The following is a 56,193-nucleotide window of genomic DNA, read 5'->3' as shown; positions in this document are numbered from 1 at the left end:
TCGCCACGGAAAATATCGAGCAGCGAGGTGCGCGTTTGCGTGGCGGCCTGCGCCGCTTTCTGCTGCCGATGCACTTCGGGTTCGTCGACGAAGCGGCGGATCCAGATCACGAACGGCGCCGGCGCAATGCCGATCGCAAACAGCACGCGCCACGCGTAATCGGCCGGCACCAGCGAGAACACGGCCATGAAGAGCAACGTCGAGATACCCCAGCCGATCGCCCAGCCCGCCTGCACGAGTCCCACCGCCTTGCCGCGATCGCGCGCACGGATGACTTCGCCGATCAGCACCGCACCGGCCGTCCACTCGCCGCCGAAGCCGAGTCCCATCAGCCCGCGCGCCCACAGCAGTTGCGAGAAATTCTGCGCCAGCGCGCAAGCCAGCGTGAAGACCGCGAACCAGAGAATCGTGATCTGCAGTGTCTTGACCCGGCCGATGCGATCCGACAGCACGCCGGCAGCCCAGCCGCCGAGCGCCGAACTCAGCAGCGTGAGCGTGCCGATCAGACCGGCGTCGCCGCGCGTGATGCCCCACGTCGCGATCAGCGTCGGAATCACGAAGCTCAGGAACTGCGTGTCCATGGCATCGAGCACGTAGCCGATCTTGCAACTCCAGAAGGCGCGCTTCTCACTGGCGGAGATCTGCCGATACCACGCGAACGGGCCTTTTCCTGATCCGGCCGCGTCGGAATGCCCGGCATCGGCGGTCAACTGCGCTTCGGTTTCCATGCTTGCACTCCGGTCGTCGTTGGCCGCGTCTCGTCGCGCGGCTGGTGATGGGGGCAAACGCCGCGGCTACAGCACCGCCAGCGTTGTGTTGGGAATGTCGGTGACGAGCATGTGCCCCGGCTTGTGCGCAATCGCGAACGGCAGACGCGCGCTTTCGATGGCGGCTTGCGGTGTGACGCCGCAAGCCCAGAACACGGGCAACTCGTCGCTGCGCACTTCGACGGCGTCGCCGAAATCGGGACGCGCCAGATCGCGAATGCCGATCAGCGACGGATCGCCGATATGAACCGGCGCACCGTGCACGGCGGGAAAGCGGCTGGTGATCTGGATCGCGCGGATGGCGTCGGCGGCTTTCATCGGCCGCATCGAGACGACGCGGTTGCCGCCGAATACGCCGGCCGCCACATTGCGCTCGTGTGTGCGATACATCGGCACATTGACCTGCTGTTCGATATGCCGCAGCGCGATGCCTTCACGCCGCAGCATTTCTTCGAAGGAAAACGAGCAACCGATCGCGAACACCACCAGATCGTCGCGCCACAATTCGTCGAGACTGCGCACTTCCTCGGCGCGCTCGCCATGCCGGTACACATAAAACGCCGGCACGTCGTTGCGGATGTCGAGATCGGCGCCGAGCGCGGGCACGCGCCAATCGCCTGGTTCGCCGATGCCCAGCAGCGGACAGGCTTTCGGATTGAGCGTGCAGAAGCGCAGGAAATCGTCGGCGTGTTGTTTGGGCAGGATGGCGAGGTTGGCTTGCGCATAGTCGCCGCAATAGCCCGCAGTGGGGCCGGACAGGCGGCGGCTGCGTATCTGCTGACGAAACTCGGACGGCGTGTAGGGCATGGACTGCTCGACTCCAGGTAGATCGCGCTGGCTGAAAAGCTCTGTGATGCAACCCAGATTAGTAACGTCAAAAATATCCATCCAGCGAGTTTTTATTGCGTTTCGTTAAATTAAACTTAACAGCGCCGCAGCCGGTTTGCGGCGATGATCGCGTCCATCCCGCCGCTGTTGAGAGAACCTGCAATGAATACCCGCTTTGTCGAAACGTTTCTGACGCTTGCCCGTCTGGGCAGTTTTCGCGCGACCGCCACCGCCATGCACGCGACGCCCGCGGCGATTTCGCTGCGCATCAAAACGCTCGAAGCGGAGTTGGGCGTCGAGTTGATCGAGCGCGATGCCGCGGAATTTCAGCTCACCGCGAATGGCGAGCGTCTGCTCGCGCATGCGCGCTCGGTGGTGCAGGCCACGCGCTCGTTGCAACTGGCCGCGCAGGACGAGACGCAAGTGGCGACGCGCTTGCGCCTCGGCGTGATCGAGACGGTGGTGCATAGCTGGCTGCCGGACTACATCCGCATGTTGAACCTCGAGTACAACCGCATCGTCGTGGATCTCACCGTCGATTCGAGCGCGATACTCGGGCCGCGTTTGCGCGCGGGCGAACTGGATCTGGTGATTCAGGTGGAAGAAACCGGGGAGCATGAGGCGTCGATCGTGTCGACCTTATTGGCGAGCTATCCCGTGCGCTGGATCGCGCGCAGCGATCTGATTCCCGCCAGCCGCGCGAAACATGTGCAAACGATGTTGAGCAAACCCGTGCTGACCTTCGGCCGTGGCACCGCGCCGCAAGTCGCCGTCGACGCGATCGTGCAGGCGCTCGCAAAGCGCGCCGGTGTGCCGTTCGCGCAGACTCAGGTGACCTGCATGCCGTCGGTCGCGGTGATCGTGAAACTGCTGCGCGACGGCTATGGGATTGCGGCGGTGCCCGCGCTATTCGTCGAGCCTTATCTGAGCAACGGCGAACTGGGGCAATTGCAGGTGCGTCCGCTGCCGCCGCCGATCGATGTCGCGATGTATTACCGTGACGACGCCGATGTCGGCGTGCTGGCGGCATCGCGCGTCGCGCGTAACGCGTGCGATCAGTATGCGAAGGCGATGGGGCGGCAGTTGATCGAGAAACGCTGAGGCATGCTGACGAACACCGCGCGGCGTGTTTAGCCGGCGTCCAGACGCCGTCGCGCGGTGGCCACGAGTCGATCGAACGAGAAGGTGCTGGCTGCGAGCGCGGCGGTTTCAGGAAAGTATTCGTGCGCGATGTCGGTCAAGACCTGGCCCGGTGGCGCTTCGATCAGCACATGTGCGCCCATTTCCTGCATGACCGTAAGCGCGTCGAACCAGCGCACGGTGTAGCGGATATTGGTCGCGAGGTCGTTGCGGATCGCGTCCGCCGTATACAACGGACGGCCACCGCGATTGCCGACATAGATGCTTTGCGGCGCGTGAAAGGGCACGTCCTTCGCGTAGGCGACCAGTTCGTCCGTGGCTTGCGCGAGCAATTCGCAATGCGACGGCACACTCACCGCGAGGCGAGTGGCCTTGCGCGCGCCCGCTGCGAGCGCGCGTTTGATGAAGGCGTCCAGTGCATCATTCGGGCCCGCTATGACAATCTGGCGCGGCGCGTTCACATTGCCGATATAGACATGCTGCTGTTCTTCTTCGGCATGCCGCGCAGCGAGGGTTTCCACTTGATACTCGGTCAAACCCGATATCGCGGCGAGACCGTAGCCGGATGGGTACGCAGTCTCCATCAATTCGGCCCGGCGGCGAACCATTTTCAGCGCGTCTTCGAAGTGAATCGCGCCGCAGCTCACTGCCGCCGGATATGCGCCGACCGATAAGCCCGCGCTGATCTCCGGCACGAACCGTTCGGCAGCCAGCGCGCGCGTGAGCGCCACGCCCGCGACCGTCAAGCCGATCTGCACCGCGACGGTCGAGCGCAAGGCGTCGGGCGTGTCCAGTGTGAGCATATCGACGCCGAGCACCTGCGACGCTTCCGCGAGCGTGTCGCGCACCGCATGATGCTCCGGCAGACGATGCAGGAAGCCATCCGTCTGCGCGCCCTGGCCGGGGAAAAGCAGCGCGAGCATCAGGCGTCGCCGCCGTGAGACGTGGCGGCCCAGGGATTCTCGATCAGTTGCGGGCCACGCTCGTGGCGTGCCAGCACGCGCGGTTTGCCCGCTGCCCACTCGGCTAGCGCCACGCCGCCGGCGGGCGTATCGAGCTGCGCGTCCACGCGCACGCCGATGCGTTCCGCCAGCGCTTGCAGATGCCGCAGCAATTCAACGGCTCGAACTTGCGCGAGCGGTTTGTCGTGGGTGCGGATGAGCAGGTCGAGATCGCTCGTTGCCGTCACCGTCGGTACGTGTGTCGCAAGTTCGAAACCGGCACTACCAGTCGGTCCCCAGACGAATGCACTCAACTGACCCGTCGCGTTCTCCTGCAACGCGGCGAGCGCGGCGAAAGCGGGCAGTGCGTTGCGCCCGGCGAGTGGCGTGCATGAAAAAGCGAGCGCTTCCGGCGACACGGCGCTCACCACATCCGCCGACGCTGCCCACGTGCCATAGCGCTCCGACCGCCCGGCACCGCGCATACCGATCGCGACGTACCCGTTGGCCACCAGCGCGCGTCGTACGACCGCATACGGCGCGCGCTGGAAAGCCCCGCGCACCCACGCCGGTTCACCATCGAATGCTTGCAAGCGTTGCAGACGCAGCAAATCATGCGGCCGCCATCGCGCCTCGCACGACAATGCGTGTTCGATTGCAAACGGCGGCGCGGCACACACTTGCATCACACGGCATCCCATTGTTCGGCGAGACGGCGGCGCACTTCAATCGACGCCGCGCGATTCTTCTGCGCCGCCGCCGATTCCAGCCGATGCGCGAGATTGCGGCGGCCATCGTCGCGCACGCTGCGAATCTGCTCGGTCAACACCTGCCGCACACGCTCGATCTGCGCGGCGTCCGGCGCGTCGGCATCGACCCCGTCGATCAACTGGTCGAGCAGGCCGAGTTTGGCGAAAGAAGTCATCGAGTAAGACATCGGCACGATCGTTTCGCCGAGTGCGTCGAGCGCTTCGACCGTGCGGCGCGTGACGCGCGCGGCGGCTTCCTTGCCCATCGCGTGAACCATGGTGCCGGGCGCGTCGAGCGCGACGATGCGGTTGCCCTGATAGCCGTGCGCGAGGAAGGCGCCCGACATCGCCGGTCCGACGATCAGCGCGATCACCGGATGGCCCGCGTCGCGCGCGGCGGCGTAGGCGTCGACGGCCGCGGCGCAGGCGAGGTGAATGCCGAGCATCTCCTCGCGATAGCCGTACGCCTGGCTTTTCACGTCGACGATCGCGACGATCGGGCGGCGCGTGCCGCTCGCTTCATCCCGCGCAACGGCATCGCGCACGGCGCGCGCGAGCCGCCAGCCCTGTTCGAGGCCGACCACGTTATCGGTCGCGCGCGGAAAGCGGTTGGCGGGATCGGGCACGACCGAGAAGAAATGCGCGGTCTCGCCGCCGAGCGGCGCGTCGCCGCTCAACACGGGCGCCTGGCTGATCGATTCGCCTGCCAGCGCCTGGAACCAGCGCGCGCCGCGGCTAGATTGTGCATCGCTCATGCTTGCTCCTTGCGCGATTCGGTTTGCCCGTGACGGTTGAACACGTCACGCATGGATTCCGGTGTGACGCTGGCGGGATCGATCTGCGCGAGCCGGTTCAGGAAAACGTCGACCTGTTCGCTGCGATGCGCGGCGGGCACGCCTTGCTCGAAGGCGGAACGCACGGCGGTGCGCACCGCGTCGGCGTCGTCGTCGACCAGTTGATCGGCGAGCGCGGTCGCCGTCCGCTGTTCGCCGCCGATCAGTTGCCACACGCGGCGGCGATCGCTTGCATCGAGCTCGTCGATGCCGGCTTCCTGTTCGATCACTTCGGGGCCGTTCATGCCGAGCCGCCCTTGCTTCGTAACGACCAGGTACGAGCACAACGCAGCCGCCAGCGACATGCCGCCGAAGCAGCCGACCATACCCGCGATCACGCCGACCACTGGCACATGCCGCCGCAATGCGACGATCGCGGCCTGAATCTCCGCGATCACCGCGAGGCCGAGATTGGCTTCCTGAAGCCGCACGCCGCCGGTTTCGAAGAGCACGACCGGCCGCACGATCTTGCCGCGTTCGCAATCGCGCAAGGCCAGTTCGAGCGCCGCGGCGATCTTGCTGCCCGACACTTCGCCGATGCTGCCGCCCTGGAACGCAGACTCGATCGCGGCGACCACGGCGGGCTCGCCGTCGATGGTGCCGCGCGCGATCACGCAGCCGTCATCCGCCTGGCAGACGACGCCTTGCAACGGCAGCCACGGCGATTCGATCTTGTCGAACGGGCCGAGCAGTTCGCGGAAAGTGCCCGCATCCAGCAGCGAGCGAGCGCGCTCGCGCGCCGGCAGTTCGATGAAACTCTCGCGCAGCATCGGCGCGAGATGAGCGGTCGCAGCCGTATTCATGCGTCGTCTCCCTGTTCGGCGGCTTCGACGGCCTCCGCGAGCCGCAACGCCACCACGCCGGGCGTCGCGCCGAAGTCGTTGATTTCGATTTGCGCGGCGCCGTCGTAGCGGGTGAAAAAGCGGTCGAACACGCTCTTCCAGATGTGGCTGTAGCCGTCGACGCTGGTGCGCACGACGACGTGCGCCGTCAGTGCGCTAGCCGGATCGGCGGGCGAGAGCAGCACTTCCAGATCGCCCGAGCCCACCACGCCGACATGCGCGCGGGTCGTGACGGCGCGTTTCGCCGGATAGTCGAAGGTCAGATTTTCCATGAGTCGGAGCTCCTGTCGGCGTCGTGATGCGCCAGCATGTCGAGAAAGAGGGTGGCGGCGAGCAGATCGGCTGCGCCGCCGGGCGATGCGTTGAGCGATAGCAAGTTGTGTTCGAGCGCGGCGAGCGCTTCAAGGCCCGCGGGCGTCGAACTGCCGCCCGCGTCCAGCACGCGTTGCGCGCCGTGTTGCCCGGCGTGCAAACCGGGCAAGCCCGCGCGATGCAGCAGGCAGGTGTCGTCCAGCTTTGCCATGATCGAGAGCAGGGCGTCGACGCGCGCGGCGTTTTCGTCGATGCCTCGGTCGCGTGCCGCGAGCAACGCGGGCAGGCCCACATCGACGACATGCGGGAAGCCGTCTTGCGCTTCGCGGCGCGCTCCGCCGACCTGGTAGCGTTGACGCGCGCGTTCACCGTGACTGTCGGACGGCGCGGCGAAGCGATCCGGGAAGCAGGCGATCTGCGCGGCAAGCGTGCTGATCTGCGACGCGTTCGGACGCATGCCGCCGATGGGCAGCGACGCGCCCGCGACCAGCAGGCCGACGATCCAGATCGCGCCGCGATGCGCGTTGCTGCCGCTTGTTGCTTGCAACATGTCCTGTTCGCCGGCGCGGCCGATCTGCGCGAGTTCGGCGCGCAGCAACGCGGACGGTTCGCCGCGGCGGCGCGCCGCGCGGGCAAGCATCGCGAAGGTCGGCTCGAGCGCGTGCGCCGAGCGCAGCATGGTGTCGAGATCGAGGTCGCGATGCGCGCCGCTGCCGCGCCGGTCGACCAGCGCGGGCTTGGGCGTGAGTTGCGCTTCGGCGATCAGTGCGGTGATGGCATAACGTGCCAACTGTGTGTCGGAAAGCGTAGGCGCGAGATGGGCGGCGCGGGCCGTGGCGTGTGAGCCGTCGGCAACGTCGACGCGCGAATCGGCCGGCGTCGCGCGCACGGCGCGGCCACACGGCGCTTGCGCGCGCGCCAGCAAAGCAGCGGGCGCCATGCTCACCAGCTCCTGAAGCGCGCCGGCGGCTCGTACAGGCCGCCCGACCACGTCACCAGATCGTCGATGCTGCGTGCCGCCAGCAGCGAGCGCTTGGCCTCGCCGCGCCGGATGCCGAGATCCTCGGGATACGCGACGATGCCGCGCCGGCGCAACTCCGCTGTTTTCTCCGGCTTGGCGCGCAGCCCGATCGGCGTCACGCCGGCCACGGCGGCGATCGCCGCGCGCCGCTCGTCGATGCCTTCGGCCTTGTGCAGATGCGCGATGCCTTCTTCGGTGACCACGTGGCTGACGTCGTCGCCGTAGATCATCACGGGTGCGACCGGCATGCCGCTTTTCGCGCCGACCGCGACGGCGTCGAGTTCATCGACGAAGGTCGGCTCGCCGCCTTTCTTGTAGGTCTCGGCCATCTGCACGACCAGCTTGTGGCCACGCGACACTGGACCCTCATCGCGCAGCAGCTTGAGCCACGCTTCGCTCGAATGACGCCGGCCGCGCGGATCGTGGCCCATGTTCGGCGCACCGCCGAAACCGGCGAGACGCCCGCGGGTGACAGTCGACGAATTCGCGTCCGCATCGATCTGCAAGGTCGAGCCGATGAACAGATCGACGCCGTATTGCCCGGCCAACTGGCACAGCACGCGGTTCGAGCGCAGGCTGCCGTCGTTGCCGGTGAAGAACACGTCGGGACGGGCCTCGATATACGCCTCCATGCCGACTTCGCTGCCGAAACAATGAATGCTGTCGACCCAGCCCGATTCGATCGCCGGAATCATGGTGGGATGTGGGTTGAGCGTCCAGTTGCGGCAGATCTTGCCCTTCAGACCGAGCGATTCGCCGTACGTGGGCAGCAGCAATTCGATCGCGGCCGTATCGAAACCAATGCCGTGATTCAGCGAGCTCACGCCGTACGGCTCGTAGATGCCGCGAATCACCATCATGGCGGTGAGCACCTGCAGGTCGCCGATATGGCGCGGATCGCGCGTGAACAGCGGCTCGACGGCGAACGGCCGGTCCGCCTGCACGACCACGTCGACCCATGAACCCGGAATATCGACGCGCGGCAGTTCGTCGACGATCTCGTTGACCTGCACGATCACGATGCCATGACGGAAAGCGGCGGCCTCGGCGATGGTGGGCGTGTCTTCGGTATTCGCGCCGGTGTAGAGATTGCCGTGACGGTCGGCCTTTTCGGCGCACAGCAGGGCGACGTGCGGCGTCAGATCGACGAACATGCGCGCGTACAACTCGACGTACGTGTAGATCGCGCCGATTTCCAGCTGGCCGTCTTCGAGCAGTTGCGCGACCCGCAGGCTCTGCGGCCCGGCAAACGAAAAGTCGACCTTGTGCGCGATGCCGCGCTCGAACAGCGTCAGATGCTCAGGGCGGCCAATGCTTGAAATCAGCAGATGTACGTCATGGATCTTTTGCGGATCGACCTTGGCGAACGAACGCGACAGGAAATCGGCCTGCTTCTGGTTGTCGCCTTCGAGAGCGACGCGGTCGCCCGGCTGAATCAGCGTTTCGAGCGCGTCGACGATGCGCTCCGGCGGCAACACGCCGTCTTCGAGCCAGGGTGCAATGGCGGCAAGGCGGCGGTTCTTTTCGTCGCGACGCGTGGTCCACGAACGGGCGGTAGGTGTTGAAACTGCGGACGCAGCGGCTTCGGCGGGTTGGTTCATCGGCTTCTCTCAGCTCCCGGTGGTGGCACGCGGGCGTCTGCCGCGCGGCTTGGGTTGATTCGCGAGCGCGGCCTCGGCCTGCGCGCGTTCGGTCAGGAAACGATAAAGCAGGTCGCCCGTGCCCAGCAGATGCGCGACGACCAGCTTTTGCGCGGCGGGAATGTCGCGGCGTTGCACGGCGTGGAGCAGGGCGGCGTGTTCATTGTCGGACTCGCCCTTGTACGACGGCAAGCCGAACTTCAGGCGCAGATATCTTTCACCACGCCGGTGCAGCGTGCCGATCATGTCCTCGAGTTGCGGACGGCCGGCGGGCGCATACAGGCTCATATGAAACGCGGCATTGCGCGCGACGTACAGCGACGGGTTCGCCTCGAGCTCGGCGGCGCGGCACAGAGCGACGGATTCCTGCAAGGTGGCGGCCGTGTGATTAGGAATCGCCAGCCCGATGGCGAGACTCTCCAGCGCCGAGCGGATCTCGTAGATTTCGCGCGCTTCTTCCGCCGACAAAGGCGCAACGGTCGCGCCCTTATGCACGGCGGCCTTGGCCCAGCCCTCGCTCTCCAACTGGCGCAAGGCCTCGCGCACGGGAATTGCGCTGACTGAAAAATGCCGCGCGATCGCGTCCTGCCGCAGCGGCGCGCCGGGGGCCAGCGTTCCGTCGACAATCGCCGCACGCAGCGCCTCCGCAATCACGCGGGACGTGCTCTCACGCGGCGCCGCCGCGGGTAGAAGCGGCATGCGCGCCGGGGCGTCCAGGGGAAAACCATTTGTTGCGTCGCTCATAATATCAAATATTATATATGAAAAGACGCGAATTACAGGCGGGCAAACCCGGGAATTTTTTTGCCCCGCTGTCCGTTGCGTCCTCTGACTGGTCGTGCGAGGACGCCTCGGTTCATCACAAACGCGCCATCTCGTCGTTCGCGTTAAGTACGTCAACCCTAAGTACGCCAACCGTTGGGCCGGAGGAGCATGATGAATTCACTAACCGACCGCACGTCGGTCTCGCGGCGCCGCACGCCGCTCAATCGTTCGCAGATCGCAGGTTTTTGGGGGGCGTGGGCAGGCTGGACGCTCGACGGGATGGACTCGTTCATCTACGCGCTCGTGTTGACGCCGGCCTTGACCGAACTGCTGCCGCGCTCGGGTTATGCGGCGACGCCGGCGAACGTCGGCCTGGCCGGGTCGATCCTGTTCGCGCTGTTCCTGGTCGGGTGGGGGCTGTCGTTCATCTGGGGGCCGCTCGCCGACCGCTTCGGCCGCACCAAGGTGCTGGCCGGCACCATCTTCACGTTCGCCATTTTCACGGGACTCGCGGCGACTTCGCACAACGTGTGGGAGCTCGGTATCTATCGCTTCATTGCAGGCGTCGGCATCGGCGGCGAGTGGGCGCTGGCCGGGACCTATGTGGCGGAGGCGTGGCCGGAGGATCGTCGCAAGATGGGCGCCGGTTATCTGCAAACGGGCTACTACGCCGGGTTCTTCCTTGCGGCGGCGCTGAACTACACGGTCGGCGTGCATTACGGCTGGCGCGCGATGTTCCTGACCGGTGCGGTGCCGGTGGTGGTCGCGATTCTGATCCTGCTGCGGGTGAAAGAGTCGGAGAAGTGGGAGAAGGCCGAGGCGCGCACCGTGCGCACCAAGCCCTTGCGCGAGATCATGGGACCGGCCTATCGACGCCGCACCTGGGTCGCGTGCATTCTGCTGACCATCGCCATCATCGGGCTGTGGGCGGGCGCGGTGTACGAGCCGTCCGCCGTGATTCAACTGGCGACCAAGGCCGGCATGGCCAAGAACGATGCGATCAGAACGGCGTCGCTGGCCACGGGGCTCTTGTCCATCGCGACGATCCTCGGCTGTCTCGCGTTACCGCCGCTCGCTGAGCGGATCGGCCGCAAGAAGACGCTGGCGATCTACTTCGTCGGCATGGCGGTGGCGATCGTCGGCAGCTTCGGCTGGGCGTTTTACTTGCCCAATGGGCTCGCGCCGTTCATCGCGTGGCTCTTCGTGCTGGGTTTCTTCGGCGGCAATTTCGCGCTGTTCAGCTTGTGGCTGCCGGAGCAGTTCGAAACCCGCGTGCGGGCGACGGCGTTCGCGTTCTGCACGTCGTTCGGGCGGTTCGTCGGCGCGGGCGTCAACTTTCTGCTCGGCGCGGCGGTGCTGCATATGCATACGCTCGGCGTGCCGGTGGCGTTGACGGCGCTCGCGTTTATCGTCGGCCTGTTCGTGATTCCGTTCGCGCCGGAGACGAAGGGCGAGGTTTTACCGCAGTGAGTTTGGCCGTTTGGCTGAGTGGCGGGTGGAGTTGCCCCTGCGCATTATTGCGTGGGGTCAACGTCCGCGAGTAGGGGCGATTGCCGAACACTTCTGGTTTTGACGAGACCCGCGTCGTTTTCGTGAAAGCAGCGAGCGAAAGTCGCAGCACTGGACTGGAGACGACGTTGTATCTGTTGAGCTCCACAAAAAACGCGCTGAGACTGGCGAGATCAATCGCACAGTTACAGGCGCGTGGCGTATTGTCTCGTGAGCCAGTGGATGATGGTCCAACGGAAAATACGAAACCGGGCCGTAAGGTCTTTCCGACCGGGCACGGCGTTTCTGGCCTTGACAGCGGCGACGCGTCAATAAGGCGTGACACGAACTTCATGAGTGGCCGACTTTTAGCGCCGCTTCCATCTCAATCCACCTGGCGCCGCACGCGCCCGCCAGGACGCAGCACCGAAAGCAGCGGCCACCCGAGATTCACCCCCAGACTGGCGACCACGATCAGCACCATGCCCGCCAGTTGCGGCATCGACAGCGCCCGTCCATACACGACGGCATCGACCACGATCGCCGTCAGCGGATACACGAACAGCAACACGGCGATGATCGGCGTGCTCAGCTTGGGCAACGCGCCGTAAATCAGCACATACGACAGCCCCGTATGCAGCACGCCCATGCCGACCAGCCAGAACCACTGCATCGGGCCGATATGCACGGCAGTGAGCGGCGCGATGAACGGCAGGCAGACCACACCGACCGCGCACTGCGCGAGCGTCAGCAGATGCGGCCGCAAATTGCCGAGCCCTTTGGCGATCAACGTGACGCTCGCGTACAGCACCGAACCCACCAGTGCTTCGCCGATGCCGATCAGATAGCTCGTATGGCCCTGTAGATTCTCCGTGGCCGCGACGCCCGACGCGAGCACGAGTCCCACGAAAGCGGTCGCGATCCAGCCGAGCCGGTCCAGGCCGAGCCGCTCGTTGAACAATGCCGCGCCGATCAGCACCACCCAAAACGGCTGCACGTGAAACACCACGGTCGCAACGGCGATGCTGGTGCGATGAATCGCATCGAAGAAACCGACCCACTGCGTGACCATCAGCACGCCCGTAATCAGCGCCAGCGTGACGGTGCGTCGAGTGAAATGCGCGCGCGTGAAGAAGCCTTTCCACGCGCAATACGCGGCGAGCGACAGAAAGCCGAACAGGCAGCGAAAGAATACGAGCGTGAGCGCGCCGAGCCGCGCCTCCTCGACGAAGACCCCGAGCGTGCCCATCAAAAGCCCGCCGCTGGCCAGCGTGATGGCGCCTTGTTGACGTTGGGTGAGGGACATGCGCAACGGCTCCGCGAATTGATGTGATGAGGTGATGCCCCGAGTATGGCGCGGCTTGCACGGCACCGACAAACGAATTAAATTGAGCAATTCCATAAGTTGGATTGATAAATCATGCACCCCGAATTCGACGTCGATCTGCTGCGCACCTTCGTCGCGGTGGTGGAAACGGGCAGCTTCACGAAGGCGTCGACGACCGTGCATCGCTCGCAGGCGGCCGTCAGCATGCAGATCAAGCGGCTCGAAACCATGCTCGGCACCACGCTGTTCGCCCGCAACACGCGCAATCTGTCGCTTACGCGGCCGGGCAATACGCTGCTCGAATACGCGCGGCGCGTGCTCGCGTTGCATGAGGAGGCGTGGTCGGCGATCGTGCGGCCGGAGGTGACGGGGCGCGTCGTGCTCGGCGCGCCGGACGATTACGTGTCCTCGCTGCTGTCGCCCGTGTTGCGGCGCTTCTCGAATCTGTATCCGCACGTGGAGATCGAAATCGTCTGCGCGCAGAGCACGTCGCTCGCGCCAATGCTGGCCGACAACAAGATCGATCTCGCTTTCGTCACGCGCGACCGCAAGATGCGCGGCGAATTCGTGCGCAGCGAGCCGATGGTATGGGTGGGGGCGTCGGTGGATACGCCGGTGCTGGCGGTGTCGCCGCTACCGGTGGGGCTCTATGAGCCGGGCTGCGTGGCGCGCCAGCATACGCTGGCCGCGCTCGACGGCGCGCGGATTCGCTACCGCGCGGCATTCAGCAGCGCGAGCCTGATGGGACTGGTGGCGACCGTGGATGCGGGGTTGTCGGTGATTGCGCTCACGCGTTGCAGCGTGCCGCCACGGCTTACGATTCTCGGTGAAGCGCAAGGCTTGCCGAAGATCGCGCCGCTGGAAATCGTGGTGGCGCGCAGCGCCAAATCAGATCGACCGACCTGCGATTATCTGGCCGCGCAGATGATGCAGGATCTGTCGCTGCGGCCTCAGGCTCAACCGCGAGCGTAAGCCGTCACCTCGCCATCCACTGCGAGCCGCACCTGCTCCCCCGGCCGCGGGCAAAGATAACCCGGCACGCGCGCGCGCACCATCGTCCGCATGTCGGAATGCAATTGCAGCGCGACGCCCGCGTCCTGCCCCTGAAAGATCACTTCCGTGACGACTGCGTCATAGGCTGCCGCGCCGTCGGGCATCGTTTCTTCGGCGCGCAATAAGCGGATCTGCTCGGGCCGCACCATCACATCGACAGCACCTTGGCCCATCGGTCCGGACAACGCCAGTTCGCCCAGTTCACAACTCACGCGATCCTGCCTGACCATGCCCGGCAACAACACCGCCTCGCCGACGAACGATGCCAGTTCACGCGTCACGGGCCGCCGATAAAGCGTCTCCGGCGTCGCGGTCTGGATCAGCCGGCCGTTCCACAATACCGCCACTTCATGCCCGAGCGACAACGCCTCGGATTGATCGTGCGTGACCAGCACGGCTGTCGCGCCGGTCGCGGCCAGCGCGCTGGCAACCGCTTGCCGGGTTTCGAGCCGCAACGCGGCGTCGAGCGATGAGAAGGGTTCGTCGAGCATCACCAGCGTAGGCGACGGCGCGAGCGCGCGCGCCAGTGCGACGCGTTGCTGCTGGCCGCCCGACAACTGCTGCGGCGCGCGTTCGCCGAAGTTCGCCGGCAAGCCGACCAGTTCCAGCAACTCGGCCACACGATGCCGCGCGCGCCGCTGTGCGCGCGGCAAGCCGAACACGATGTTGTCCGCCACCGATAGATGCGGAAACAGCGCGCCTTCCTGCGGCACATAGCCGATGCGGCGCTGTTCGGATGGCACATGCAGGTCGTCGCCGGCCACGCGGCGGCCGTCGATGTCCACACTGCCGCCATCCGCGCGTTCGAAGCCGCACAGCAGGCGCAGCAGGGTGGTCTTGCCGCTGCCCGACGGGCCGAGCAGCGCCAGCAGCGTGCCGCGTTCGACGGACAGATCGATGCCGTGCAGCACCGGCGTGCCGTCGAATGATTTTTGCAGCCCGCGGATACGAAGTTCGCTCATGAAAATCCGATGGTAAAAGCGCGGCGCGTCAGCCGCGTTCGCCGAGTAGCGCCGATTTGCCGAGCAGCGCGAACAGCAGGCCCGAGGCGAACAGCGAAATGCCGGTGAGTAACGCTGCGTAGGGCGCCGCCGCGGCGAACGCCATCGTCGAGGTGTCGGCCCAGACCTGGGTGGCGAGTGTTTGCGTGTCGAGCGGGGAGAGCAGCAGCGTCGCGTTCAGTTCGGTGACGACCGAGATGAACACCATCGCCGCGGCCGCGCCGAGTCCAGGTCCCGCCAGCGGCAACACCACACGGAACAGCGTCTGCGACCAGCTCAGGCCGAGCGCGCGCGCGGTCTCCTCCAGACGCGGCTGGGCCTGCATGAAGGCGGCGCGCACACTGACCAGCGCCAGCGGCATGAACAGCATGGAGTAGGCGATCACCAGCAGCGTCGCGCTCTGATAAAGCGGCTGCAGCGCGTGCACCGCGAGCGACACGATCGCCAGTGCGATCACCAGACCCGGCACGCCTTGCGCGAGAAACACGGTGCGTTCGAACAACGTCGCGAAACGGGTCGGATAGCGCACCAGCAGGAACGCGAGCGGCACGACCAGCAAGGTGGTCAGCAGTGCGGCGGCAAGCCCGAAACCGAGCGACGAGAGCGTGGCGTTGAACAGCAGTTCGGGCGACACATCCACCGGTGTGACGGCCGCCGCGCCCGGTTGCGTGAGCCAGTAGCCGATCATGCCGAGCGGCACGCCGAGCGTGGTGATCGACAGCAGCGCAAAGCCGGCGACGACGATCCAGCGCCATACGCCGAGTTCATAGCGCAACACCGCGCGACGTGTGCCGCGATCGACGCGTTCATAACGCGCCGCGCCGCGCACGCGAAACTCGAATGCCAGCACGATCAGGCAGATCACGATCAGCAGGCACGCGAGCAGCGAAGCGCCGCCGCCATCGAAACTGGTGCGGAATTCCGCGTAAATCTGCGTGGTGAACGTGTGAAAACGCAGCAGCGTAAACGCGCCGAACTCGGACAGCACGCCGAGCGCGACCAACAGCATGCCGCCGAGCAGCGCCGGACGCAGTTGCGGCAGCACCACGCGAATGAAAGTGGTCCAACGGTTGCAACCAAGTGCGCGCGCGCTTTCTTCGAGCGCCGGATCCATGCCGCGCAACGCGGCGGCGACCGGCAGATAGACGAGGGGAAAATACGCACAGCTCAGCACGAGCAGCGCGCCCGCGAAGTCCTGCAAATCCAGGCTCAGCGACACCCACGCATAGCTCGAGATGAAGGCGGGCATGGCGAGCGGCGCGGCGCTCAACACAGCCCATGCGCGGCGTCCCGGCAAGTGCGTGCGTTCGACGAACCACGCGGCGGCCGTGCCGATCACGGCGGCGACCAGTGTGGTCGAGACGGTGATCATCAACGTGTTGACCAGCAGTTCGCCGACGAGCGGCCGGAAGATCAAGTCGATCGCCTCGCCGACGCCGAAACTCGCGGCGCGCCAGAACGTAAACGCAATCGGCAGCAACACCAGCAAAGCGCTGAGTGCTGCTGCCGCGAACAGTCCGCGAGGCGCGCGCGAACGGGCGCGCGCCGGGACAGTGGGGACAGCCGGTGGTCCGGCTGACAAAGCTTCGCTCATTACAGCAGGCCTGCCTGGCGCAGCAGCTTGCCGGCCTGGCTGTCGTCGCCGAGTTGCTGGATCGTCAGCGGCGGCGGGCTGAGTTCGGCGAACGGCTTGAGGATCGGATCCGGTGCGACGCCCGCGTGCAGCGGATATTCGAACATCACGTGGCTATTCGCCATCAACTGTTGCGCGCGGTCGCTGACCAGGTACGCGAGAAACTTCTGTGCGCCGTCCGTGTTGTGCGCGGACTTCAGCACTGCGGCGCCCGATACGTTCACGGCCGCGCCGGCGTCGCCGTTGCCGAAGTGGTAGATCGCGCTGCGAGTTTTGCCGTCGCCGAGTTCGGCATGCAGGCGCGCCCAGTAGTAGTTGTTGATCAGACCGGTCGCGACACCGCCGCGGTTCACGGCGGCGACCACGCCTTCGTCGTCGTCGAAAATCTGCGCGTTGGCTTTCAGGCCCTTGAGCCATTGCACCGTTTGCGCTTCGCCCTTCAGCGCGAGCACCGCGGAGACGAGCGGCAGGAAGTCGCCGTCGCTCGGGGCAATGCCGATCTTGCCTTTCCATTCCGGCTTGGCGAGATCGAACAGCGATTGCGGCAGTTGTGAAGCCTGAACCTTGGTGGTGTTGTAGGCGAGCACGTTTTCACGCGCGGTCACCGCGACCCATGCGCCGGTCGGCGAGCTGAAGCGCGCCGGCACGGTGGCGAGCGTCGAGCTGTCCACTTTGTTCAGCAGGCCTTTCTCTTCGAGCAGCATCAGCTCCGGCGAGTTTTCCGTGAAGTACACATCGGCGGGCGTGGCCGCGCCTTCAGCGACGATCTGCGCGGCCATCGCCGGGCCTTCGCCGTTGCGGATCTTCACCGAGATGCCCGATTGCTTTTCGAAGTCCTTGGCGAGCAGATTGACGACCTGCTCGTGCTGCGCGTTATACAGCGTGATCGACGCGGCCTCGGCCGCCGACGGCACCGTCGCGAAAGCGGCCAGCGTGAGGGCGGCCGCGCTGCCCAGCGTATTGGCCAGCGTATTGGCCAACACACGCAGACGAGTGCCAAACAAGTTGTAAGCCATGATCCAGAAGTCCGTTGTGATGTTGTAGTTGATCTGTGTTGTGTCGACTGCGTCCGCTTTACGTCTCGAACAATCCCGCGCCGATATACGAACCCGGCTTCGCGCCCGGCGGCACGGCGAAAATCGCGCTGCCGACGTGCGTCGTGAACTGGTTCATCATGTCGAACTTCGCGAGCCTGTCGTTGATCGGAATGAAGCCGCTGCGCGGGTCGCTCTGATGCGCGATGAAAATCAGGCCCGCGTCGTACTCCGTTTCCTGGCGCCACGGCGGCCAGCGCTCGATGTAGAAGTTCGTGCCGTCGTTATACGAGTACGAACGCCGCAAAATCTGCGCGCCGTTGTTGCTCGCCTGATTCGACAGACGCACGTGCGAGTTCTCCGGAATCACCGGATTGCCGTCCTTGTCCTCTTCCTTCAGGTCCACGGCGTCGAACTCGTTCTTCTTGCCGATCGGCGCGCCGCTGTACTTGTGACGTCCGAACACCTGTTCCTGGAAGTCCAGTTCGGTGTTGTCCCAGTGCTCCAGCGTGATGCGGATGCGCCGCACGACCGTGTAGGTGCCGCCTTCCATCCACGGCGCGTCGGCGCTCGCGCCGGCCCACACGAACTGGTTCATCAACGGCGGCTTGGCGGTGGACGGATTGTTGGTGCCGTCCTTGAAGCCCATCAGATTGCGCGGCGTCTGACCGCGCGGACCCGACAGGAAACCGGACTGGCCCCAGCGCATCGCCGCCGTGCCGTACGCGAGGCGCGACAACTGGCGAACCGCGTGAAACGCGACCTGCTGATCGTTCGCGCAGGCCTGGATATACAGATCGCCGCCGGTTTTTTCCTTGATCAACTGGTCGCCGTTAAAGCGCGGCAAATCGACGAGCGCGGCGGGGCGGCGCGCGGCGAGGCCGTAGCGATCCTTGCCCTCATGCGTGAAGAGACCGGGGCCGAAGCCGAAGGTGATGGTCAGCCCGCAGGGGCCGAGGCCGAGCACATCGCCGGAATCGGGCGCGGCTTTGTTGTCCGCGGCATCGCCGGTCGGCAGCGGCGCGGCCGTGCCGCCTTGCGTGAGACGCGCGGCGGCGTCGGTCCAGGCGCGCAGCAGCGCGATCACGTCCTCGCGCTTCTCGGTGGTGAGATCGAGCGCGGCGACGTAGGTGTGACTTTGCTGCGGCGTGACGATGCCGCCTTGATGCGTGCCGTAAAACGGCTCGACGGCGAGTTGCGGATCGGCGAGAGCATGCGGCTGCGTTTTGCCTAGCGCGTTCTGCGATGTCGCGAGACCCGCGCCGAGGCTCGCGCCCGCCGCGACCGCGGCGCCGCCCGCCTTGAGAAACCCGCGCCGTTTGGGGCGCGGGGGTTGATCGTTTGCCATGGTTACTTCACCTTCGTTCGGCTTTGGAATGTGCAACTTACTTTGCGAGCACCAGCGTGTTCACGTCGTCCTGCACGTAGTAGAAACCGTCGCCTTCAGGCGTCATCGCGAGACCGAACAGGTCGCCGTTGCCCGGGGGCGATTGCGCCTTGTCGGTGTCGATCCAGCGCGCGTAGATCTGCTTGCCGCTGGCCGGATCGATTTCGACGATCTGGCCGTTCAGCGCGTTGGTGACGAGCAGGTGGCCGTTGGGGGCGGTCACCATCGCGAGCGGCCGGTGCAGCAGGCCGTCGGCGGTCAGTTGACGGCCGACGCCCGCGCTGGTGTCGCGCGTCATCGGTTCGTCGATTTCGGTGATGCGATTGCCGATCGCGTCGGACACGTACAGCAGTTTCTGATCGGGCGAGAGCGCGAGTCCGGTCGGGCCGACGAGGAACACGCCCTTGTCCGCCTGCGCGCCGAAGCCGCTGCCCACCACTGTTTCTTTCTTCACGACCGGCGGCTTGCCGGCCGGCACGTCGAGATCCAGACGCAGCACGGTGGCCTGCTTGAACACCGGCGGATTGCCGTCAGCTCCGCCCACGCCGAAGCCGGCGTTGCTGACGAACAGCGTGGCGCTGCTGCCGTTGTCGACGACCGCCATGTTGCCCCACGGATCGTTGATGTTCGGGCTGCTGATGGTCGAGGCGACCTTGCCTTGCGGATCGATCACGATCAGGCAGCCGGCGCCCTTGGTGCCGGTGGTGCCGTCGTTGCTCGGCGTGCTGCCGACGATCACATAGCCGGACTTGAGCATCGTCATCGCGGTCGACAGGCCGATGCCGCCAGGGCATTCCTTCAGATCGCGCGGCACCGTCGCGAACACCGTCATCTCCCTGGTGTCCGGGTGATAGTTGATGATCGTGCTGCCGGTGCCTTGCAGATTGGTCGAGTTGTTGAAGTTGCCGACCAGCACGTCACCTTGCTTGACCGTACCGGCCGTGACCGGCGCGACCACCACCGCGTACGGATTCTGGTCGCCGTTGCCAGGCACCGTGTTGATCAGCGTGGTGTGGTGCTTGACGGTTTCAAGGAAACCTTGCGGATCGGCGTGCGCGCTGCCGGCGGTCGCGAATGCGGCCGCGCTGACAGCGGCGGCGATCAGGGCCCGCGCGGCGCGAGGCGAAAACCGGCGCGTGGGAGTGTTCACGATTGAGCCTCCGTGCCTGCGCACAAAGCGGTGGTTGCGGTCATGATCGAAAGCATGGGATTCGATTGGGTCGGTAGCGTGTGAATGGGGCGCGGACGTCATCAGAAGTTGATGTTGGTCCGCACGCCGATGACGAACGTGTTGCGCAGCGGCTGCGTCGGATCGTTCGGATTCTGGCCGGCGCCGGCGTTGAACGTGTATTGCGCGTCCGCTTGCAGTTGCCACCACGGATTGACCTGGTACTGGTACGTCGCCTCGAGCGTGGTTTCGCTGGTGCGTATGCCGTACGGACTGTTGCTGAATGCCCGCGCATCCGTATCGAGGCCGTTCACGTGATTGCCGACCTTGATGTAGGTGAGCGCGAGGCCGACGCTGTCGTTGTCGCGGCCGGCGAACGGCGCTTTCATCACGACGCCGAGGTTGGCAGCGAGACTCACCAGGTTGCGGTCGCCGGGCGCGCCCATCACGCGGGCAAAGACGCCGATGCTGCGCGGCTCGTCCGGGTCCGGACGCCAGATCATCTGGTCCGCCACGGCGTAGAAGCTGTAGTCGCCGTGATGATTCTGGGCGATGCCGCTGCTGGCCGGATTGGCGAGCGACACGCCGGTATTGTCGTAGCGCTGATCCGCGAAGCTGCCGTTGTTGTACCAGACACCGAGCTTGTAGGTGCCGGGCAAACCGCCGCCGCCCGCGCCGACCATTTCGCCGTCGGCCGGCTGGTTGATCGCGTACTGCAACTCGCCGATGAACAGCGTACTGTTGTGCAGGTTGAAGTTAGTGCCGCTCTTGTTGTCCGGGTTGTTGCCGAGCGGGTCGCCGTCGTACACGCCGGCCAACGCCGTCAACGCAGGCGTGATCTGGCCGCGCACGCGCACGCCGAGGTCCGACAGCGGATACGCCGGGCCGCCGGACGGCATGTCGTACGAGGGCAGGGCCGGCCAACCGAACATCGTGTTGACGAACAGCGCTGAGTACTGACTCGTGATGAACTCCTGGTCGATACTTTGCTGACCGATCTTTACGTCGATGCGCTTGTTCAGGAACGACTGCTGATACCACAATTCCCATAGACGGGTTGCGTCGTCGGCTTCGATGCCGCTCGCCGTATTCAGCGTGCCGAGCTTGTTGGCGCTGAGGTTGGCGCCATGGATCTGCAAGGCGCTGACGTTGAACAGGCCGCCCGGCAAACCGAACGCTTTTTGCGTGTCCAATTGCACGGTGCCCGTGGTCAGGCCGTCGTAGTCGGCGCCGCGCGCGAGACCGCCGCGCAGGTTGGCGAGCACTTCGCTGGTTTCGGTGAGCGTGAAGGTCACGCCGTATTTGCCGAGCCACGGGCGCAGGCCGCCTATGTCGCCGAGCATCTGCTGTCGATTCCAGAAGCCGGTCCACTGGTTCGTCTGGGTCGCCTGAATCTTCAGGTCGGCCTCGGGCGCTTCCGGCGCCGCGTCGGGATTGGCTTCGGCCATGGCGGCGCCAGCTGTCAGCGACGCCCACGCGAACGCCGTGCAAAGCGCGGCACGCCGCATGGAGGGCAAACGCGAACGGCGCGTGGTGTTGGCGCGCGGCACGGAATCGCGAAACGGACGGGCTGCTACGCCGGGTCCGCTGAAATGGGCGAACTTCATCGAAATCCTTATTGGTGTTGTATCGACCGATTTGAACCATCGCGGCGCATCGCCGCATGCCCGCGATTTGCTGCATTGGTTCGCGACGCCAACTGCAGCAGATTGCGAGATCGTACGCATGCGGATTTGGTGCGTCAACACAAATGAGAACGATTCGCATCAATATTACTGACATATAACTTTGCTCTTTACGTACTGCCACTAAACGGCATTTGCACGTAATTTGCAGAGAATGGGAACGTAATGAATCTGTATGGTGGTGGTCGTATGAACGCGTTCCGGGGTGGGGTGTCGAACTCGCACGAGTACCCGAAACGCCAATACAGGAGGTGGATATGAACAAACGCAGAGTGTTGATTTCGTTGCTGGCGAGCGGCGGTTTGCTGGTGAGTGGCGTCTCGAATGCGCAGCTGAATCTCAAACAGTTCGGCATAGGCGGCGGCGACAGTTCCGCGGGCGCTGGGGCGACGGCGTCGTCGGGCGGCGTGTCGCAACTGTTGCAGACCTACGTGGGCGCAAACCAGCAGGTGCTCAGCGGTCAGTCGAGTCTGGCCTCGGCGATGGGGATGAGCAGCGCGGCGGGGCAGGCGCAGCAGGCGGCGGGATTGTTGAGCGGCGGCACGCCTTCGGTGAGTCAATTGACGCAGATGGGCAGCACGCAGCAGTCGCTCTCGCAGACGCTGACCCAGGCCTTCGCTAGCCGCGCGAGCGGTGGTGCGTCGGCTACACCGATCAACAAGGAGGCTTTCACGGACGGCCTGTCGTCGCTCGGTAAAGGCGTGAGCCAGTATTCGAGCCTGCAGTCGGGGCTCGGCAGCATCGGGCAGATGAATCCGTCGTCGCTGCTGCAGGCCGGCATGAATCCGCAGACGGCGCAGAGCGCGTCATACATCGCGCAATCGGCGCCGGGGCAGTTGCAATCGTTGATGTCGACGCTGAGCTCGGCCGTGCAGTTCGCGTCGAGCCACGGCATCAGCGTGCCGTCGATTGCGACCTCGGCGCTAAAGGGCGGTCAATAAGAAACCGGTTCGGAAATGAACGCCGCCCTCGTTCGGGCGGCGTCGACCGGCGGCTACGAAAACAGGTAAAGGCCGCCACAGCGAGCGGACCACAAAAGCGGCTATGATCGATTTCCAAAACCGCACGGCGGCGCATCACCGATAAATGTCCTGTGTCCAAAACCATACCGGAACCCTGCCGATGTCTCACACAGTGAATCTGGACCACTACTTCGCCCGCATTGGCTATGAAGGCCCGCGCGCTGCAACGCTGGAAGTCCTTCAGGCGCTTCACCGGTTGCACCCGCGCGCGATTCCGTTCGAGAACCTGAACCCGCTCACGCGGCGTCCGGTGCAACTGGATCTCGAATCGGTCGAGCGCAAACTCGTCACCGAACACCGCGGCGGCTACTGTTTCGAACAGAACGCGCTATTCGCCAACGTGCTGATGCAGTTGGGCTTCGAGGTCACGCCCTTGCTCGGGCGCGTACTGTGGGGGCGCGAATCGGATGCGCCGCCGCCGCGCACGCACATGGTGTTGCGCCTCGACATCGAGAACGAAGCCTGGATCGCCGACGTGGGTTTCGGCAGCGTGACGCTGACCGCGCCGCTGCGGCTGACCGCGGGCCTCGCGCAGCCCACCGAACTCGGCACGTTCCGTCTCGCCGACGCATCGCGCGACGCGCTTTTTCTCGAAGTGCAGGCGCGCGACGAAAGCTGGGCGCGGGTCTACCGCTTCGATCTGCAACCGGTCGAGTGGATCGATTACGAAACCTCGAACTGGTACACGTCGACCTCGCCGGAAGCGATTTTCGCGAGCACGCTGATCGTGTGCCGCGTGCTGCCCGAAGCGCGGCTCGCGCTGCTCAACGATCAACTGAGCGAACGCGCAGCCGATGGCCGGCTCATCAGCGAGCGGCAACTCAGGAGCGCCGGCGAACTCGCGGCGTGCCTGCGCGATCAGTTCGGCTTGAACACCGGTGAGATCGACATCGCCGAAATTTTCGACCGCGTGCGCATGCCCGCGAAAACCGCGTAGCAACGAACCGTCATGGTCGCGCGCCTCATCTTTCAAACGGTGGTCTGGCTGGTGGGCATGGGCGCGCTGCTGTTCGGCGCGGCGGGCACCTTGGCATGGCCGGCGGGGTGGTGGTATGTGATCGAGTTGGGCGTGCTGAGCCTGTGGATCGGTTTGTGGCTGGCGCGCCATGATCCAGGCCTGCTCGCGGAGCGACTGTCGCCATTCGTGCAGGAGCAGCAAAGCCGCTGGGACCGCGTTTTCATGGTGAGCGTCTCGGTGGCGTGGTGCGGCTGGCTCGTCCTGATGGCGTTCGACTCAATGCGCTTTCACTGGACCGCGCCGTTGCCGGTGGCGCTGGTCAGCCTCGGCTCGCTCTGCGTGTTCCTCTGCCTCTTCATGTGCCGCTTCGTGTTCCAGGCCAATAGCTATGCCGCGCCGGTCGTGAAGATCCAGGCGAGCCGCGGACATAAAGTGATCGACACCGGTCTTTATGCGCATGTCCGTCATCCCATGTATTCCGCCGCGCTGCTGCTGTTCGTCGGCACGCCCTTGCTGCTGGGGTCGTGGTGGGGACTCGCCTTCGTGCCGGTCATGGTGATCGGCATCGGCTGGCGCGCGGTGCGCGAAGAGCGCGTGCTGGCCGCGCAACTCGACGGTTACACGGACTACATGGCGCGCGTGCGTTATCGCTTCGTGCCGTTCATCTGGTAGGGCGCATCGAACCGCCGTCTCCGCGCGCGTTTGCTCAGCTTGCATCAACCTGTCTAGACAAAACGAATTGCGCTTGCCGGTGTTGCGAAGCACGCCGTGCATCTTCCGCGCACTAAGAACTCCCCGCAAAGCCACGCCACGCTGCGTCGTCTAGGGGCTTACCCGATGATTCCGCCAATTTCTCGCAAATTCTCTTGCGACAGCTTTTTGACTCATGCAGACTTGTCTATACAAATTAAGCGGCGGTTAAACATCCGGCTCGACGGTTTCCTCAATCAAAGGAGTTTCGACGTGAAAGTGAAGCGCACGACGGCAGCAAAAGCATTGATCGGCGCCGTTTTCGGCGCCGCGGCAATTTTCGCGGCACCGGTGCAGGCCAAAGACTGGAAGACGGTGACGATCGCGCTCGAAGGCGGCTACGCGCCGTGGAATCTGACCTTGCCGGGCGGCAAGCTGGGCGGCTTCGAACCCGAACTGGTCGCCAACCTGTGCGAGCGCATCAAGCTGCAATGCAATCTCGTGGCGCAAGACTGGGACGGCATGATTCCCGGTCTGCAGGCGGGCAAGTTCGACGTCCTGATGGATGCGATCTCGATCACGCCGGAGCGTGAAAAGATCATCGCCTTCTCGAAGCCGTACGCCGCCACGCCTGCCACGTTCGCCGTGGCCGATGCGAAGGTGTTGCCCAAAGCCGCGCCGGGCTCGGCCGTCGTCAAGCTGTCGGGCGACCCGAAAGCCGACCAGCCGACCGTCGACGCCTTGCGCAAGCAGTTGAAGGGCAAGACCATCGGCATCCAGTCGGGCACGGTCTACACCAAGTTCATCAATGACGGCTTCAAGGACATTGCCACGATCCGCGTCTACAAGACCTCGCCCGAACGCGATCTGGATCTGGCCAATGGCCGCATCGACGCCTCGTTCGACGACGTGACGTACTACGCCGCCAACATCGACAAGAAAGAAACCGCGTCGATCGTGATGGCCGGCCCGAAGATCGGCGGCCCGATCTGGGGCCCGGGCGAAGGCCTCGCGTTCCGCAAGCAGGACGCCGACCTGAAAGCGAAGTTCGACACCGCGATCAGCGCCGCGCTCGCCGACGGCACCGTCAAGAAGCTCTCCGACAAGTGGTTCAAGACCGACGTCACGCCTTGATTCGCCTTCACGTTAAGAGGCAACGGCAGGCGCGTGGCGAAAACCAGCGCATGCCGGCCGGTTCGATCCGCCGCATTGGATGAAGATGAGAGGTAGGAAATGGCTCTGATACAGATGTTCGGCTTCGGGCCGGAAGGCTGGGGCGGCGTATTGCTGCTCGCGGCGTTGATGACGGTGGCGCTCACGCTCGCGGCGCTCGCGGTCGGCGCCGTGTTCGGCGCGCTGGTGGCGGCCGCCAAGCTGTCGCGTTTTCGTACGCTGCGCGTGGTCGGCGATATCTACACCACCGTGTTTCGCGGCGTGCCTGAACTGCTCGTCATCTACCTGTTCTATTTCGGCGGCTCGACGCTCGTCACGACCGTCGGCCAGTGGTTCGGCGCGGAGGGTTTCGTCGGCGTGCCGCCGTTCGTGGTCGGCGCACTGGCCGTGGGCATGATTTCAGGCGCGTATCAGGCCGAGGTGTACCGCTCGGCGGTACTGGCGGTGTCGCGCGGCGAACTCGAAGCGGCGCGCTCGATCGGCATGCCGACGCTGACCATGGCGCGGCGCATCCTGATTCCGCAAGTGCTGCGTTTCGCGTTGCCCGGCATCGGCAACGTCTGGCAATTGAGCCTGAAGGATTCGGCGCTGATCTCCGTGACGGGCCTCGCCGAATTGCTGCGCACGAGCCAGGTGGCGGCGGGTTCCACGCATCAGTACTTCACGTTCTTCGTAGTGGGCGGTGCGCTCTATCTGCTCATGACCAGCATCTCGAACCGGGTCTTCAACCGTGCCGAAGCGCACGTGGGCCGGTCCTTCAAGCGCAACTTCGCGCGTAACTGACGAGGGCGGCCATCATGCATTTCGACTTCGACTTTCTCTTCGACACGATCAAGCAACTGCTCGGGGCCGTGCCGACCACGCTCGGCCTGTTCTTCTGCTCGCTGATTCTCGGCGGCCTGCTCTCGCTCGTGATCGTCACGATGCGCGTGTCGCCGCACTGGCTGCCGAATCGCTTCGCACGCGCTTATATCCTCGTGTTCCGCGGCTCGCCGCTGCTGATCCAGATGTTCCTCGTGTACTACGGCATGGGCCAGTTCGGGGTGATACGCGAGAGCTTCCTGTGGCCGGTGCTGCGCGAGCCCTACATGTGCGCGGTGTTGTCGCTCGCGCTATGCACGGCCGGCTATACCGCCGAGATCATTCGCGGCGGTTTGATGGCCGTGCCGGTCGGTCAGATCGAGGCAGGTTATTCGATCGGCCTGTCGGGCTTCGCGTTGCTGCGCCGCGTGATCGGCCCGATCGCCTTGCGCCAGTGTCTGCCGGCGTATTCGACTGAAGCGGTGCTGCTCGTCAAATCGACGGCGCTGGCGAGTCTCGTCACCGTGTGGGAAGTCACCGGCGTTGCGCAACAGATCATTCAGCAAACCTATCGCACGACGGAAGTCTTCATCTGCGCCGCGCTGATCTATCTGTTCCTGAATTTCGTCATCGTGCGGCTGCTCGGCATGCTCGAAACGCGTCTGTCGCGCCATCTGCGCGCGGCGCGTCCGCAGGCCGCGGCGAACCGCCCGGTTTCCGCCACCACCGAAGCACGCCGCGCCGCGCCCTGAACGGCCGCCCATCCTGGATGAATCTGGAGAATCCCATGAACGCTACGGCACCCGTTGCACTGTCGGTCAAGAACATTCACAAATCGTTCGGCGACCATCACGTGCTCAAAGGCATTTCGCTCGACGCCCATCAAGGCGACGTGATCTCGATTCTCGGCGCGAGCGGCTCGGGCAAGAGCACCTTCCTGCGCTGCCTGAATCTGCTCGAAACACCCGACGACGGCTCGGTTTCGCTCGCCGGCGAAGAGTTGAAAATGAAGCGCCGCGGCGACGGCAAACTGCAACCGAGCGACCGCCGCCAGGTGGACCGGGTGCGCTCGCAACTCGGCATGGTGTTCCAGAACTTCAATCTCTGGTCGCATATGACGGTGCTGGAAAATCTGATCGAAGGGCCGATGCGCGTGCAAAAACGCAGCCGCGCCGAGTCGGTGGAAGAGGCGGAAGCGCTGCTCGCGAAAGTCGGTCTCGCGGAAAAGCGCGGCCACTATCCGGCGCATCTTTCAGGCGGTCAGCAGCAACGCGTGGCGATTGCGCGCGCATTGGCGATGCATCCGAAAGTGATGCTGTTCGACGAACCGACGTCGGCGCTCGATCCCGAACTGGTGGGCGAAGTGTTGCGCGTGATGCGCTCGCTGGCCGAAGAGGGCCGCACCATGCTGGTCGTCACGCACGAAATGGGTTTCGCGCGCCATGTGTCGAATCGCGTGATGTTCCTGCACCAGGGGCAAGTGGAAGCCGACGGCACGCCCGACGAAGTGTTCGTCGAATGCAAGTCGGATCGGTTCCGGCAATTCGTTTCGAGCCATCAGGACCGCACCACCAACTGATCAGCATCACCAGATAACCTACCAAGCAGAGCACTGACATGGCCGTGATCCGTTCCGATCGTCCTCTCGACTGGGCTCAGGTGGCAGCGGTTGCCGCCGGCGAGCCGCTTGAACTTTCCGCCGGCGCCCGCGCGCGCATCGCGGCGGCGCGTGTGCTCGTCGAACAGATCGTCGAGCGCGGTATTCGCGCGTATGGCGTGAATACCGGCGTAGGCGCGCTGTGCGACGTGATCGTCTCGCCCTCCGAACAGCGCACGTTGTCGCGCAACATTCTGATGAGCCACGCGGTCGGCGTCGGCGCGCCGCTTGGTGTCGCCGAAACGCGCGCGATCATGGCGGCGGCCGTCAATAACTTCGCGCACGGCCACTCGGGTATTCGCCTCGAAGTCGCGGACCAGCTGGTGGCGCTGCTCAACGCGGATTGCCTGCCGGAAGTGCCGGCGTTCGGCTCGGTCGGTTATCTGAGCCACATGGCGCATATTGCGCTCGTCTGCATCGGCGAGGGCTACGTGCGCTTTCGCGGCGAACGGCTCAAAGGACGCGACGCGCTGCAACGCCTCGGGCTCGAGCCGCTCGTGCTCGAAGCCAAGGAAGGGCTGAGTCTGGTCAACGGCACGCCGTGCGTCACGGGTCTCGCCGCGCTGGCGCTCGCGCGCGCCGAACGCCTGCTCGACTGGACCGATATGGTCGCCTCGATGAGCTTCGAGAATCTGCGCGGCCAGCTCGCGGCTTTCGACGAAGATTCGCTGGCCTTGCGCATCTCGCCGGGGCTGAACCTGGTCGGCGGGCGGATGCGCGCCGCGTTGGCCGACAGCGGCATTCTCGCGGCGGTGGTCGGTCAGCGTACGCAAGACCCGCTGAGCATGCGGACCATTCCGCACGTGCACGGCGCCGCGCGCGACGTGCTCGCCGCGACCGCCGACGTGGTGAATCGCGAGCTCGCCTCGATTACCGATAACCCGATCGTAGCCGGCACGCCGGAAGAGCCACGCGTGTATTCGCAGGCGCACGCGGTGGGCGCCTCGATCGCGCTGGCAATGGATAGTCTCGCCACCGCGATCGCACAAGTCGCCGCGATGGCCGAGCGGCGCCTCGACCGTCTCGTCAATCCGCTGGTGAGCGGCCTGCCGGCGTTTCTCGCCGAGCCGGGCGGTACCTGTTCCGGCTTCATGATCGCGCAGTACACTGCGGCGTCGCTGGTCGCGCAGAACCGGCGGCTCGCGCTGCCCGCGAGTCTCGACGGCGGCATCACTTCGGCTTTGCAGGAAGATCACCTGTGTCATGCCACGCCCGCCGCGCTGAAGGCGCTGGAAATCATCGACAACGCCGGGCGCATCGTCGCGATCGAACTGCTGGCGGCGGCGCAAGCCTACGACCTGCAAAGTATCGACGCGCCGCGCGCACCGCACACCGGAGCGCTGTGGCAGCGCGTGCGCCGCGCCGTGCCGACCTATCGCGACGACCGTCCGCTCGCGGACGACATGAGCGTCGCCTTTCGCATGATCGCCGACGAAGCGCCGCCGCCGTTGCCGAACCCTGGTAACATTGGCCCTCGGCCGGTCAGGTCCGTCGACGGCGCGGAGATGATGGCGCCGGCAACGCTTACGAATCTGGCGGCCGCGGGCCACGTCCGCGCGGCCGCGAGCATCGCCGTCAACGACGGGCAGGCCGCCGCGCACATGGCATGACTCGGACGATGCCGGCGAGCGGGCTTACCCGCCGGCGAGCCGGCCAAGGTGTACCAACCAAGTACAACCCGCGTACCACCCACGAGGTCGGAGTGAACACAACTACAAACGCGCGAATCGCGGAGACGCAGGACCGCCCTGATCGCGGCCAGGAGACACCCGCGAAAGCCATGCCTGCCTATGAGCAGATCAAACGCTACGTGATCAGGCGCATCAGCGAAGGGGACTGGAAGCCCGGCGGGTTGATCCCGTCCGAAACGGAACTGGTGAAGGAATTCGGCGTCGCGCGCATGACGGTGTCGCGCGCGCTGCGCGAATTGACCACCGAACGCGTGCTCACGCGCGTGCAAGGCTCCGGCACATTCGTCGCGCCACAGCGCTACGAATCGACGGTGCTGGAAATCCGCAACATCGCCGACGAAATCGCCGCGCGCGGTCACCGCCATTCGGCGCGTGTGCTGACGCTCGAACCGAGCGACGACCCGCAGGCGCTCGAAGCGCTCGGTCTCGCCAGCGGACCGGCGTTTCATTCGTGCATCGTGCACAGCGAGGAGGGCGAGCCGATCCAGTACGAGGACCGCTACGTCAATCCGAAGGTGTTCCCCGATTATCTGGAGCAGGACTTCACGATCGAGACGCCGAATCACTACATGGTGCGGCTCGCGCCGATTCAGCGCGCCGAGTTTCGCATCTATGCGCAGAAGCCCGACGCCTATGTGCGCCGGCATCTGTTGATGGATATCGGCGAGCCGTGCCTGCAACTATGGCGCCGCACGTGGGTGGGCGACGACGTGGCGACGTCGGTGCAGTTGTGGCACCCGGCGTCGCGTTTTCATCTTGCGGGCAACGTCTAACGTAGTACGACGCGTGCCGCGTTTTCAACCCTGGCGTTGCGACAGATCCGGCGAGAAGCGGCAGCCTAGCCGATAGCGCGACCCAGGGTGCACGAAACGCGCGAACGTGACCGCCACGCCGCTCGTCCACGTGCGGCGCATCAGCGTAAGGCACGGTTCCTCCGCACGGATTTCGAGCAGTTCGGCTTCGGCGCGCGTGGGCAGGCCGGCATCGACCACGTGCTCGACGTCGTGCGCCGGCACGATGTCGAACAGATATTCCGACGGCCTCACCGCCGAAAAATCCTGCAGCAGAAAATCCGGCGCGACGGCCGGATTCACAAACCTATCCTCGAGCTGCACCGGCAAGCCGTTCTCGCGATGCACGCAGATCACATGAAATACCGAAGCACCCGGCGCGAGCCCTAACGCGTTCGATACCATCACGGACGCCGTTTCGCGTTGCGACAGGACCGTGTCGCAGCGGTATTCATGGCCCCGCGAGCGGATCTCGTCGCCGATATGGGCGATCATCAGCAGCGTCGATTGCGGCTTGCTTTGCGCGACGAAGGTGCCGACACCTGAGACTCGCGTTACCAGTCCTTCTTCGGCGAGTTCACGCAGCGCGCGGTTGACGGTCATGCGCGACACGCCGAGCGTTGCCACCAGATCGAGTTCCGACGGCAGACGGTCGCCCGCCCGGCGCTCGCCCGATTCGATGATGTGACGGATATGGCTCTTGACCTGTTCGTAGCGCGCGGCCGGCGCGTCGGCCGCGGCGCGTGCGGCTTTCATGGCCGACGCGGGAAGCGGCTTGTCGTGGGTGCGGCTGCGAACGGTGGAGGACATCGGCGGCCCTTGCGTCAGCGTCCGCGTGAAGCAGGCGGAAACCGGCGCGTGTTCATAGCGGTTGCGCTTCGTCGGGGCCGCGCGTCCAGAACGCGTTGCGGTCGAAGTAGTTTTGCAGGAACTGCCGCAAGCGCGGCTGCCCTGCATCGTGAAAGACATCGCGCGGTTTGCCTTGCACGGCGATCCGGCCTTGATCGATGAACATGACTTTGTCCGCGACCTGCGCGGCAAAGCCCATTTCATGCGTGACCACCGCCATCGTCATGCCGTCGCGCGCGAGCTGCTTCATCACTTGCAGCACTTCGCCGACCAGTTCCGGATCGAGCGCCGAGGTCGGCTCGTCGAACAGCATGATGTGCGGCTCCATGGCGAGCGCGCGCGCAATCGCCACACGTTGTTGCTGGCCGCCCGAAAGCTTGGCCGGATACGCGTCGCCCTTGTGTCCGAGGCCGACCGTTTCGAGCATCGCGTTGGCGCGGCGGCGCGCTTCATCGCGTGATAGATGCCGTACACGCAGCAACGATTCCATCACGTTGCCGAGCGCCGTCATATGCGGCCACAGATTGAACTGCTGAAACACCATGCCGACGTTGCGCCGCACGCGGTTGATTTCGCTTTGCGACGCGCGCACGCGTTTGCCGTTGCGCTCGCTATAGCCGAGCAGTTCGCCTTCGATGCGCACGTCGCCCTGATCGTAGGTTTCGAGCGCGGCGAGGCAGCGCAGCAGCGTGCTTTTGCCCGAGCCCGACGGCCCGATGATGCACACCACTTCGGAGCGCGCGATCTCGAGATCGACACCGCGCAGCACTTCGACTTCACCGAAGCGTTTGCGCAAATCGCGCACTTCGATCAGCGGCTCGCCGGACGATGGTCCGACGGTAGCGGTGGATGCGGAAGAGGGCATGTCGGCGATGGCGTTCATAAGAGGCTCCCGTTTCCGTTCATGCCATGAAGCGCGCGATGCGGGCCTCGGCCCACATGCCCGCGCGCGAAGTCAGTTCGACCAGCGCGAGATAGCACACACACAGCACCAGCAGCGTTTCGACGAAAGCAAAGGTGGCCGAGCCGATGCCGGTCAGCACGAACGTGAGTTCGGGCACGGTGACGATGGACAGCACGGCCGTCTCCTTGCTCAGCACTATAATCAGATTGGTCAGCGCGGGCACGATCAGCACGAGCATTTGCGGCACCTGAATGCGCACGACCGCCTGCCAGCGCGTGAGGCCAAGACACGACGCTGCTTCCAGATGACCCGGCGGCACGGATTGAAAGCCAGAGCGAAAGGCTTCGGCGAAATACGCGCTGCCGTAAAGGCCCAGACCGAGCACGCCGGCGGTCATCGGTTCGAGCGTGAGCCCGAAGGACGGGCCGCCGTAATACAGCAGAAAGAGTTGCACGAGAAACGGCGTGCCGCGAAACAGTTCGATATAGAAGCGCAATATGCCGCGCACCCAGCGTCCGCAAAAGAGTTGCAGCACGGCAATCAGAAAGCCGATCAGGATGCCGATCGCGACGCCCGCGGCCCAGGTGCCGAGCGTCGTGGCGAGGCCCGCGGCGATCGGCTGCAGGTTGTGCGTGATGACGGTGGGATCGAGCTTTTGCATGGCGTGGTGTCGATGTCGAACTCAGGCGTGCTGCAAGCGGTATTCGGCGGCGTGCGCGACGAGCGCGAGCGCACCGCAGATCACGAAGTAGATCAGCCCGGCCGCGACGTACGCTTCGAGCGGCCGATAGGTGCTGGCCGCAATGTTCTGCGCAGTGCGTGTCAACTCGGCCACGCCCACCACCGAGATCAGCGACGAAGCCTTGATCAGAAGCACCATTTCATTGACGAGCGAGGGCAGCGTCAAACGGAACGCTTGCGGCACGAGAATGCGGCGCAGCATGTCGAACGGCGACAGCCCGAGCATGCGCGCGGCTTCGAGATGGCCTGGCGGAACGCTGAGAAAACCGCCGCGCAATATTTCGGCGATATACGACGCGGAGCACAACGACACCGCGCTGAGCGCCGCCACGATCGGCGACACGTTGATGCCCGCGAACGGCAACAGGTAATACACGAGCAGCAACTGCACCAGCATCGGCACGCCGCGAAAGAAGAACACATAGGCGCCGCCGAACATGCGCGCCGCGCGGTTCGGCGAGAGCCGCGCCGCGCATACGCCGATCGCGACGAAGAAACCGATCAGGAGACCCGTCAGCGAAATGCCGATGGTGGCGAGCGCCGCATGCAGCAGCAGCGGCAAGCCCTGGAGGAAGACGGTCGTGCTGAACATAAGCGTCGCACTCGCTGGAACGGGGAGGGCGATGCGGCTCGTGGCAAAGGCCGCATCGCGTGCATCAAGACACGTGCAACATCAGTCGATCAATAGTTCGGCGCGGGCATGGTCGTCGGCGCGTCCATTGCGACACCGAACCATTTCTTCTGCAACGCGGCGAGGCGTCCGTCGCTATGCATTTTCACGAGCGCGGCGTTGAAGGCATCGGCGAGCGGCTTGCTGTCCGCGTCTTTACGCAGGCAGTAAGCGAAGTACACCTTTGCGCCGAACGGCGGCTGCACCACGGCGAACGTCTCCGGGCGCTGCTTGGCCACGTACGCGATGTTGGTCATGGAGTTCGCGACCGCCGCGATGCGACCGGCGGCGAGATCGGCGTAAGCCTGATTGTTGTCGACGTATTCGCGGATTTCAGGCGGCTTCGGCAACGTGGCGACATAGGCCTTCAACTGGTCGAGTTGCGCCGAGCCCTTGCCCGCGCCGACCGTCTTGCCCGCGATATCCGACGATTGCTTGACTGACGTATCGTTCGCGCGTTTGAGCAGCGCGTCGGTGGCGTCCGCGATCGGCAGCGTGTACGTGTAGCGCTCCATGCGCGCCTTGGTGACGGTGAGCGGGCCGCCGACCATGTCGAACTTGCCGGCTTCCAGACCCGGCAACACGCTCGGCCACGGCAAGTCGATAAAGCGCACCTTCACGCCCATTTCCTTGCCGACCTCGGCGAACAGATCCTTGTTGAAGCCCGCTTGCTGACCGTTTTCGAGGAAGTCGAAGGGCGCGAACTGCATCTCGGTGCCGACCACCAGTTCGCCGGCTTTCTTCACTTTGGCGAGCTGGTCTTCCGCGTGGGCGGTGACGCTTGCCGCGCACAACGCCAGCATGACCAAACGACAATTCCAGCCTGCAAGGATGCTCATGGGATTCTCCGGTTGGCAAAGCGGTGCCGCGCGCAAGGGGTGCCCGAATCGAGTCCGGTCGGGTTCGGCGCGAGTCATGCGAGGCAGTATATACCGCAGTTTTCGCCCGAAATAAATAAACGCGCGAGTAGAGAAAAGCCCTTATACGAAGCGCTGCAAAGCAACTTGCGGGTACGCTTTTGGCGGTATATACAACTGCAATGCATGAGGCGGGAACGCGTCTTCCCGCAGACGATTCAAGCGCCACCTTTCATCTGCCGATTCAGCCGGACTTTCAGGAGCAGCGCGATGCCCGTGACCCGTATTCCGATCATCGATCTCGCCGGCGTACGCGCGGGCGACCCGCAGGCTTTTCCGCGCGTGGCGCGGGAAATCCGTGAAGCGTGCACGACGATCGGCTTCTTCTACATCGTCAATCACGGCGTGCCGCAGGCGTCGATCGATGCCGCCGCGCAGGCCGCCCGCAACTTCTTCGCGTTTCCGGTGGAGACCAAGCGGCGCGCGGCGGTCAATCAGCGGCACCGCGGCTTCAACGCGCTTGGCGACGCGACCATGTACCAGGCCAAGCGTCCCGACTACAAGGAGTTTTTCAGCATCGGCCTCGAGTTGCCGGAGGACGACCCCGACGTGCTGGCCGGCCAGGCGTTGCGCGGACCGAACAATTGGCCGGACTTCATGCCGGAGTTGCGTCCTGCGCTGTATGGCTACTACGAGGCGGTCGCCGCATGCGGCGCCGATCTGCTGCGCGCGGTGGCGGTGAGCCTCGGCGTCGATGAGCAATTCTTCGCGCCGCGTTATACGAAACGGATGCAGCGCACGCAGATGGTCTACTATCCGCCGCAGCCGCCCCAATCGGACGAAGATCAGTTCGGCGTCGCGCCGCATACCGACTACGGCTGCATCACGCTGCTGTGGCAGGATCAGGTGGGCGGCCTGCAGGTGCGCGAAATCGCCAACGATACGTGGGTGGACGCACCGCCGGTCGACGGCAGCTTCGTGGTCAACGTCGGCGATCTGCTGGCGCGCTGGACCAATGACCGCTTCCGCTCCACCTTGCACCGTGTGATCAACACATCGGGACGCGAGCGTTATTCGATCGCGACGTTTTATGATCCGACGTACGGCGCGCTGGTCGATCCGCGCGATCTCGGTACGAGTAACGCCGATCTCAAGTATCAGCCGGTCGCCGCGGGCGACTATATTCTCGGGCGTATCAACGACTCGATGGGCTATCGGAAGAAACACGCCGTTGAAGGCGCGCAAGGAACCACTGCATGACAGACAACAGAACGGCGAATCACGCAGCGCCGCTTGCCGCGACACTCGACGCGCTGCGCGCCGCGCTCGGTGAAGACAGCGTACGCGTGGGCGAGCAGATCGGCGAACGCGCCATGACCGACTGGACGCGTCACGAACCGACGCGACCCGCCGCCTTACTGCTGCCGCGCACCACGGAGCAGGTGTCGCGGGCGCTCGCCATTTGCCATGCGGCTCATCAGCCGGTGGTGCCGCAGGGCGGCATGACCGGCCTCGCGGGCGGCGCGATTGCGCGCGCCACGGATATTGCGTTGTCGCTTGAACGGCTGGACGGTGTCGAAGAAGTGGATGCCGCGTCGGCCACGCTGACCGTGCGCGCCGGCACCACGTTGCAAGCCGCGCAGGAAGCCGCCGCTGAAGCCGGCTTCGAACTCGCGCTCGATCTCGGCGCGCGCGGTTCCTGCCAGATCGGCGGCAATCTCGCGACCAACGCGGGCGGCAACCGGGTGATTCAGTCGGGCACCGCGCGCGACCAGGTGCTCGGTCTCGAGGTCGTGCTGGCCAATGGCGACGTGCTCACGTCGCTCGGCAAGATGGTCAAGAACAATACCGGCTATGACCTGAAGCACTGGTTCATCGGCTCGGAGGGCACGCTCGGCGTGATCACGCGCGCGGTATTGCGACTGCATCCGCAGCGTGCCGCGCGCCATACGGCGCTAGTCGCGCTCGACGGCTACGACGCCGCCGTGAATCTGCTGCGCCGTTTGTCGACGCGCTTCGGCAACGATATCGGCGCGTTCGAAATCATGTGGCCGGACTTCTACGACTTCGGCGTGAAGCTGACCGGCACGCGCTCGCCATTCGACAACGCGCATCCGCTCTATGCGCTGATCGAACACGCCAGCTTCGATTCGGCCGACGACGGCGAGCGTTTCTCCGCCGCGCTGACCGAAGCGCTCGACGCGAGTGCGATCCGCGACGCGGTGATCGCGCAGTCGGTGGCCGACGTGCGCGCGCTATGGGCGATTCGCGAATGCACCGCGGAGTTTCCGGTGCGGCTCGACGCGATCAATTTCGACGTGAGCCTGCCGATCGGCGAGATCGGCGTCTTCGTGGAGCGCTGTCGCGCAGCGCTCGATCAGCGCTGGCCGGGCAACGCGTCGTATTTCTTCGGGCATATCGGCGACTCGAATCTGCATGTCACGGTGGACGGCCATTCGATCCCCGGCGTCGATCATCACGCGGTGTACGCGTTCGTCTATGACATGCTCGGGCCGTTACATGGTTCGGTGTCGGCGGAACACGGCATTGGTTTGCTCAAGCGCGAGTTCTTGCCGATCTCGCGCTCGCCGGCGGAGCTGGCGGCAATGGCGGCGATCAAACATGCGCTCGACCCGCACGGCATTCTGAATCCGGGCAAGCTGTTTTGACCGCGCTACGCCGCCACCAGCTTCAATGCGTGGCGACGGAATCCAGCCCGGTCGATCTGACAGCAGCTTGAGCGTCGGGAGAGGCGAGGTAGTCGAGCAGCGCTTTCGCTTCTTTCGGATGCTGTGCACCGACCGGAATCCCCGCGGCGTAGCGCGTGACCGATTGCACCGACTCCGGAATCTTCCCGACGAAGCTGGCGCCCGCGACCGGCAGCAATTCGCTGACCTGCTGGAATCCCACTTCGTAATCACCGTTGGCAACGACCGACGCAACCGGAATCTTCGGCACCATCTTCGCCTTGGCCTTCACCTGATCTTCGATGCCGAGCCGCTTGAAGAGCTCGCGCTCGATATAGACGCCGCTGGCGCTGTCCGAGTAAGCGATGGATTTCGCATGCAGCAAGGTCTCTTTCAGCGCATCGACCGAACCGATGTCCGGCTTCGGCGCACCGTCGCGCACGGCCATGCCGATGCGCGAGTCCGCCAGTTCGACGCGCGAGCCGGGCATCACTTTGCCTTGCTTGATCAGATCGTCGAGCGCGTAACCGACCATGATGACCACGTCCGCGTGTTCGCCGTGTTCGAGGCGGTTCGGAATGGCTTCCGGCGATTGGCCCATCGACGGCCCGAGTATCGTGTCGAGCGTATTGCCCGTCGACGCCGAGAACTTGGGACCGAGCAGTTTATAGGCGGCGGTGAAGCCGCCCGAACTCATGACATGAAGCTCCGCCGCCTGCACCTGCGAGGCGGCAACCGCGTTGCCCAGCAAGCCGGCAGTCAATACGGACAGAAGGAATGTTTTCATTGGCGTAAGCATGAAGGTCTAAGGTGCACGATAGCGTTGCAGGGTATAGACCATACATGAACGGCAGCCAAACGAGAACCCGCCGAATGCTGTTGAAACCCGGCGTGTGAGCGAGACGTAAGGAAGGCGCGCGTGGCTCGCGCGCGCCTTTCAGATACCGCCTGCGCGCTACCTCAATGCGCGTCCAGATACTTCACGATCACCGGATAGACATCCACCGCGGCATTCTTCCCGAAGATGCAGTCGATGTGTCCATAGCCGGGAATAATGGTCCGCTCGTAAGGCTGCTCGGGGAAACGCTTGACCAGCATGTCATACGTGAGCTGCGTGCTGACCGGCAGATAGGTTTCGTTTTTATCGCCGTGGATGAACCCGATCGGCAGGCGCATGCCTTCCAGTCCTTTCATGCCATCGGTGCCTGTGAGATAGACGTCCTTGCCTTCGGCATCGACCACCTTGTGTGCTCTCACCATCGCGGCCAGATGCTTGAATACGCCGACGTCGTGCACGCCGAGTATTTCCTGCAGATTCGCATGCAGCGTCTGGTTCAACTGCTCGTGTTCGTAGAGCAGGCCGTACAGGAAGGTCGCGCGGTGGCAGATCGGATTGCCGCAACCCTCTTTGTGATTGAGCGGGTAGAACTTGAGCGCTTCATCGAGCAGGTTCTGCGGCCATGACTTGTGTTCCGTATAGGCGGTCACGTCGAGTACGCCGAGATGTTGCATGATGTCGGGAATATGCAGGCCGGCCTTGATCTTCTCCAGCGTGCCGGGCACCGGATGCGCCGACACCTGCGAGATGACCACCGAGCGCACGCCTTCGAGTCCGTACAGCAGCGACATGCTCAGCGCCACGCCACCCATGCAGTGGCCGAGCACCTGAATCTCCGGCACGCCGGTCAATTCGCGGATCTTGGCGACCGCCGACGGAATGTCCTCGCGCGCCACCTTGTCGACGTTGGTCGGCACGAACACGCTCGGCATTTCGATGCTGACGCGCAGATCCACGAGCCACACGTCGTAGCCGGCGGCGAAAAGATACTCGACCATGTTGGTCGCGATCAGGTCGGTGGAGTAGATGCGGCTCGATACGCCCGAGCCGTGAATCAGCAGCACCGGACGCGCCGCTTTGCGCGCGGGGTCGTGATAGCGCGTGAGCCTGAGCTTCGTGCCATCGGGCGTATCGAAGAAAACGATTTGCGGCGCCGGCGCACGCAACGCGCGCTTCAGACGCGGCTCCGCTTTCGGGTCGAAATACTGCAAGGGCGCGGCCACGCCGCCGTATTCGGTGAACAGCACGCCCGCAAAAAACTTGCCGAATTTCAGGGTCCATTCGAGACGTGTCTTGAGATCGGGTGCGTGGGTGACTTCGAGCGTGCGTTGCTGCTTGAGGAAATTCTCGGGCGTGATGATTAGCGTCGCCTTGCCGAGCAGCGGCGCACCGGCTTGCGCCGACTCGCGAACCTCCGCGTAGAGTGTGTTGGTCTGCTCCCACAGATTGATCGGCGAAGTGCGCGTGATGATCTTCCTGCCGCTCAGGAAGTACGTCTTGCCTTCAGTGGCATTGAGCGTCATGCGGTAGTTCATGTTGCGCTCGTCGACGTCCGATTCGTTGACCACGAACAGATTGAAGGTGCCGTCGGAGATCGTCATGGGCTGCGCGGAGAGCGCGGGGCAGGTCAGCGTGCCGGCCGTTTGCGCCAGATGCTGCGGATTGCTGAGCATGTCGGCGAGATCTTCCGATTCGACGGTCAGCGTGAACTCCATCGGGCTTGTGGCCGCTTCGCCTGCCACGTTCGGCGTGTAGGTGCCGACCATCGTTTCGGTGAAGTGCAGGCCGATCTTCTGCGGCGAGGACGGCGTCAAGGACGACGACGCGGCCTGCGGCGTCGGCGCGGGCGGCAAGCTCGGCGTGGCGGGCGCGCCCTCGGCCGGCGCGGCGTTCAGCGGATGCGTGGCCAGCAGCAGTTCGCAATTGCGTTCGGCCAGCGCGGAAATCGTCAGGAGCGGATTGACGCCGAGCGACATCGGCATGACGGCGCCGTCCATCACGTACAGGCCGTCGTGCACCGCGTTGCCCGTGGCGCCGCTGAACACGCGGCCCATGTGGTCGACCACCCCGTGCCCGGCGTCCTCGCCCATGCCGCAGCCGCCGAGCGGATGCACGGTGACGGTGCGGTTGCCGAGAATATCGGTGGAAATGGGATTGCGCATGTATTTGCCGCCGAGCGGCACGGTCGCCTGCTTGAGCACTTCTTCGACCGCCAGGAAGATCGGCTGCTTGCCGGCGTTCTCCCACACGATGCGCGGCTGGCCTTTGTCGTCCACGTCGATCTCGCCGTTTTCGTCGTCATGCGCCATGACGAGGTAGCTTTGCGTGTGATGGAGCGCGCCGTGATAGGGGCCGCGCAGAAAGCTGGTGGCCACGCGCGCGTCGTAAGCGAGCTGTTCGGCGACGGAGCGCGGCGCGACATCCACGCCTTCGAGCGGCGCGGCGGCGCCGAGCAGGCCGACCAGCGCCGCGCCCACCGGGCCGGCGAGCGAGCCTTCTTCGATCACATAGCCGTCTCTGACGTTCGGGGTGCCGCGATGGTCGATGAGGCCGGTAATGGTCGGCCCGACCGGAGGAATCTCGCCCTTCTCGTGCGCGCCCCAGCCGACGCCGTTGATCACCGGCTCGGTGTTGTAGGCGAAGGCGAGCACGTCGCCATTGCCGGTGAAGTGCTTGCCGAGCACGCCGGAGACGCTCAGCCCCTGCTTGCGCGAGCGCAACAGCAACGCGGTCGAGCCGATCGTACCGGCCGACACGATGACGATATCGGCACTCACGAACAGATCGGGCGCGCCGAAGCTTTCGCGCCCGAGGCTCACCAGCTGGTAACCCACGATCCATTTCCCGGTGGCCGCGTCGCGCAGCACCGAATGGACGGCGGTACCCGTGAAAATCTGCGCGCCGTGCGCGACGGCGTCGGGCAGATAGTTCATGTGCGTCGAATTCTTCGCGTCGTAATTGCAGCCGGAATTGCAGTCGCCGCAGCCGACGCAAGCCTTCTGCTCGACCCCTGCGGCATTCGTGCGGTCCTTGAAGGTGACGGTGATGTCCGGGCGCGAGAACTCGGCTTTCATACCGAGCGCCTGCGCCGACAGTTCGAGCGCCTGCAGTTTCGGCAGTGTCGGATAGCTGTCGGGCACCGGCGACGGTTGCAGCATCTCACGGGCGAGCGCATAGCCTTTGTCGCGGCCCGCCTTGTCGGCGCGCAACGCGGCCGGCCAGCGTGGGTCGTCCCACAGGCGCGGGTCGGCTTCGAGCGCGACGTTTGCGTTGATCAGCGAGGTGCCGCCGAGACCGCAGCCGACCACCGCGTTCACATCGTCGTTCACATGCACTTCGAGCAACGCCAGCGGTGAGCCGATATGCGCCAGCGCCGTGTTGTATTGCACCTCCTCGGTGCCCTGAAACGGCGTGCGGGGAAATTCCCCGGCCATGAATTCGCGCCCGCGTTCGAGCACGCACACCCGGCGCCCGGCGCGCGCCATGCGGGACGCGGCAATCGCGCCGCCGTAGCCGGAACCCACCACAACCACGTCGTAATGCGATTGGATTGCAGTTACGACGCTCGATAAGCGGTTCATCACGACCACCTCGTCTGGAATGGAATGCGGGGAGAGACAACCGGGACTTCGGAAGCAAGACGGCGTGCGGCGACGGCTTTTTTATCCTAGGCGGTGCGCGCGCACAAAAAAAGGCGCATCGTATGTGGCGCGCGGGCCTGCTGTGCCGCGTGCGCGGCGTCGCGAGGCGGCGCGAGCGGCGGGCGCTGGCCCGGCCACGTGCTATTACGCGGCCGCTTCATTCATTTCGCTGTCGCTCGATTCGGCGGCGAGCAGGTTCAGCGCGAGCAGAATCGCCGGGCGATTGTCGACGTCGATCTCGATGCCGAGCACGTCCGTGAGCCAGCGGCCGATCTTGGTATTGGAAAAATCTTCGGCGCCGGCCGTCTTCTTCATGGTGACGCCGAGCTTGACGGCGCGATAGTGATACGAGGGCACACGATGCTGCGCTGCGACTGCCGACAGACCGCCTTTACCTTCCGAGCACCAGCCGAGGCTGCCGGCCAGCACGATCCGCTCCGGTTCGTCGAGGCTTTCGATAAAGGCGCGCGCCGAGTACCGTACGCGCTGTTCGTCGAGGCCGTATTGCAGCAGCACGCTTTCCACCGGATCTTCCAGCGCTTGCGCGTGCAGATCGATTTCCTGCGCCATGCCGTCGTTTTCCATCGATACGTTGCGCTGATGGCCGGCGCTGCGCAGGCAGTCGATCAGGTAGCGGCGGAAATACGCGCACAATGCGTAGCCGTTGGACGGCGCGCTGTCGGCGCAGGCATGGGTTTCCGTATGGCCGGGCGCGAGGCGCAGCACTTTCGCGTAGATGAACTGGGCGACCAGTTCCTCCTTGTCCTCGCCGAGCGCCTGCAGCTCGAGCGGGTGATAGGTCCGCAAGGCCCGCTTGACCAGTTCGACCATCGACACCATTTCGTCGCCGGACAACCGGGTACGCCGGCGCCACAAATCCGGCAGGATCGCATCGTCGAGATTGCGGACGAACTCGTGGCTCGGAACTGCGCCCATGAAAACCTCCATAAGGGGAAAGGCCAGGGAGCGCGGTGAGCCTGAACTGCAGGCGGGATGTGGATGTTGAAGCGGTGAGGCCGCGCTGGAATGTGAAGCCAGTATGGTTTCCAACGGCGGCTTCGCCTATATGGATTAAGTGGTAGCTGATGGGTAAACTGCCGGGTAAACCATCCGACAAAGTGCATCTTATTCGTCTGAAGAGAAACGGGATGCATTGGACCATTGCATCGCACTGCGGCTACGCAGTTGCATCGCAGACGTAGAGCCACGCCGTATCCGAAGTGTCCGATGCGGTTCACGCCGCTTGCGTCGCCGCGCTTCCGATCCACATAACCGAATTTGCCGTGCAATGCGCGGTGCATGGGACCGGAGTAAGTGCTCTGCATGGGATCGGAGTAACGCGCTAACGCGCGAACCCCGATCGACAGCTCAGGCGCTAATTCCGATCGACAAAAGGAGACCGCGCGATGCGGGCCGACCCGATCCAGCGTGCCATCGACGAAGACCTGGTGCGCGTGTTGTACGCGCAGGATCCGATTGCATTCTTTTCGCACTGGTTTTCGATCGCGGTGCTGGTGGCGATTTACTGGCCGAAAATCCCGTCGCCGCCGCTGTTCATCGCGTGCTTCGGTTTCTATGCCGCGGCCAACTGCGCCGGCCTCGCGCTCTGGGTCTGTAACCGCCGTTACCCGAAACTCGTCTCGCCGCGCGGCTGGATCATTCTGCACGCGGTGCGCGGCATGCTGCTTTACAGCGGGCCGGGCATCGCCGTGTGGTTCGCGTTCCAGAGCCCGCAATCCGACCTGCCGCTGCTGCACACGGTCATGCTCGTCACGCTGGCCGCAGGCGTGTTCATGTCGAATGGCTTCGACCTGCTGAATTTCTCGACCTCGATTCCGTTTCTGCTGTTTCCGTCGATCGTCATGCATTTCGGCACGCATACGTTCGACCGCACGATTCTCGCCATCGTCCTCGCGTTTTTCTTTTGCGCGATCAACGTCTACGCGTTGAGTTATCGCAAGCTGTTCCAGCAGGTCGTGCAGGCGCGCGTCGATCAGCAGTATCTGGCGGAGTCGCTGGCCGCGCAAAAACGCGTGGCCGAAGAGGCGAGCCTCGCCAAGACGCGCTTTTTCGCGGCCGCCAGTCACGACTTGCGCCAGCCGCTCCATGCGATCGGCCTGCTCGCGGCCTCGCTCAACGACACGGCGGCGACGCCCGTGCAGCACGCGAAGACCGCCGAGCACATCGTCTACAACGTCGAGGCGTTGAACCAGTTGTTCAACCAGGTGCTCGATCTGGCGCGGCTCGAAAGCGGCGTGACCCAGGTGATCCGGCTGCATTTCCGGCTGTCCGAACTGTTCGAGCGGGTCGGCAGCCAGTATCGTCCGCAGGCGGCCGCCAAAGGGCTGGCGCTGCGCATCGCGCCGACCACGATGGTCGTGCACGACGATCCGGTGCTGCTCGAACGCGTGCTGAGCAATCTGCTGTCGAACGCCGTGCGTTATACCGAAGACGGCGCGATCTGGCTGGGCCTGCGCCGCGCCGGGCGGCAAACGGGCGGCTTTATCGAAGTGCGCGACTCGGGCATCGGCATTCCCGTGGAGGAGCACGCGCGCATCTTCGAGGAGTTCTATCAGGTCGCCAATCCGCAACGCGACGCGCGCCAGGGTCACGGCCTCGGCTTGCCGACGGTGAAGCGGCTGGTCAGCATGCTCGGCGGCGAGTTGCAACTGCGCTCGGCGCCGGGCCGCGGGTCGGTGTTCCGCTTTCCGGTGCAGGCGGGCGATCCCGGCGGCATCGTCGCGAGCCTGAACGAAGCGGTGGCCGGCGGTCCGTCGGCGCAAGGGCGGCGCGTGCTGTGCATCGACGACGATCCGTCGATTCTCGAAGGCCTCGTCAGTCTGCTGGGCCGTTGGGGTTGCAGCGTGCTCGGCGCGCGCGACGAAGTCGATGCGCTCGCCGCGCTCGAAGGCGGCTTCGTGCCCGATGCCGTGCTATGCGATTACCAGTTGGCGAATCACCGCACCGGCGCGCAGGCGCTCACCGCCGTGCGCAATGTGCTCGCGCGCGCGGGGCACGACAACGTGGTGACGCTGCTGATCACGGGCGACATGGCGTCGGCGGAACTGGCGGCGCTCGCCTTGCAGGGGATTCCGGTGCTCCATAAACCGGTCACGCCGGCGCGCTTGCGGCGCACGCTGGAGATGCTGTGGCAGCAGGCCGAGCAGGACAAGGGGCGGGCGGCCGCCGCGCTGGAATTACGCGTGGACCAAACGGGACATGAAGCGGGCGGCCGGCCGGTCAGTGGGGTGACGCGGGTTGCTGAGATCGTGCCGCAAGGCGAAGCGAGAATCGGAGTGCAGAGCCAGACCCAAAGCCAGACCCAAAGCACCCAGTCGCAGAGCGCACCGCAAAAGTAGAGGCGAACGGGCGGCGTGAACGCCGCCTGTCATCGATCGAGTGCTACAGGGTTTTCCCGGCTTCCAGCCAGCCGTTGATCACGGCGATCGCAGTCGACCGGTTATGCACGCCGAGCGCCCGGAAGATCACCGACAGATGCACCTTCACCGTGCCTTCGGCGACGCCCAGGTCGCGCGCGATCATCTTGTTGGTCCAGCCGCGATGCACGAGCCGCATGATGTCCTGCTGACGCGGCGACAGATTCTCCAGCAGATGCTGCTGGTGCGGCTGCAATGCCTGGATCTGCGTGAGCGGTTCCGTGAGCGTGGCGCCGCCCTGGCTTGGCGCATGCGCGCCGACCGGAGCCGCATGTTGCTGCGACGGATCAGCGAGCGCTTCGGCACGAGCGGGCACGGGCGCGGCCTGCGCATCGCGCGAACCCAGCAGACTGAGCGCTTCCATTGGCACATAAGCGCCGCCGGAAAGTACCAGTTCGATCGCTTTGAGCATGACGCTGGCGGGCTGGCGCTTCGGCACGAACCCGAGCGCGCCGGCGGCCAGCACCGCGCGCATTTCGTCGGGCGATTCTTCGGCGGAGAGGACGACAAGCGGCAGCGCGGGGTTCGCCTTCAACAGCACTTCGAGCGACGAAGCGCCGCTCATGCCCGGCATATGCAGATCGACGATGGCAAGATCGTGATCGGCGTCGGGACGCGCGAGCAGGGCAAGCGTCTCCCAGTTGTCGGCTTCGTCGAACTGGGCGTCGGGATCGAGGCCGCGCAGCATGCCTTTGACGCCTTGACGAATCAGTTCATGGTCGTCGGCTACAAGAAACTTCATGATGTCTCCGCGAGTCGGGCCTGCCCGATGTGGGCTACCGCCGTTATAGGGTCTCGTTTTACTTCTAGCCTCGTGAATCGCATCATTGCCGCCCACCCCGCGATCATATGCCTGATCGGTGGCGCGGCGCACCTTCCGGCGAACCGCTTGTGTGACCGTTTATTTGTTAAATCGCCGTCTGCTCCGATGCACCGCATGATGTCCAAGGCAGGTCTCTCGCGCATAGTTTACGGCTTGCTTGGTAGACGAGCCGAACGGTCCTTTTTTAAAGGCGTCCCCGCAGGATTCCGAAGGTTATGCGCGCCGGATCGAAGCGCGCTGAAGCAGTCTCTATTTGACTGCAAATAACGTCGCATTCATCAGAAGCTTGAATGCGAATCCGAGCGACATCGCCGAGCCCACGCCGAAGCACCACAGCGCGATGAACCAGAGCCAGCCCGGCACTTTGCGCGCCGGCGCGCTCGATGCGCCGAGCGTTGCGTCCGGGCTCGTCTGCTTAGTGATAGTGATGTTGGTCGCCATGACGCACCTTGCCGCGAAATACCCAATAACCCATCGTCGTGTAGGCGATGATGATCGGCAGAATCACCGCTGCGCCGGCCAGCGTGAACATCTGGCTCGAGCGCGGCGCGGCCGCTTCCCAGAGCGTCATGCTCGACGGAATCGCATACGGCCACAAGCTCACCAGCAAGCCCGCGTAGCCGAGCAGCACCAGCAGCAGCGCGAGCGCGAACGGCGTGTTGTGATGCCGCTCACGCACCGCGCGATGCATGAAGAACGCCGCGACCGCCACGAGGAAGGGCACCGGCAGCAGACGATAGAACAGGCCGTCGTGGAACCAGCGCTGCGCGATATTCGGATCCTGCAGCGGCGTCCACAGGCTGACCATCGCGACGAAGCCGAGCAGCACGATCGTCAACGGCCAGACCACGCGATGCAGGCGGCGTTGCAGATCGCCTTCGGTCTTCGCCACCAGCCAGCAGCAGCCGAGCAGCGCATAAGTGACCACGAGTCCAAGGCCCGTGAGCAGGCTGAACGGCGTGAGCCAGCCGAAGGCGTCGCCGGCATACGCGCCGTCGACCACGGGAATGCCTTGCAGGAACGCGCCTAGCGCGATGCCCTGAAAGAACGCCGCGCCCGCCGAACCGCCGATGAACGCGAGGTCCCACAGATGCTTCGTGCGATTGGCCTTGGCGCGAATCTCGAACGACACGCCGCGAAAGATCAGACACACGAGCATGAAGATCAGCGGCAGATACAGCGCGGACAGCACGGTCGAGTAGACCGCGGGGAACACTGCGAAGAGACCCGCGCCGCCGAGCACCAGCCAGGTTTCGTTGCCGTCCCACACCGGCGCGACGGTGTTCATCATCAGGTCGCGTTCCTTCTCATCGGGGAAGAACGGGAAAACGATGCCGATGCCCAGATCGAAGCCGTCCAGCACCACATACATGAAAAGGCCCAGCGCGATGATCGCGGCCCACACTACGGTTACGTCCATGTTCTTTCTCTATCGCAAGTAGCTGGTGAAGAAGGGCAGGTTCAGGCCGCGTCGATCATGTGATCGGCGGCGGAAAGCGGGCGGCGCGCGGTCTGGTTCGGCAGGCGCTGCGGCGCTTCGTGCGGCGTGTGTCCCGGCAGCGCCGGACCCGCGCGCATCAGCTTGAGCATGTAGTAGACGCCGGTGCCGAACACGAGGAAGTACACGACCACGAAGGTCATCAGCGAGATGCCGACCTGCTGCGTGCTGAGCGGCGACACGGCCTGCGAAGTGCGCATCACGCCGTACACGACCCACGGCTGACGGCCCGCTTCAGTGGTGACCCAGCCGGCCAGCAGCGTGATGAAACCCGTCGGCCCCATCGCCACGGCGACGCGCTGGAACCACTTCGATTCGAACAGGCGTCCACGGCGGCGCAGCACCCACGCGGCCACCGACATCAGGATCATCAGCACGCCGAGGCCGGCCATGATGCGAAAGCTCCAGAACACCACCGTCGAGTTCGGCCGGTCTTGCGGCGGGAATTCCTTGAGACCGCGAATTTCGCCGTCCCAGCTATGCGTGAGGATCAGGCTGCCCAGGTGCGGAATCGACACGGCGTAGCGCGTGGTTTCCGCCTGCATGTCGGGAATGCCGAACAGGTTCAGCGCGGTGCCGCCTTTTTCGGTGTCCCACAGACCCTCGATCGCCGCGATCTTGGCGGGCTGATATTCGCGCGTGTTCAAACCATGCTGATCGCCGACGAACGCCTGGACCGGCGTGAGGATCAAGAGGAGCCAGAGCGCCATCGAGAACATCTTCTTGACGGCCGGATCGCGCCGTCCGCGCAGCAGATGCCACGCGCCCACCGCCGACACCACCAGCGCCGCGACGATGAACGCCGCGAGCGCCATATGCGCGAGCCGGTATGGGAACGACGGATTGAACACGATCTTGAACCAGTCGAGCGGCACGACGCGGCCGTTCACGACTTCGAAGCCTTGCGGCGTTTGCATCCAGCTATTGGAAGCGAGAATCCAGAAGGTCGAAATCAGCGTGCCGATCGCCACCATCAGCGTGGCGCCGAAGTGCGCGCGCGGACTGACGCGCTGCCAGCCGAACAGCATGATGCCGAGGAAGCCAGCTTCGAGGAAGAACGCGGTCATCACTTCGTACATCAACAGGGGGCCGGTGACGGGGCCGGCGAAACTGGAGAAGCCCGACCAGTTGGTGCCGAACTGATAGCTCATCACCACGCCGGAAACCACGCCCATGCCGAAGGCCACTGCGAAGATCTTCGACCAGAACAGGCAAAGGTCTTTGTAGTACGCCTTGCGGGTTTTCAGCCAGCGCCATTCGAGCACGGCGATGAAGCTGGCGAGGCCGATGCTGAGCGCCGGAAAAACGATGTGGAACGAGACGGTGAACGCAAACTGGATGCGGGCGAGATCGAAGGCCGAGAGAGCGGAGTTCATGAGCGTGAAGTGCGTGATGGCCGCGAGGGCGGACTACGCGCGTCGACCGTTGTCGGTGCGCACTGCGCTGGGCAGATGGCGCAAGAGTAGGGGATGAGGAAATTCTTTGCTGCGACGCGACGTGCGTCAAAAAACCACGTTGTTTTGCGGCGTTTTTTTATTTTGAGACGGCAAGTCCTTGATGGATATCAAGTTTTCCTGATTGCCTTGCTGGGCGCGCCGGGCACGGTTTCGGTGCGCCGACGGTGCGACTGCGGCAATCGACCGCGCTGCAGCATTGTCGCGCGGGTGGATTCGAACGCCTTTGAGCCGGGCTCGGCATCGGTCTGGAGCACATTAAGGCCGCCGCCCGCAGATTCGCTCCACAAGGCGATGTTCGGCAATTGGGATCGGCTTGTCATCAACCGACAATCACTCCGTCAGAACGGACTTTCCATGCGCCCGGCGGCTAGCCAACGGGCTCGATTGCCCATACCATGCAGGCAGCCAAACGGCAGCATTTTTCAAATGAGCGCATGCTACTCACGCATGCACGCCGTATAGCCAGTCCAGTATTTTTTCCCGTTATTCGCTTCGAATAGTCATCGCCGACGCACCGGCTGAATCGCCTGGGCGCGTCGCGAATCCGTCATCAACGTGTGGTGCGAGGCATGCCGTGCCTCGAATGGGCGTCGTGTCGCGTGCCGCGCGAATGGTTCAGGAGAACACGCTTCATCCACCTGCCGGCGACGGCAGACTTCAACTAACAGGAGTCAGCAGATGAGCACGATCAAGACGAAAGACGGTACGACCATTTTCTATAAGGACTGGGGCAAGGGTCGCCCGGTCGTCTTCTCGCACGGTTGGCCGTTGAGCGCGGACGCCTGGGACGCGCAGATGATGTTCCTCGGCAACAAAGGCTTTCGCGTGATCGCCCATGACCGGCGCGGGCATGGCCGGTCGGAGCAGACGTGGGACGGCAATGACATGGACACCTACGCCGACGATCTCGCCGCGCTGATCGAACAACTCGATCTGAAGGACGCCACGCTCGTCGGCCATTCGACGGGCGGCGGGGAAGTCGCGCATTACATCGGCCGGCATGGCACGCAACGCGTCGCGAAGGCCGTGCTGATCGGCGCGGTGCCGCCGTTGATGCTGAAGACGGAGAGCAATCCGAACGGCACGCCGATCGACGTGTTCGACGGCATCCGCAAAGGCGTGGAAGACGACCGCTCGCAGTTCTTCAAGGATCTGGCGCTGCCGTTTTACGGCTACAACCGTCCGGGCGCGAAGGTGTCGCAAGGCGTGATCGATTCGTTCTGGGTCCAGGGCATGGCTGGGTCGATCAAGGGACTGTACGACTGCATCAAGCAGTTCTCCGAAGTCGACTACACGGAAGACCTGAAGAAGATCGACGTGCCGACGCTAGTGCTGCACGGCGACGACGACCAGATCGTGCCGATCGATGCGGCCGGCCGTCTGACCGCGAAGATCGTGAAGAACGCCACGCTCAAGGTCTATCCGGGCGGCCAGCACGGCATGTGCACCGTCGAGGCCGCCAAGGTGAACGGCGATCTGCTGGAGTTCATCGGGTCGTAATGCGGTGACGTGTTGATGCGTCGATGTCGCGAGTGCGGTGGGCTGCGGGTAAGCAAGCACGCCCAGTTGCACTTGAACCCGAACCGCGGGCCGTGATCGTTCACGCGCCCGCGTGTCGAACCGCTCAGGCGGTCGGCCAGCCGATGCGCGCCGCTCGCCGCAATGACGAGCGCACCACCATCCGGTGGAACGGCGCGATCGCGAGAATATAGAAACGGCCGAGTCGATTGTGGCAATGCACGACGGTGGACAGGATCAGATAGCGGGAGCGTCCTTCCTGCGTGCCGCGAGTTTGCTGCAGCACTGAAACCCGGAAGTCGAGATGACGGTCGTTTTCGCCGAGGATGATCTCGTGCGCGCTACGCGTGTAGATCCTGAAGATGTCGAGGCGCTCCCTTGCGGCGGCGGGATCCTTGATGCTGCGTAACTGCGCCGCGGTCTTCAGGCCGAAACGGGCGACGATCGCATCGCGCAAGCCCATCAACCTCGCGACCCATCCCGCCTGATGCGCGAACACGAAGCGCGCCAGCAACTCCGGATCGTCGATGGCGTTCTCGGGCAGGCGGACCGCATAGGCGTCGGCCAGATCCGGCGCGTCGTACAAACGCGCGACGCTCGATTCAGCCGGAAGGGCAACGGACTGCACGGAACAGTGGACAGTGAGCATGGTGGCGTGCGGCGCTAAAAATCAATCGAAGAGGGGCGCTGCGCCGGATTATGGCGGCAGTCCGGCTTGCGCGTGAGCGCATCAAGTCTACGCGCTTGTGCGCGTCTGCGCGGAGCCGGCCGACGAGGTCCTTCCCATCCCGGATTCTGGAGCGAAAGCGCGTTTCTAGTTATACGATGTCACATAAATAGGGTCCGCCTATTCGCTTGTTTATTAAGATAAATTTGGTGGGCAGCTCATTGAGATAAGGGTAAGTGCCTAATTGAAATCCGGTCTGGCATCGTTGATAGTACGTTATCGTACAACTACCGCTGAATCGGCAGACGCTGCCGGCATGACAGAAGCGACGGCTGTACCCAAGTTCGATCGCGCGCGGCGCAGGAAAGGAACCTTATGAAGAAGATTGCTCTGAGTGGAGCCGGTGGCCAGCTTGGCTCGGTGGTACGCGCTGCGTTGATCGCACGCGGCACGCCGTTGCGTTCGGCCGCGGGCTCGAAGGCCCTCGTGCCGCTCGTGGAAGGCGAGGACGTGATGCACGGCGATCTGCGCGACCCCGCGATCGTGGATCGTCTGCTGGAAGGCGTGGACGTCCTGATCCATTTCGCGGGTACGAGCGTGGAGCGTCCGCTGCCCGAGATCATCGAAAACAATCTGCGCGGGCTGGTCGAAGTGTACGAAGGCGCGCGCCGGCAAGGCGTGAAGCGCATCGTGTTCGCGAGCTCCAATCATGCGATCGGCATGTATCCGGTCACCGAGCATCTCAGCCTCGACTGCGAACTGCGCCCGGACGGCTTCTACGGCCTGAGCAAGGTGTGGGGCGAAGCGCTCGCTAGAATGTACTGGGACAAGCACGGCATCGAGAGCGTTTGCGTGCGCATCGGCAGTTGCCTCGAGCGGCCGACCGAGCCCCGGCACCTGAGCACCTGGTTCGGTCACCGCGATCTGCTGCACTTCCTCGACCGCTGTGTCGAAGCGGAGAACGTGGGCTTCCTGACCATCTGGGGCGTGTCGGCCAACACACGCAGCTGGTGGGACAACAGCGGCGCCGAACGTCTGGGCTATCAGCCGACGCAGGATGCCGAGGTCTACGCCGAGGAAATCCTCGCGCGGCCGAATCCGCTCGACGCGCTCGGCCAGCGCTTCCAGGGCGGCAGCTTTGTGGGTATCGATTATTCGCGCGATGACGCCGCTTCGGACGGCTCGGCCGCTTCCACTACGCGGCCTGTTTGAGCCGTTCAGGATTACGAGGAGACGCAGCAATGAAAATCAAGGGCATCCGCTGGTGGATGGTCAGTCTGGTCGCGGCCGGGCTCATTATCAATTACCTCGCGCGCAATACGCTGTCAGTCGCGGCGCCGACGTTGATGAAGGACCTCCACATCACCACGGAGCAGTATTCGCACGTGGTCGTGGCGTGGCAGCTTTGCTATGCATTCATGCAGCCCGTCGCCGGCTACCTGCTCGACACTGTCGGCACCAAGATCGGCTTTGCGGCGTTCGCGCTGGCATGGTCGCTGGCTTGCGCAGCGGCGGCGTGGTCGACGGGCTGGCGCAGCCTCGCGTTCTTCCGCGGCCTGCTCGGCATTGCCGAGGCGGCCGGCATTCCGGCCGGCGTCAAGGCGACGAGCGAGTGGTTCCCCGCCAAGGAGCGTTCGGTGGCGATCGGCTGGTTCAACATCGGCTCGTCGATCGGCGCGTTGCTGGCGCCGCCGCTGGTGGTGTGGGCGTTGTTGCGCGGCGAGTGGCAGTTGGCCTTCGTGATCGTCGGCGTGGCTGGGATTATCTGGAGCGTGCTGTGGATGGTGCTCTACAAGCACCCGCGCAACCAGAAGCTGTTGAGCGACGCTGAACGCGACTACATTCTCAGCGGCCAGGAAGCGAAGCACAGCGACGCCGGCGCCGCCAAGCGCAGCTGGCTCGCCATGCTCGGCAGCCGCGATTTCTGGGCGATCGGCATTCCGCGCATGCTGTCCGAACCGGCATGGCAGACCTTCAACGCGTGGATTCCGTTGTACATGATGACCGAGCGTCACATGAACCTGAAGGAAGTCGCGCTGTATGCTTGGATGCCGTTTCTGGCCGCCGACATCGGCTGCGTGCTGGGCGGCTATCTCAGTCCGCTGTTTCACAAGTACGCGAAGGTGTCGCTCTTCACGTCGCGCAAGATGGTGTTCGTGGTCGGCGCGCTGTTCATGATCGGACCGGCTTGCGTCGGCCTGGTGGCGAGTCCTTATGTGGCGGTGGCGCTGCTGTGCGTCGGCGGTTTTGCGCATCAGACCTTGTCGGGTGCACTGTACGCGATTACGTCCGATATGTTCGGCAAGAACGAAGTCGCCACCGCGACCGGCATGGGCGGTATGGCAGGCTACCTGGGCGCGGCTGCGTTCACGGCGCTGTTCGGCGTGCTGGTCACGCAGATCGGCTATAGCCCGTTGTTCGTGGTGCTTGCGGTGTTCGACATCATCGCGGCCGCTGTGGTGTGTCTGCTGGCGAAGAGCGCCGACAAGACGCCCGAGCCGCGCTGGACACCGGCGAGCGCGGTGGTCAAGTGAGTCAGGCCAGGTCGCGATGAATTCCGGACGCTGATCAGTCGAGCCGGAAATGAAAATGGCGGCGCTTTCGGGCGCCGCCATTTTTGTTTTTGTTCCCTGCGTTTCTTGAATCTCCACGACTGAACGAAGCTCGCACTTCGCCCAACCGTTCAACCGCTAACGGCTTAACGCTTATCGACGACCGTCGTGTTGTAAGTCGTCGCGCCGATCACCACATTGTTCAACGTAATGCCGTTGACGTTGTACGCGTAGATCGGTCCAGGTGTAGTCGCGCTCGCGGGCCCGGCCGAGACCGCCGTGCCCAGATTGCAGTTCGAGATCGTCACGCCGCTGATCGGCGGAATGGTCGGCGTCGGGGCCGCGCCGTTGTAGTCGAACGCGACGGGCCCTTGAGCGACGATCGCCTGAAAGCACGAGCCGGTCACGCCGTTAAGCGTCACGTTGCTCGCCGTCACGTTCGAAATGTTCACGTTCTGGACGACCGCCGGACGGATTCGAATGGCGTCGTTCGCCGGTTGGTAGTCGCAGTCGAACGTGATCAGGCCGCCCTGCGCCGCCGACGGATTGGCTGCGCTCGCCGTCACGACGCCAAGCGGCACCGTGGCGTTGATCGGGCTGCCGCTCAGCAACGCGCTGCCGTAACCCCCGCCTTTCAGGGCGACGCCGTTGGGCAGCGTGACTTTATCGACATAGAAGTTCTTCACGAAGCCGCCGCGATTCATATTCGTCTTGATGCGAATCGCGATGTTCAGCGGATTGGTCGCCCAGTTCTGATTCAGCATCTGCAGATTGCGCGCATAGATGTTCTGCACGCCGCCGCCCATTTCGCTACCGAGCGTGATGCCGCCGTGACCGCTGTTCATGATGCAGTTCTGAATCACGTGATTCTGCGCGGGACCGTATTGCGTATCCAGATCCTTGCCCGACTTGATCGCGATGCAATCGTCGCCGGTGTTGAACGTGACGCTGTCGCACAGCACGTTGTTGCACGCGTCCGGATCGAAGCCGTCGTTATTCGGGCCGATGCTGTTGGTCGTCACGCCGCGAATCACGACGTTCTTGCAATCGGTCGGATGATGCTGCCAGAACGGCGTGTTGTTGGTGCTGTAGTTCTCCATCAACACATTCGTGCAGCCGATGAACTCGACCATGCACGGACGCAGATAGTGGCCGACACCGAAGACGCGCTGCGCAATCGGCACACCGGCTTCGGAGAGAGCGGGCAGGTAGTTCTGGTCTTCCTGCCACGGTGTCGTGGGACTGGTCAGTTGCGCATAGAGCGCATCGGAAATGCCGGGTGCGGCGGTTTTCAGATCGACGTTCTTCGGATTCAGGTACGCCTGCGAAGGCGTCGATGAATTTACGCAGCCGTATGCGCCATTCGATCCCTTGAAAGTCCACCAGCACGTGGCGGTGTTGCCGCTGCCGGCGAACGGCGTCATGGCTTGACCGTTGAGCACCGAGGTCGCGTCTTCGCCGGTCAGCGCGATGTTGGTCTGGTTGCGCGCGTAGACCGGCGAGCCGTAGTTCAGGCAATCATTCGCCTGCCAGCGGCTATAGAACAGATTGCCATTGGCGCCGCAGGCGACCGGGCCGTCCTTCGCGTAGTCGGCGGGGTTCGGGCTGAAATAGATCGTGCAATTCGCGCTGAGGTGAAAGTTCACGTTGCTCAGCAGGACGATCGGGCCAGCGCAGTACCACGTGCCGGCCGGCACGACCACGCGTCCGCCGCCTGCGGCATTGCAGGCCTGGATGGCGGCGAGAAACGCGGGGCGCGAGTCGAACGAGGCGGCGGCGTTGGTCAGGTTGGAACCGGGACTCGCGACCGATGCCGAGCCCGTGTACGGATTAGCCGCGGCAACGACGGCGCACGGTGTGGCGCCGTATTGCGTGACCAGGAAGTCGCGTGTGGGAAACATCGACTGGGTGATGCCTTGCAAGGAAGCGATGATCTGCGTCGCGGCGCCCGAGGTGCCCCAGATCGGATCCTGTACCACGGGCGGCGCGGATGGGCCGCCGTTGACGGAACCGCCGCAGGCGGACAAGCCGCCTAGCAGCGTCGCGCCGGCTGACGTACCCGCCAGCACGATAAAGGCGCGGCGAGCGGGCGAATTCGGCTCAGCCTGGCCGGGCGTTTTCGATGTTGCCCGCTTGCCGTTGGTTTTATCTATGGTTGCCACGGATGTCTCCTTGCCCTTTGCGGGCGTTGTCAATAATCGTTGCTACTTTGGGGAATGCAGCTCGTCGAACCTGTTTACTTAACGTAAGGCATCCTTAATGTTTGTAAAAAACTTTAGCGGTGGAAGTGACACGACTTCCGTCAACTCGCTGCGAAGCCGGCGAACGCACGTATGCGCCGCTCCGTCCTGCCTATCTGCATAAGGCAAGCGGAGCGGCGCATTTAAAAGCGGCGTGCGGCTTAAGCGGTTTTCTGGCCAATCTCGTGATCGGCGAGGAATTCGAGCGCGCGCACCATCGCCGAGTGGTCCCACGCCTTGCCGCCGTGCGCGACGCAGGCGTTGAACAGCGCCTGGCAGGTGGCCGTATTCGGCAGGGAGACGCCGAGCGATTGCGCGGTGGAGAGCGCGAGGTTCAGATCCTTCTGGTGCAACTCGATGCGGAAGCCCGGATCGAAGGTGCGTTTGGTCATGCGTTCGCCGTGCACTTCGAGAATG

52 protein-coding genes (2 of these 52 running past the window's edge) are annotated in these 56,193 nt (G+C 64.4%); 19 read left to right on the top strand and 33 right to left on the bottom strand.

All coding sequences use genetic code 11. The features are described from left to right. Both ACQKRQ_RS36810 and ACQKRQ_RS36805 read right to left on the bottom strand, forming a co-directional pair. Positions 1-728: the 5' portion of an MFS transporter gene (locus tag ACQKRQ_RS36810; protein WP_427482538.1), read on the bottom strand. 574 nt of this gene lie to the left of the window's left edge; only the first 728 of its 1,302 coding nucleotides appear in the window; the start codon lies at positions 726-728; its stop codon lies off the left edge, out of view. Positions 729-794: 66 nt separating this feature from the next. Continuing rightward, positions 795-1,574: a putative hydro-lyase gene (locus ACQKRQ_RS36805; protein ID WP_427482537.1), complete on the bottom strand. Its 780-nt coding sequence runs from the start codon at positions 1,572-1,574 to the stop codon at positions 795-797. A gap of 183 nt (positions 1,575-1,757) precedes the next feature. Between ACQKRQ_RS36805 and ACQKRQ_RS36800 the strand changes: the two genes are divergently transcribed. Beyond that, entirely contained in the window at positions 1,758-2,696 is a 939-nt protein-coding gene (locus ACQKRQ_RS36800) for a LysR family transcriptional regulator (protein ID WP_408178467.1), read from the top strand. Between the two features lie 29 nt (positions 2,697-2,725). Here the strand turns inward: ACQKRQ_RS36800 and mdcH are convergent, their stop codons facing one another. Genes mdcH through ACQKRQ_RS36760 form a run of 8 tightly spaced genes read right to left on the bottom strand, consistent with a single transcriptional unit; the run spans position 2,726 to position 9,817 of the window. After that, positions 2,726-3,658: a malonate decarboxylase subunit epsilon gene (gene mdcH / locus ACQKRQ_RS36795; protein ID WP_427482535.1), complete on the bottom strand. Its 933-nt coding sequence runs from the start codon at positions 3,656-3,658 to the stop codon at positions 2,726-2,728. Further along, a complete protein-coding gene (locus tag ACQKRQ_RS36790; RefSeq protein WP_427482566.1) occupies positions 3,658-4,362 on the bottom strand; it encodes a malonate decarboxylase holo-ACP synthase in 705 nt (234 codons plus the stop codon). The genes mdcH and ACQKRQ_RS36790 overlap by 1 nt, the downstream gene beginning before the upstream one ends. Then, positions 4,362-5,180 (bottom strand): biotin-independent malonate decarboxylase subunit gamma, encoded by an 819-nt coding sequence (gene mdcE / locus ACQKRQ_RS36785; protein ID WP_427482533.1) that lies wholly within the window; start codon positions 5,178-5,180, stop codon positions 4,362-4,364. Before mdcE ends, ACQKRQ_RS36790 begins: the two co-directional genes overlap by 1 nt. Then, the gene (locus ACQKRQ_RS36780; protein WP_427482531.1) at positions 5,177-6,061 is read right to left on the bottom strand and encodes a biotin-independent malonate decarboxylase subunit beta; all 885 of its coding nucleotides are present in this window, start codon (positions 6,059-6,061) and stop codon (positions 5,177-5,179) included. The genes mdcE and ACQKRQ_RS36780 overlap by 4 nt, the downstream gene beginning before the upstream one ends. Further along, positions 6,058-6,372 carry a malonate decarboxylase subunit delta gene (locus tag ACQKRQ_RS36775; protein WP_132382761.1) on the bottom strand — a complete coding sequence of 105 codons (315 nt, stop codon included), beginning with the start codon at positions 6,370-6,372 and terminating at the stop codon, positions 6,058-6,060. Before ACQKRQ_RS36775 ends, ACQKRQ_RS36780 begins: the two co-directional genes overlap by 4 nt. Then, entirely contained in the window at positions 6,360-7,352 is a 993-nt protein-coding gene (locus tag ACQKRQ_RS36770) for a triphosphoribosyl-dephospho-CoA synthase (protein WP_427482529.1), read from the bottom strand. The genes ACQKRQ_RS36775 and ACQKRQ_RS36770 overlap by 13 nt, the downstream gene beginning before the upstream one ends. Positions 7,353-7,354: 2 nt before the next feature. Beyond that, the gene (gene mdcA / locus ACQKRQ_RS36765; RefSeq protein WP_132382765.1) at positions 7,355-9,034 is read right to left on the bottom strand and encodes a malonate decarboxylase subunit alpha; all 1,680 of its coding nucleotides are present in this window, start codon (positions 9,032-9,034) and stop codon (positions 7,355-7,357) included. 9 nt (positions 9,035-9,043) lie between these two features. Continuing rightward, entirely contained in the window at positions 9,044-9,817 is a 774-nt protein-coding gene (locus ACQKRQ_RS36760) for a GntR family transcriptional regulator (RefSeq protein ID WP_427482527.1), read from the bottom strand. Positions 9,818-10,009: 192 nt separating this feature from the next. On the opposite strand from ACQKRQ_RS36760, the gene ACQKRQ_RS36755 reads away from it, so the two are divergent. Then, entirely contained in the window at positions 10,010-11,308 is a 1,299-nt protein-coding gene (locus tag ACQKRQ_RS36755; protein WP_408314142.1) for an MFS transporter, read from the top strand. Positions 11,309-11,711: 403 nt separating this feature from the next. Here the strand turns inward: ACQKRQ_RS36755 and ACQKRQ_RS36750 are convergent, their stop codons facing one another. After that, a complete protein-coding gene (locus ACQKRQ_RS36750; protein WP_427482525.1) occupies positions 11,712-12,632 on the bottom strand; it encodes a DMT family transporter in 921 nt (306 codons plus the stop codon). A 114-nt stretch (positions 12,633-12,746) separates the two neighbouring features. On the opposite strand from ACQKRQ_RS36750, the gene ACQKRQ_RS36745 reads away from it, so the two are divergent. Next, complete coding sequence (locus ACQKRQ_RS36745; RefSeq protein ID WP_132382771.1) at positions 12,747-13,625, top strand: LysR family transcriptional regulator; 879 nt, start codon at positions 12,747-12,749, stop codon at positions 13,623-13,625. Here ACQKRQ_RS36745 and ACQKRQ_RS36740 read toward each other — a convergent pair. From ACQKRQ_RS36740 to ACQKRQ_RS36715, 6 genes are all read right to left on the bottom strand, one after another. Further along, positions 13,610-14,668, bottom strand: coding sequence for an ABC transporter ATP-binding protein (locus ACQKRQ_RS36740; RefSeq protein ID WP_427482523.1), 1,059 nt, complete (start codon positions 14,666-14,668; stop codon positions 13,610-13,612). The two genes, ACQKRQ_RS36745 and ACQKRQ_RS36740, sit on opposite strands and share 16 nt — an antisense overlap. 28 nt (positions 14,669-14,696) lie before the next feature. Then, a complete protein-coding gene (locus ACQKRQ_RS36735) occupies positions 14,697-16,301 on the bottom strand; it encodes an ABC transporter permease (RefSeq protein ID WP_427482522.1) in 1,605 nt (534 codons plus the stop codon). After that, positions 16,301-17,356 (bottom strand): iron ABC transporter substrate-binding protein, encoded by a 1,056-nt coding sequence (locus ACQKRQ_RS36730; protein ID WP_427482521.1) that lies wholly within the window; start codon positions 17,354-17,356, stop codon positions 16,301-16,303. Before ACQKRQ_RS36730 ends, ACQKRQ_RS36735 begins: the two co-directional genes overlap by 1 nt. A gap of 58 nt (positions 17,357-17,414) precedes the next feature. Further along, positions 17,415-18,722, bottom strand: a complete 1,308-nt coding sequence (gene efeB, locus ACQKRQ_RS36725; RefSeq protein WP_132382779.1) for an iron uptake transporter deferrochelatase/peroxidase subunit — start codon at positions 18,720-18,722, stop codon at positions 17,415-17,417. A gap of 37 nt (positions 18,723-18,759) precedes the next feature. After that, the gene (locus tag ACQKRQ_RS36720; protein WP_427482519.1) at positions 18,760-19,911 is read right to left on the bottom strand and encodes a hypothetical protein; all 1,152 of its coding nucleotides are present in this window, start codon (positions 19,909-19,911) and stop codon (positions 18,760-18,762) included. A gap of 101 nt (positions 19,912-20,012) precedes the next feature. Next, the gene (locus tag ACQKRQ_RS36715; protein ID WP_427482564.1) at positions 20,013-21,437 is read right to left on the bottom strand and encodes a carbohydrate porin; all 1,425 of its coding nucleotides are present in this window, start codon (positions 21,435-21,437) and stop codon (positions 20,013-20,015) included. Here ACQKRQ_RS36715 and ACQKRQ_RS36710 point away from each other — a divergent pair. The 10 genes from ACQKRQ_RS36710 to hutC (ACQKRQ_RS36665) all read left to right on the top strand — a co-directional run bounded on the left by ACQKRQ_RS36710 (position 21,376) and on the right by hutC (ACQKRQ_RS36665) (position 30,379). Continuing rightward, on the top strand, positions 21,376-21,708 hold the full coding sequence (locus ACQKRQ_RS36710; protein ID WP_243658570.1) for a hypothetical protein: 333 nt from the start codon (positions 21,376-21,378) through the stop codon (positions 21,706-21,708). The genes ACQKRQ_RS36715 and ACQKRQ_RS36710 overlap by 62 nt on opposite strands. A gap of 163 nt (positions 21,709-21,871) precedes the next feature. Continuing rightward, positions 21,872-22,555, top strand: a complete 684-nt coding sequence (locus ACQKRQ_RS36705) for a hypothetical protein (RefSeq protein WP_408178451.1) — start codon at positions 21,872-21,874, stop codon at positions 22,553-22,555. Between the two features lie 181 nt (positions 22,556-22,736). Continuing rightward, positions 22,737-23,573, top strand: coding sequence for an arylamine N-acetyltransferase family protein (locus tag ACQKRQ_RS36700; protein WP_132382785.1), 837 nt, complete (start codon positions 22,737-22,739; stop codon positions 23,571-23,573). Between the two features lie 12 nt (positions 23,574-23,585). Then, complete coding sequence (locus ACQKRQ_RS36695) at positions 23,586-24,266, top strand: methyltransferase family protein (RefSeq protein ID WP_408286083.1); 681 nt, start codon at positions 23,586-23,588, stop codon at positions 24,264-24,266. Between the two features lie 291 nt (positions 24,267-24,557). Then, a complete protein-coding gene (locus tag ACQKRQ_RS36690) occupies positions 24,558-25,418 on the top strand; it encodes a transporter substrate-binding domain-containing protein (RefSeq protein ID WP_132382789.1) in 861 nt (286 codons plus the stop codon). Positions 25,419-25,517: 99 nt separating this feature from the next. Further along, positions 25,518-26,240, top strand: coding sequence for an ABC transporter permease (locus tag ACQKRQ_RS36685; RefSeq protein ID WP_427482516.1), 723 nt, complete (start codon positions 25,518-25,520; stop codon positions 26,238-26,240). Between the two features lie 14 nt (positions 26,241-26,254). Beyond that, on the top strand, positions 26,255-27,010 hold the full coding sequence (locus tag ACQKRQ_RS36680; protein ID WP_106280534.1) for an ABC transporter permease: 756 nt from the start codon (positions 26,255-26,257) through the stop codon (positions 27,008-27,010). Between the two features lie 35 nt (positions 27,011-27,045). Beyond that, the gene (locus ACQKRQ_RS36675) at positions 27,046-27,837 is read left to right on the top strand and encodes an ABC transporter ATP-binding protein (RefSeq protein ID WP_012426714.1); all 792 of its coding nucleotides are present in this window, start codon (positions 27,046-27,048) and stop codon (positions 27,835-27,837) included. Positions 27,838-27,875: 38 nt separating this feature from the next. Beyond that, on the top strand, positions 27,876-29,525 hold the full coding sequence (locus ACQKRQ_RS36670) for an HAL/PAL/TAL family ammonia-lyase (protein ID WP_132382793.1): 1,650 nt from the start codon (positions 27,876-27,878) through the stop codon (positions 29,523-29,525). Positions 29,526-29,617: 92 nt separating this feature from the next. After that, positions 29,618-30,379 carry a histidine utilization repressor gene (hutC, locus tag ACQKRQ_RS36665; RefSeq protein ID WP_132382795.1) on the top strand — a complete coding sequence of 254 codons (762 nt, stop codon included), beginning with the start codon at positions 29,618-29,620 and terminating at the stop codon, positions 30,377-30,379. A gap of 24 nt (positions 30,380-30,403) precedes the next feature. Here hutC (ACQKRQ_RS36665) and hutC (ACQKRQ_RS36660) read toward each other — a convergent pair whose 3' ends face one another. From hutC (ACQKRQ_RS36660) to ACQKRQ_RS36640, 5 genes are all read right to left on the bottom strand, one after another. Next, positions 30,404-31,207, bottom strand: a complete 804-nt coding sequence (gene hutC / locus ACQKRQ_RS36660) for a histidine utilization repressor (RefSeq protein ID WP_408178445.1) — start codon at positions 31,205-31,207, stop codon at positions 30,404-30,406. Between the two features lie 52 nt (positions 31,208-31,259). Then, on the bottom strand, positions 31,260-32,129 hold the full coding sequence (locus ACQKRQ_RS36655; RefSeq protein ID WP_132382799.1) for an amino acid ABC transporter ATP-binding protein: 870 nt from the start codon (positions 32,127-32,129) through the stop codon (positions 31,260-31,262). Between the two features lie 19 nt (positions 32,130-32,148). Beyond that, positions 32,149-32,811, bottom strand: coding sequence for an amino acid ABC transporter permease (locus ACQKRQ_RS36650; protein WP_132382801.1), 663 nt, complete (start codon positions 32,809-32,811; stop codon positions 32,149-32,151). A gap of 21 nt (positions 32,812-32,832) precedes the next feature. Further along, on the bottom strand, positions 32,833-33,483 hold the full coding sequence (locus ACQKRQ_RS36645) for an amino acid ABC transporter permease (RefSeq protein WP_106280544.1): 651 nt from the start codon (positions 33,481-33,483) through the stop codon (positions 32,833-32,835). Positions 33,484-33,572: 89 nt separating this feature from the next. Then, entirely contained in the window at positions 33,573-34,400 is an 828-nt protein-coding gene (locus ACQKRQ_RS36640) for a transporter substrate-binding domain-containing protein (protein ID WP_427482512.1), read from the bottom strand. Between the two features lie 288 nt (positions 34,401-34,688). On the opposite strand from ACQKRQ_RS36640, the gene ACQKRQ_RS36635 reads away from it, so the two are divergent. Next, a complete protein-coding gene (locus ACQKRQ_RS36635) occupies positions 34,689-35,678 on the top strand; it encodes an isopenicillin N synthase family dioxygenase (protein ID WP_427482510.1) in 990 nt (329 codons plus the stop codon). Further along, positions 35,675-37,087, top strand: a complete 1,413-nt coding sequence (locus tag ACQKRQ_RS36630; RefSeq protein ID WP_427482508.1) for an FAD-binding oxidoreductase — start codon at positions 35,675-35,677, stop codon at positions 37,085-37,087. The genes ACQKRQ_RS36635 and ACQKRQ_RS36630 overlap by 4 nt, the downstream gene beginning before the upstream one ends. 22 nt (positions 37,088-37,109) lie before the next feature. Here ACQKRQ_RS36630 and ACQKRQ_RS36625 read toward each other — a convergent pair whose 3' ends face one another. The 3 genes from ACQKRQ_RS36625 to ACQKRQ_RS36615 all read right to left on the bottom strand — a co-directional run bounded on the left by ACQKRQ_RS36625 (position 37,110) and on the right by ACQKRQ_RS36615 (position 42,520). Further along, on the bottom strand, positions 37,110-37,892 hold the full coding sequence (locus ACQKRQ_RS36625; RefSeq protein WP_132382811.1) for a substrate-binding domain-containing protein: 783 nt from the start codon (positions 37,890-37,892) through the stop codon (positions 37,110-37,112). Between the two features lie 173 nt (positions 37,893-38,065). Beyond that, complete coding sequence (locus ACQKRQ_RS36620) at positions 38,066-41,524, bottom strand: alpha/beta fold hydrolase (protein WP_427482506.1); 3,459 nt, start codon at positions 41,522-41,524, stop codon at positions 38,066-38,068. 204 nt (positions 41,525-41,728) lie between these two features. Then, positions 41,729-42,520 (bottom strand): hypothetical protein, encoded by a 792-nt coding sequence (locus ACQKRQ_RS36615; RefSeq protein ID WP_132382814.1) that lies wholly within the window; start codon positions 42,518-42,520, stop codon positions 41,729-41,731. Positions 42,521-42,990: 470 nt separating this feature from the next. On the opposite strand from ACQKRQ_RS36615, the gene ACQKRQ_RS36610 reads away from it, so the two are divergent. Beyond that, a complete protein-coding gene (locus tag ACQKRQ_RS36610; protein ID WP_427482504.1) occupies positions 42,991-44,943 on the top strand; it encodes an ATP-binding response regulator in 1,953 nt (650 codons plus the stop codon). Between the two features lie 43 nt (positions 44,944-44,986). On the opposite strand, the gene ACQKRQ_RS36605 is transcribed toward ACQKRQ_RS36610, so the two are convergent. The 5 genes from ACQKRQ_RS36605 to ACQKRQ_RS36585 form a co-directional block, all read right to left on the bottom strand. Continuing rightward, positions 44,987-45,763 carry a response regulator transcription factor gene (locus ACQKRQ_RS36605; RefSeq protein ID WP_132382818.1) on the bottom strand — a complete coding sequence of 259 codons (777 nt, stop codon included), beginning with the start codon at positions 45,761-45,763 and terminating at the stop codon, positions 44,987-44,989. Between the two features lie 330 nt (positions 45,764-46,093). Beyond that, a complete protein-coding gene (locus ACQKRQ_RS36600) occupies positions 46,094-46,285 on the bottom strand; it encodes a hypothetical protein (RefSeq protein WP_427482502.1) in 192 nt (63 codons plus the stop codon). Next, a complete protein-coding gene (gene cydB, locus ACQKRQ_RS36595; RefSeq protein WP_427482500.1) occupies positions 46,260-47,264 on the bottom strand; it encodes a cytochrome d ubiquinol oxidase subunit II in 1,005 nt (334 codons plus the stop codon). The genes ACQKRQ_RS36600 and cydB overlap by 26 nt, the downstream gene beginning before the upstream one ends. Positions 47,265-47,305: 41 nt before the next feature. Further along, positions 47,306-48,718: a cytochrome ubiquinol oxidase subunit I gene (locus ACQKRQ_RS36590; protein ID WP_427482499.1), complete on the bottom strand. Its 1,413-nt coding sequence runs from the start codon at positions 48,716-48,718 to the stop codon at positions 47,306-47,308. Between the two features lie 188 nt (positions 48,719-48,906). After that, on the bottom strand, positions 48,907-49,101 hold the full coding sequence (locus ACQKRQ_RS36585) for a hypothetical protein (protein WP_427482497.1): 195 nt from the start codon (positions 49,099-49,101) through the stop codon (positions 48,907-48,909). Between the two features lie 376 nt (positions 49,102-49,477). On the opposite strand from ACQKRQ_RS36585, the gene ACQKRQ_RS36580 reads away from it, so the two are divergent. Next, entirely contained in the window at positions 49,478-50,299 is an 822-nt protein-coding gene (locus ACQKRQ_RS36580) for an alpha/beta fold hydrolase (protein WP_132382828.1), read from the top strand. 124 nt (positions 50,300-50,423) lie between these two features. Here ACQKRQ_RS36580 and ACQKRQ_RS36575 read toward each other — a convergent pair whose 3' ends face one another. Beyond that, positions 50,424-50,966, bottom strand: coding sequence for a DUF2867 domain-containing protein (locus ACQKRQ_RS36575; RefSeq protein ID WP_132382830.1), 543 nt, complete (start codon positions 50,964-50,966; stop codon positions 50,424-50,426). Between the two features lie 393 nt (positions 50,967-51,359). On the opposite strand from ACQKRQ_RS36575, the gene ACQKRQ_RS36570 reads away from it, so the two are divergent. Both ACQKRQ_RS36570 and ACQKRQ_RS36565 read left to right on the top strand, forming a co-directional pair. Next, positions 51,360-52,196, top strand: a complete 837-nt coding sequence (locus tag ACQKRQ_RS36570; RefSeq protein ID WP_427482494.1) for an NAD-dependent epimerase/dehydratase family protein — start codon at positions 51,360-51,362, stop codon at positions 52,194-52,196. Positions 52,197-52,225: 29 nt separating this feature from the next. Continuing rightward, positions 52,226-53,518, top strand: coding sequence for an MFS transporter (locus ACQKRQ_RS36565; protein ID WP_408178430.1), 1,293 nt, complete (start codon positions 52,226-52,228; stop codon positions 53,516-53,518). A gap of 164 nt (positions 53,519-53,682) precedes the next feature. Here ACQKRQ_RS36565 and ACQKRQ_RS36560 read toward each other — a convergent pair whose 3' ends face one another. Continuing rightward, on the bottom strand, positions 53,683-55,689 hold the full coding sequence (locus tag ACQKRQ_RS36560) for a glycoside hydrolase family 28 protein (protein ID WP_427482562.1): 2,007 nt from the start codon (positions 55,687-55,689) through the stop codon (positions 53,683-53,685). A gap of 248 nt (positions 55,690-55,937) precedes the next feature. Next, a protein-coding gene (locus ACQKRQ_RS36555; RefSeq protein WP_427482492.1) for a 2-hydroxy-3-oxopropionate reductase crosses the window boundary here: on the bottom strand, positions 55,938-56,193 show its end. It continues 638 nt past the right edge of the window; only the last 256 of its 894 coding nucleotides appear in the window; its start codon lies beyond the right edge, outside the window; the stop codon is at positions 55,938-55,940.

The sequence above is a fragment of the Paraburkholderia sp. NPDC080076 genome (assembly GCF_050281145.1).
Lineage (GTDB): Bacteria > Pseudomonadota > Gammaproteobacteria > Burkholderiales > Burkholderiaceae > Paraburkholderia.
The sequence above is the reverse complement of the archived record's forward strand: the minus strand, read 5'-3'. Positions and strand labels throughout refer to the sequence as shown.

Coding starts and splice junctions, on each gene's coding strand:
- ACQKRQ_RS36610 (WP_427482504.1), top strand. CDS start 42,991: ATGCGGGCCGACCCGATCCAGCGTGCCATCGACGAAGACCTGGTGCGC.
- ACQKRQ_RS36715 (WP_427482564.1), bottom strand. CDS start 21,437: ATGCGGCGTGCCGCGCTTTGCACGGCGTTCGCGTGGGCGTCGCTGACA.
- ACQKRQ_RS36675 (WP_012426714.1), top strand. CDS start 27,046: ATGAACGCTACGGCACCCGTTGCACTGTCGGTCAAGAACATTCACAAA.
- ACQKRQ_RS36700 (WP_132382785.1), top strand. CDS start 22,737: ATGTCTCACACAGTGAATCTGGACCACTACTTCGCCCGCATTGGCTAT.
- ACQKRQ_RS36670 (WP_132382793.1), top strand. CDS start 27,876: ATGGCCGTGATCCGTTCCGATCGTCCTCTCGACTGGGCTCAGGTGGCA.
- ACQKRQ_RS36705 (WP_408178451.1), top strand. CDS start 21,872: ATGAACAAACGCAGAGTGTTGATTTCGTTGCTGGCGAGCGGCGGTTTG.
- ACQKRQ_RS36775 (WP_132382761.1), bottom strand. CDS start 6,372: ATGGAAAATCTGACCTTCGACTATCCGGCGAAACGCGCCGTCACGACC.
- ACQKRQ_RS36740 (WP_427482523.1), bottom strand. CDS start 14,668: ATGAGCGAACTTCGTATCCGCGGGCTGCAAAAATCATTCGACGGCACG.
- mdcH (WP_427482535.1), bottom strand. CDS start 3,658: ATGCTCGCGCTGCTTTTCCCCGGCCAGGGCGCGCAGACGGATGGCTTC.
- ACQKRQ_RS36685 (WP_427482516.1), top strand. CDS start 25,518: ATGGCTCTGATACAGATGTTCGGCTTCGGGCCGGAAGGCTGGGGCGGC.
- efeB (WP_132382779.1), bottom strand. CDS start 18,722: ATGGCAAACGATCAACCCCCGCGCCCCAAACGGCGCGGGTTTCTCAAG.
- ACQKRQ_RS36600 (WP_427482502.1), bottom strand. CDS start 46,285: ATGGCGACCAACATCACTATCACTAAGCAGACGAGCCCGGACGCAACG.
- ACQKRQ_RS36760 (WP_427482527.1), bottom strand. CDS start 9,817: ATGAGCGACGCAACAAATGGTTTTCCCCTGGACGCCCCGGCGCGCATG.
- ACQKRQ_RS36750 (WP_427482525.1), bottom strand. CDS start 12,632: ATGTCCCTCACCCAACGTCAACAAGGCGCCATCACGCTGGCCAGCGGC.
- ACQKRQ_RS36800 (WP_408178467.1), top strand. CDS start 1,758: ATGAATACCCGCTTTGTCGAAACGTTTCTGACGCTTGCCCGTCTGGGC.
- ACQKRQ_RS36625 (WP_132382811.1), bottom strand. CDS start 37,892: ATGAAAACATTCCTTCTGTCCGTATTGACTGCCGGCTTGCTGGGCAAC.
- ACQKRQ_RS36580 (WP_132382828.1), top strand. CDS start 49,478: ATGAGCACGATCAAGACGAAAGACGGTACGACCATTTTCTATAAGGAC.
- ACQKRQ_RS36635 (WP_427482510.1), top strand. CDS start 34,689: ATGCCCGTGACCCGTATTCCGATCATCGATCTCGCCGGCGTACGCGCG.
- ACQKRQ_RS36565 (WP_408178430.1), top strand. CDS start 52,226: ATGAAAATCAAGGGCATCCGCTGGTGGATGGTCAGTCTGGTCGCGGCC.
- ACQKRQ_RS36790 (WP_427482566.1), bottom strand. CDS start 4,362: ATGCAAGTGTGTGCCGCGCCGCCGTTTGCAATCGAACACGCATTGTCG.
- ACQKRQ_RS36805 (WP_427482537.1), bottom strand. CDS start 1,574: ATGCCCTACACGCCGTCCGAGTTTCGTCAGCAGATACGCAGCCGCCGC.
- ACQKRQ_RS36710 (WP_243658570.1), top strand. CDS start 21,376: ATGGCGGCGCCAGCTGTCAGCGACGCCCACGCGAACGCCGTGCAAAGC.
- ACQKRQ_RS36655 (WP_132382799.1), bottom strand. CDS start 32,129: ATGAACGCCATCGCCGACATGCCCTCTTCCGCATCCACCGCTACCGTC.
- ACQKRQ_RS36680 (WP_106280534.1), top strand. CDS start 26,255: ATGCATTTCGACTTCGACTTTCTCTTCGACACGATCAAGCAACTGCTC.
- ACQKRQ_RS36630 (WP_427482508.1), top strand. CDS start 35,675: ATGACAGACAACAGAACGGCGAATCACGCAGCGCCGCTTGCCGCGACA.
- ACQKRQ_RS36645 (WP_106280544.1), bottom strand. CDS start 33,483: ATGTTCAGCACGACCGTCTTCCTCCAGGGCTTGCCGCTGCTGCTGCAT.
- ACQKRQ_RS36695 (WP_408286083.1), top strand. CDS start 23,586: ATGGTCGCGCGCCTCATCTTTCAAACGGTGGTCTGGCTGGTGGGCATG.
- ACQKRQ_RS36590 (WP_427482499.1), bottom strand. CDS start 48,718: ATGAACTCCGCTCTCTCGGCCTTCGATCTCGCCCGCATCCAGTTTGCG.
- ACQKRQ_RS36620 (WP_427482506.1), bottom strand. CDS start 41,524: ATGAACCGCTTATCGAGCGTCGTAACTGCAATCCAATCGCATTACGAC.
- ACQKRQ_RS36640 (WP_427482512.1), bottom strand. CDS start 34,400: ATGAGCATCCTTGCAGGCTGGAATTGTCGTTTGGTCATGCTGGCGTTG.
- ACQKRQ_RS36615 (WP_132382814.1), bottom strand. CDS start 42,520: ATGGGCGCAGTTCCGAGCCACGAGTTCGTCCGCAATCTCGACGATGCG.
- ACQKRQ_RS36770 (WP_427482529.1), bottom strand. CDS start 7,352: ATGGCGCCCGCTGCTTTGCTGGCGCGCGCGCAAGCGCCGTGTGGCCGC.
- mdcE (WP_427482533.1), bottom strand. CDS start 5,180: ATGAGCGATGCACAATCTAGCCGCGGCGCGCGCTGGTTCCAGGCGCTG.
- mdcA (WP_132382765.1), bottom strand. CDS start 9,034: ATGAACCAACCCGCCGAAGCCGCTGCGTCCGCAGTTTCAACACCTACC.
- cydB (WP_427482500.1), bottom strand. CDS start 47,264: ATGGACGTAACCGTAGTGTGGGCCGCGATCATCGCGCTGGGCCTTTTC.
- ACQKRQ_RS36735 (WP_427482522.1), bottom strand. CDS start 16,301: ATGAGCGAAGCTTTGTCAGCCGGACCACCGGCTGTCCCCACTGTCCCG.
- ACQKRQ_RS36575 (WP_132382830.1), bottom strand. CDS start 50,966: ATGCTCACTGTCCACTGTTCCGTGCAGTCCGTTGCCCTTCCGGCTGAA.
- hutC (WP_408178445.1), bottom strand. CDS start 31,207: ATGTCCTCCACCGTTCGCAGCCGCACCCACGACAAGCCGCTTCCCGCG.
- ACQKRQ_RS36755 (WP_408314142.1), top strand. CDS start 10,010: ATGAATTCACTAACCGACCGCACGTCGGTCTCGCGGCGCCGCACGCCG.
- ACQKRQ_RS36745 (WP_132382771.1), top strand. CDS start 12,747: ATGCACCCCGAATTCGACGTCGATCTGCTGCGCACCTTCGTCGCGGTG.
- ACQKRQ_RS36650 (WP_132382801.1), bottom strand. CDS start 32,811: ATGCAAAAGCTCGATCCCACCGTCATCACGCACAACCTGCAGCCGATC.
- ACQKRQ_RS36605 (WP_132382818.1), bottom strand. CDS start 45,763: ATGAAGTTTCTTGTAGCCGACGACCATGAACTGATTCGTCAAGGCGTC.
- ACQKRQ_RS36780 (WP_427482531.1), bottom strand. CDS start 6,061: ATGAATACGGCTGCGACCGCTCATCTCGCGCCGATGCTGCGCGAGAGT.
- ACQKRQ_RS36570 (WP_427482494.1), top strand. CDS start 51,360: ATGAAGAAGATTGCTCTGAGTGGAGCCGGTGGCCAGCTTGGCTCGGTG.
- ACQKRQ_RS36730 (WP_427482521.1), bottom strand. CDS start 17,356: ATGGCTTACAACTTGTTTGGCACTCGTCTGCGTGTGTTGGCCAATACG.